At 60.1% G+C, this 56,310-nt stretch carries 55 protein-coding genes and 1 pseudogene (1 of these 56 only partly in view); 31 read left to right on the top strand and 25 right to left on the bottom strand.

What is annotated here, in order from left to right; genetic code table 11:
- The 3 genes from M5C01_RS17320 to M5C01_RS17310 form a co-directional block, all read left to right on the top strand.
- A protein-coding gene (locus M5C01_RS17320) for a 2OG-Fe(II) oxygenase (protein WP_152739645.1) crosses the window boundary here: on the top strand, positions 1-71 show its final stretch. It extends 718 nt beyond the left edge of the window; only the last 71 of its 789 coding nucleotides appear in the window; the start codon falls outside the window, past its left edge; its stop codon occupies positions 69-71.
- A gap of 81 nt (positions 72-152) precedes the next feature.
- Positions 153-1,007, top strand: a complete 855-nt coding sequence (locus tag M5C01_RS17315; RefSeq protein ID WP_152739644.1) for a transporter substrate-binding domain-containing protein — start codon at positions 153-155, stop codon at positions 1,005-1,007.
- A 78-nt stretch (positions 1,008-1,085) separates the two neighbouring features.
- Complete coding sequence (locus M5C01_RS17310; RefSeq protein ID WP_152739643.1) at positions 1,086-1,718, top strand: hypothetical protein; 633 nt, start codon at positions 1,086-1,088, stop codon at positions 1,716-1,718.
- 218 nt (positions 1,719-1,936) lie between these two features.
- On the opposite strand, the gene M5C01_RS17305 is transcribed toward M5C01_RS17310, so the two are convergent.
- From M5C01_RS17305 to M5C01_RS17295, 3 genes are all read right to left on the bottom strand, one after another.
- Complete coding sequence (locus M5C01_RS17305; protein WP_152739642.1) at positions 1,937-2,842, bottom strand: LysR family transcriptional regulator; 906 nt, start codon at positions 2,840-2,842, stop codon at positions 1,937-1,939.
- 6 nt (positions 2,843-2,848) lie between these two features.
- The gene (locus tag M5C01_RS17300) at positions 2,849-4,051 is read right to left on the bottom strand and encodes a low temperature requirement protein A (RefSeq protein ID WP_152739641.1); all 1,203 of its coding nucleotides are present in this window, start codon (positions 4,049-4,051) and stop codon (positions 2,849-2,851) included.
- 76 nt (positions 4,052-4,127) lie between these two features.
- Positions 4,128-4,901 carry an SDR family oxidoreductase gene (locus M5C01_RS17295; RefSeq protein ID WP_152739640.1) on the bottom strand — a complete coding sequence of 258 codons (774 nt, stop codon included), beginning with the start codon at positions 4,899-4,901 and terminating at the stop codon, positions 4,128-4,130.
- A gap of 332 nt (positions 4,902-5,233) precedes the next feature.
- Here M5C01_RS17295 and M5C01_RS17290 point away from each other — a divergent pair, with 332 nt between their 5' ends.
- From M5C01_RS17290 to M5C01_RS17275, 4 genes are all read left to right on the top strand, one after another.
- Positions 5,234-6,481 carry an outer membrane protein transport protein gene (locus tag M5C01_RS17290; protein WP_152739639.1) on the top strand — a complete coding sequence of 416 codons (1,248 nt, stop codon included), beginning with the start codon at positions 5,234-5,236 and terminating at the stop codon, positions 6,479-6,481.
- Between the two features lie 174 nt (positions 6,482-6,655).
- Complete coding sequence (locus tag M5C01_RS17285) at positions 6,656-6,817, top strand: DUF2986 domain-containing protein (RefSeq protein WP_152739638.1); 162 nt, start codon at positions 6,656-6,658, stop codon at positions 6,815-6,817.
- 91 nt (positions 6,818-6,908) lie between these two features.
- Positions 6,909-7,388: a VOC family protein gene (locus M5C01_RS17280; RefSeq protein WP_152739637.1), complete on the top strand. Its 480-nt coding sequence runs from the start codon at positions 6,909-6,911 to the stop codon at positions 7,386-7,388.
- A gap of 81 nt (positions 7,389-7,469) precedes the next feature.
- On the top strand, positions 7,470-7,823 hold the full coding sequence (locus M5C01_RS17275; RefSeq protein ID WP_152739636.1) for a VOC family protein: 354 nt from the start codon (positions 7,470-7,472) through the stop codon (positions 7,821-7,823).
- A 3-nt stretch (positions 7,824-7,826) separates the two neighbouring features.
- Here the strand turns inward: M5C01_RS17275 and M5C01_RS17270 are convergent, their stop codons facing one another.
- The 3 genes from M5C01_RS17270 to M5C01_RS17260 all read right to left on the bottom strand — a co-directional run bounded on the left by M5C01_RS17270 (position 7,827) and on the right by M5C01_RS17260 (position 10,199).
- Positions 7,827-8,342 (bottom strand): cytochrome b/b6 domain-containing protein, encoded by a 516-nt coding sequence (locus M5C01_RS17270; protein WP_247263136.1) that lies wholly within the window; start codon positions 8,340-8,342, stop codon positions 7,827-7,829.
- Positions 8,343-8,808: 466 nt separating this feature from the next.
- Positions 8,809-9,336 (bottom strand): hypothetical protein, encoded by a 528-nt coding sequence (locus M5C01_RS17265; RefSeq protein WP_152739635.1) that lies wholly within the window; start codon positions 9,334-9,336, stop codon positions 8,809-8,811.
- A gap of 56 nt (positions 9,337-9,392) precedes the next feature.
- Entirely contained in the window at positions 9,393-10,199 is an 807-nt protein-coding gene (locus M5C01_RS17260) for a hypothetical protein (protein WP_248764359.1), read from the bottom strand.
- 618 nt (positions 10,200-10,817) lie between these two features.
- Between M5C01_RS17260 and M5C01_RS17255 the strand changes: the two genes are divergently transcribed.
- Both M5C01_RS17255 and M5C01_RS17250 read left to right on the top strand, forming a co-directional pair.
- Entirely contained in the window at positions 10,818-11,096 is a 279-nt protein-coding gene (locus M5C01_RS17255) for a DUF3077 domain-containing protein (RefSeq protein WP_152739633.1), read from the top strand.
- 275 nt (positions 11,097-11,371) lie between these two features.
- Entirely contained in the window at positions 11,372-14,242 is a 2,871-nt protein-coding gene (locus M5C01_RS17250) for an RHS repeat domain-containing protein (RefSeq protein ID WP_152739632.1), read from the top strand.
- A gap of 250 nt (positions 14,243-14,492) precedes the next feature.
- On the opposite strand, the gene M5C01_RS17245 is transcribed toward M5C01_RS17250, so the two are convergent.
- Positions 14,493-14,834, bottom strand: coding sequence for a hypothetical protein (locus M5C01_RS17245; RefSeq protein ID WP_152739631.1), 342 nt, complete (start codon positions 14,832-14,834; stop codon positions 14,493-14,495).
- Positions 14,835-15,007: 173 nt separating this feature from the next.
- Between M5C01_RS17245 and M5C01_RS17240 the strand changes: the two genes are divergently transcribed.
- Positions 15,008-15,244: a hypothetical protein gene (locus M5C01_RS17240; protein ID WP_103496201.1), complete on the top strand. Its 237-nt coding sequence runs from the start codon at positions 15,008-15,010 to the stop codon at positions 15,242-15,244.
- A gap of 72 nt (positions 15,245-15,316) precedes the next feature.
- On the opposite strand, the gene M5C01_RS17235 is transcribed toward M5C01_RS17240, so the two are convergent.
- Positions 15,317-16,249 (bottom strand): chemotaxis protein CheV, encoded by a 933-nt coding sequence (locus M5C01_RS17235; RefSeq protein ID WP_152739630.1) that lies wholly within the window; start codon positions 16,247-16,249, stop codon positions 15,317-15,319.
- 395 nt (positions 16,250-16,644) lie between these two features.
- On the opposite strand from M5C01_RS17235, the gene M5C01_RS17230 reads away from it, so the two are divergent.
- From M5C01_RS17230 to nhaA, 3 genes are all read left to right on the top strand, one after another.
- Positions 16,645-18,318 (top strand): methyl-accepting chemotaxis protein, encoded by a 1,674-nt coding sequence (locus M5C01_RS17230; protein WP_178129857.1) that lies wholly within the window; start codon positions 16,645-16,647, stop codon positions 18,316-18,318.
- Between the two features lie 133 nt (positions 18,319-18,451).
- A complete protein-coding gene (locus M5C01_RS17225) occupies positions 18,452-19,774 on the top strand; it encodes a chloride channel protein (protein ID WP_178129856.1) in 1,323 nt (440 codons plus the stop codon).
- A gap of 167 nt (positions 19,775-19,941) precedes the next feature.
- Complete coding sequence (gene nhaA, locus M5C01_RS17220; protein ID WP_178129855.1) at positions 19,942-21,285, top strand: Na+/H+ antiporter NhaA; 1,344 nt, start codon at positions 19,942-19,944, stop codon at positions 21,283-21,285.
- A 296-nt stretch (positions 21,286-21,581) separates the two neighbouring features.
- Here nhaA and M5C01_RS17215 read toward each other — a convergent pair whose 3' ends face one another.
- Complete coding sequence (locus M5C01_RS17215) at positions 21,582-22,049, bottom strand: hypothetical protein (RefSeq protein WP_152739629.1); 468 nt, start codon at positions 22,047-22,049, stop codon at positions 21,582-21,584.
- 191 nt (positions 22,050-22,240) lie between these two features.
- Here M5C01_RS17215 and M5C01_RS17210 point away from each other — a divergent pair, with 191 nt between their 5' ends.
- Complete coding sequence (locus tag M5C01_RS17210; protein ID WP_248764358.1) at positions 22,241-23,308, top strand: glycoside hydrolase family 6 protein; 1,068 nt, start codon at positions 22,241-22,243, stop codon at positions 23,306-23,308.
- Here the strand turns inward: M5C01_RS17210 and M5C01_RS17205 are convergent.
- From M5C01_RS17205 to M5C01_RS17195, 3 genes are all read right to left on the bottom strand, one after another.
- Complete coding sequence (locus tag M5C01_RS17205) at positions 23,268-23,672, bottom strand: hypothetical protein (protein ID WP_152739628.1); 405 nt, start codon at positions 23,670-23,672, stop codon at positions 23,268-23,270. The genes M5C01_RS17210 and M5C01_RS17205 overlap by 41 nt on opposite strands.
- A gap of 90 nt (positions 23,673-23,762) precedes the next feature.
- Positions 23,763-24,773 carry an aldo/keto reductase gene (locus tag M5C01_RS17200; RefSeq protein ID WP_152739627.1) on the bottom strand — a complete coding sequence of 337 codons (1,011 nt, stop codon included), beginning with the start codon at positions 24,771-24,773 and terminating at the stop codon, positions 23,763-23,765.
- A gap of 123 nt (positions 24,774-24,896) precedes the next feature.
- On the bottom strand, positions 24,897-25,796 hold the full coding sequence (locus M5C01_RS17195) for a LysR family transcriptional regulator (RefSeq protein WP_152739626.1): 900 nt from the start codon (positions 25,794-25,796) through the stop codon (positions 24,897-24,899).
- Between the two features lie 173 nt (positions 25,797-25,969).
- On the opposite strand from M5C01_RS17195, the gene M5C01_RS17190 reads away from it, so the two are divergent.
- Together M5C01_RS17190 and M5C01_RS17185 are read left to right on the top strand one after the other, a co-directional pair.
- Complete coding sequence (locus M5C01_RS17190; RefSeq protein ID WP_152739625.1) at positions 25,970-26,368, top strand: carboxymuconolactone decarboxylase family protein; 399 nt, start codon at positions 25,970-25,972, stop codon at positions 26,366-26,368.
- 147 nt (positions 26,369-26,515) lie between these two features.
- Positions 26,516-27,340: an SDR family oxidoreductase gene (locus M5C01_RS17185; protein WP_152739624.1), complete on the top strand. Its 825-nt coding sequence runs from the start codon at positions 26,516-26,518 to the stop codon at positions 27,338-27,340.
- A gap of 43 nt (positions 27,341-27,383) precedes the next feature.
- Here the strand turns inward: M5C01_RS17185 and M5C01_RS17180 are convergent, their stop codons facing one another.
- Together M5C01_RS17180 and M5C01_RS17175 are read right to left on the bottom strand one after the other, a co-directional pair.
- The gene (locus M5C01_RS17180) at positions 27,384-27,764 is read right to left on the bottom strand and encodes a hypothetical protein (RefSeq protein WP_152739623.1); all 381 of its coding nucleotides are present in this window, start codon (positions 27,762-27,764) and stop codon (positions 27,384-27,386) included.
- Positions 27,765-27,984: 220 nt separating this feature from the next.
- Positions 27,985-28,908 carry an alpha/beta fold hydrolase gene (locus tag M5C01_RS17175; protein WP_152739622.1) on the bottom strand — a complete coding sequence of 308 codons (924 nt, stop codon included), beginning with the start codon at positions 28,906-28,908 and terminating at the stop codon, positions 27,985-27,987.
- A gap of 172 nt (positions 28,909-29,080) precedes the next feature.
- Here M5C01_RS17175 and M5C01_RS17170 point away from each other — a divergent pair, with 172 nt between their 5' ends.
- Positions 29,081-29,515, top strand: coding sequence for a GNAT family N-acetyltransferase (locus M5C01_RS17170; protein ID WP_103496187.1), 435 nt, complete (start codon positions 29,081-29,083; stop codon positions 29,513-29,515).
- Positions 29,516-29,524: 9 nt separating this feature from the next.
- Here the strand turns inward: M5C01_RS17170 and M5C01_RS17165 are convergent, their stop codons facing one another.
- Complete coding sequence (locus tag M5C01_RS17165) at positions 29,525-30,184, bottom strand: isoprenylcysteine carboxylmethyltransferase family protein (RefSeq protein ID WP_152739621.1); 660 nt, start codon at positions 30,182-30,184, stop codon at positions 29,525-29,527.
- Positions 30,185-30,398: 214 nt separating this feature from the next.
- On the opposite strand from M5C01_RS17165, the gene M5C01_RS17160 reads away from it, so the two are divergent.
- The 3 genes from M5C01_RS17160 (at position 30,399) to M5C01_RS17150 (ending at position 32,701) form a co-directional block, all read left to right on the top strand.
- The gene (locus tag M5C01_RS17160) at positions 30,399-31,205 is read left to right on the top strand and encodes an ABC transporter substrate-binding protein (protein ID WP_152739620.1); all 807 of its coding nucleotides are present in this window, start codon (positions 30,399-30,401) and stop codon (positions 31,203-31,205) included.
- Positions 31,206-31,284: 79 nt separating this feature from the next.
- On the top strand, positions 31,285-32,013 hold the full coding sequence (locus M5C01_RS17155; protein ID WP_152739619.1) for an amino acid ABC transporter permease: 729 nt from the start codon (positions 31,285-31,287) through the stop codon (positions 32,011-32,013).
- A 1-nt stretch (position 32,014) separates the two neighbouring features.
- Positions 32,015-32,701 (top strand): amino acid ABC transporter permease, encoded by a 687-nt coding sequence (locus tag M5C01_RS17150; RefSeq protein ID WP_152739618.1) that lies wholly within the window; start codon positions 32,015-32,017, stop codon positions 32,699-32,701.
- A gap of 17 nt (positions 32,702-32,718) precedes the next feature.
- Here M5C01_RS17150 and M5C01_RS17145 read toward each other — a convergent pair whose 3' ends face one another.
- Entirely contained in the window at positions 32,719-33,612 is an 894-nt protein-coding gene (locus tag M5C01_RS17145) for a LysR family transcriptional regulator (RefSeq protein WP_152739617.1), read from the bottom strand.
- A 265-nt stretch (positions 33,613-33,877) separates the two neighbouring features.
- On the opposite strand from M5C01_RS17145, the gene M5C01_RS17140 reads away from it, so the two are divergent.
- The 3 genes and pseudogenes from M5C01_RS17140 to M5C01_RS17130 all read left to right on the top strand — a co-directional run bounded on the left by M5C01_RS17140 (position 33,878) and on the right by M5C01_RS17130 (position 36,198).
- A complete protein-coding gene (locus tag M5C01_RS17140; RefSeq protein ID WP_152739616.1) occupies positions 33,878-34,333 on the top strand; it encodes a GFA family protein in 456 nt (151 codons plus the stop codon).
- Between the two features lie 40 nt (positions 34,334-34,373).
- Positions 34,374-34,466: pseudogene (locus tag M5C01_RS17135) on the top strand (AsnC family transcriptional regulator); the annotation flags it as partial.
- 163 nt (positions 34,467-34,629) lie between these two features.
- Complete coding sequence (locus tag M5C01_RS17130) at positions 34,630-36,198, top strand: sensor domain-containing diguanylate cyclase (protein ID WP_152739615.1); 1,569 nt, start codon at positions 34,630-34,632, stop codon at positions 36,196-36,198.
- A gap of 41 nt (positions 36,199-36,239) precedes the next feature.
- Here M5C01_RS17130 and M5C01_RS17125 read toward each other — a convergent pair whose 3' ends face one another.
- Genes M5C01_RS17125 through M5C01_RS17115 form a run of 3 tightly spaced genes read right to left on the bottom strand, consistent with a single transcriptional unit; the run spans position 36,240 to position 40,346 of the window.
- A complete protein-coding gene (locus M5C01_RS17125; protein ID WP_152739614.1) occupies positions 36,240-37,664 on the bottom strand; it encodes an efflux transporter outer membrane subunit in 1,425 nt (474 codons plus the stop codon).
- Positions 37,661-39,247, bottom strand: coding sequence for a DHA2 family efflux MFS transporter permease subunit (locus tag M5C01_RS17120; RefSeq protein WP_152739613.1), 1,587 nt, complete (start codon positions 39,245-39,247; stop codon positions 37,661-37,663). The genes M5C01_RS17125 and M5C01_RS17120 overlap by 4 nt, the downstream gene beginning before the upstream one ends.
- On the bottom strand, positions 39,240-40,346 hold the full coding sequence (locus tag M5C01_RS17115) for an HlyD family secretion protein (RefSeq protein ID WP_152739612.1): 1,107 nt from the start codon (positions 40,344-40,346) through the stop codon (positions 39,240-39,242). The genes M5C01_RS17120 and M5C01_RS17115 overlap by 8 nt, the downstream gene beginning before the upstream one ends.
- 99 nt (positions 40,347-40,445) lie before the next feature.
- Here M5C01_RS17115 and M5C01_RS17110 point away from each other — a divergent pair, with 99 nt between their 5' ends.
- Positions 40,446-41,168 (top strand): CerR family C-terminal domain-containing protein, encoded by a 723-nt coding sequence (locus M5C01_RS17110; RefSeq protein ID WP_152739611.1) that lies wholly within the window; start codon positions 40,446-40,448, stop codon positions 41,166-41,168.
- 5 nt (positions 41,169-41,173) lie between these two features.
- On the opposite strand, the gene M5C01_RS17105 is transcribed toward M5C01_RS17110, so the two are convergent.
- A complete protein-coding gene (locus M5C01_RS17105) occupies positions 41,174-41,866 on the bottom strand; it encodes a helix-turn-helix transcriptional regulator (protein ID WP_152739610.1) in 693 nt (230 codons plus the stop codon).
- 74 nt (positions 41,867-41,940) lie between these two features.
- On the opposite strand from M5C01_RS17105, the gene M5C01_RS17100 reads away from it, so the two are divergent.
- Positions 41,941-43,182 carry an MFS transporter gene (locus M5C01_RS17100; RefSeq protein WP_152739609.1) on the top strand — a complete coding sequence of 414 codons (1,242 nt, stop codon included), beginning with the start codon at positions 41,941-41,943 and terminating at the stop codon, positions 43,180-43,182.
- 181 nt (positions 43,183-43,363) lie between these two features.
- Positions 43,364-44,440, top strand: coding sequence for an alginate lyase family protein (locus tag M5C01_RS17095; RefSeq protein ID WP_152739608.1), 1,077 nt, complete (start codon positions 43,364-43,366; stop codon positions 44,438-44,440).
- 36 nt (positions 44,441-44,476) lie between these two features.
- Here the strand turns inward: M5C01_RS17095 and gcvA are convergent, their stop codons facing one another.
- A complete protein-coding gene (gene gcvA, locus M5C01_RS17090) occupies positions 44,477-45,400 on the bottom strand; it encodes a transcriptional regulator GcvA (protein ID WP_152739607.1) in 924 nt (307 codons plus the stop codon).
- 156 nt (positions 45,401-45,556) lie between these two features.
- Between gcvA and M5C01_RS17085 the strand changes: the two genes are divergently transcribed.
- The 4 genes from M5C01_RS17085 to M5C01_RS17070 all read left to right on the top strand — a co-directional run bounded on the left by M5C01_RS17085 (position 45,557) and on the right by M5C01_RS17070 (position 51,080).
- A complete protein-coding gene (locus tag M5C01_RS17085; RefSeq protein ID WP_152739606.1) occupies positions 45,557-46,330 on the top strand; it encodes an SDR family NAD(P)-dependent oxidoreductase in 774 nt (257 codons plus the stop codon).
- Between the two features lie 132 nt (positions 46,331-46,462).
- A complete protein-coding gene (locus M5C01_RS17080; RefSeq protein WP_103499787.1) occupies positions 46,463-47,461 on the top strand; it encodes a bile acid:sodium symporter family protein in 999 nt (332 codons plus the stop codon).
- A 209-nt stretch (positions 47,462-47,670) separates the two neighbouring features.
- Entirely contained in the window at positions 47,671-48,021 is a 351-nt protein-coding gene (locus M5C01_RS17075) for a hypothetical protein (RefSeq protein ID WP_152739605.1), read from the top strand.
- On the top strand, positions 48,021-51,080 hold the full coding sequence (locus M5C01_RS17070; RefSeq protein ID WP_152739604.1) for an FYVE zinc finger domain-containing protein: 3,060 nt from the start codon (positions 48,021-48,023) through the stop codon (positions 51,078-51,080). Before M5C01_RS17075 ends, M5C01_RS17070 begins: the two co-directional genes overlap by 1 nt.
- A gap of 78 nt (positions 51,081-51,158) precedes the next feature.
- On the opposite strand, the gene M5C01_RS17065 is transcribed toward M5C01_RS17070, so the two are convergent.
- The 4 genes from M5C01_RS17065 to M5C01_RS17050 form a co-directional block, all read right to left on the bottom strand.
- Positions 51,159-52,139, bottom strand: coding sequence for a 5'-nucleotidase (locus M5C01_RS17065; protein WP_152739603.1), 981 nt, complete (start codon positions 52,137-52,139; stop codon positions 51,159-51,161).
- A gap of 77 nt (positions 52,140-52,216) precedes the next feature.
- Positions 52,217-53,542 (bottom strand): LLM class flavin-dependent oxidoreductase, encoded by a 1,326-nt coding sequence (locus tag M5C01_RS17060; protein ID WP_152739602.1) that lies wholly within the window; start codon positions 53,540-53,542, stop codon positions 52,217-52,219.
- Positions 53,543-53,651: 109 nt separating this feature from the next.
- Entirely contained in the window at positions 53,652-54,284 is a 633-nt protein-coding gene (locus tag M5C01_RS17055) for a response regulator transcription factor (RefSeq protein WP_103499785.1), read from the bottom strand.
- A 30-nt stretch (positions 54,285-54,314) separates the two neighbouring features.
- Complete coding sequence (locus M5C01_RS17050; RefSeq protein WP_152739601.1) at positions 54,315-55,676, bottom strand: cache domain-containing protein; 1,362 nt, start codon at positions 55,674-55,676, stop codon at positions 54,315-54,317.
- Between the two features lie 163 nt (positions 55,677-55,839).
- Between M5C01_RS17050 and M5C01_RS17045 the strand changes: the two genes are divergently transcribed.
- Positions 55,840-56,310: carbon starvation CstA family protein (locus M5C01_RS17045; protein ID WP_283094115.1), on the top strand; the 471-nt coding region annotated here is incomplete at its 3' end.

Raw genomic sequence — 56,310 nt, 5'->3', positions numbered from 1 at the left:
CCTACTACGAAAAACCCGGCGTGCTGTTCAGCGCCGAGGAACAGCTGGGCTTCTATGGCCGAACGGCCTGATCCATCCGTACCACTCAAACAAGAAGATCACCCGTCACTGCTTGCCCCTGCCGAACCTTTTCGAACTCTTTGGGGAAACACATGCACGCCATCACTCGCTCCACCCGCACCCTTTTTACCTGCTGCGCCCTGAGCGGCGTGCTGTTCACCGGTATGGCCACGGCCAAGGATTGGACCACCGTCCGGGTGGCCACCGAGGGGGCTTATGAACCTTGGAACAGCACCCTGCCGAACGGCGAGATTTCCGGTTTCGAACCTGAGTTGCTGAAGGACCTGTGCGCGAGAATCCAGCTTGAGTGCAAGCTCCAGGCCCAGGACTGGGACGGCATGATCGCCGGGATGAATGCCGGCAAGTTCGACATGCTGATGGACGCCATCGTTATCACGCCAGAGCGCCAGGCCATCGTCGATTTCTCGCGGCCCTATGCGGCCACACAAGGTGTGTTCGTCAGTGCCACGCCGGCGATGATCGCAACCGCGCCAAGCACGCAGACGGTAAAACTCAGCGGTGACCCCATCCAGGATCAGGCCGCCATCGAGAAACTCAAGGCACTGGTCAAAGGCAAGACCATCGGCATCCAGTCGGGAACGGCCTACACGGACTTCGTGGAGAAAAACTTCAAAGGCGTGGCGACCATCAGGACCTACAAGAAGTCCGGTGAGCACATGATGGACCTGAACGCCGGCCGCATTGATTTTGCCTTTGACGACGTGACGTTCTTTTCCTCCGCGCTGCAAAATCCCGAGAACCAGGCGGTGCAGATGGTCGGCCCGAAGATTGGCGGACCGATCTGGGGCCCGGGTGAGGCGCTGGCGTTCAGAAAGTCCGATGCGGACTTGAAGGCCCGGTTCAACCAGGCTTTGAGCGCAGCCTTGGCGGACGGGACAGTCAAGAAACTCTCGGAAAAATGGTTCAAGGCCGATATAGCGCCTTGACACCCTTATAAGGGGGCGGCATCTACTGCGAGCCTTATCAGCAGCCATAGATGCCCTAACGCTCATAATTCATTTGAAATGCTGGCTATTTGCCGGTATTTCTATGCGCCTTTTTTAAGAGCAAAGAAGCTGAATTTCTTGAACCGGGCTGAAAGTAAAATCGGGCAGACTCCGTCGAGGAACCGGAACGGGTTTGCCATGGGCCACTTCTGCGTCTGGCTGGTGTTCGGCACTGTTTTCTATCTGGGCCACGAGTTGGACCGGATCTTTGGGCTTTATCTTCTCCTGGTCCCCCTGCTCGTTATCCCTGCCCTGATCGCCTCGTGTGCTTTTGTCATAGGCCTTGTGGCCAATCTATGGGCCCGTCGATGGCGAAGGTTGATGTCTGTTGTCGCGGCACCCGCCGTGACGATCGGGCTACTGGCGGCATCGACCCATTATCAAATAAGCCCCGAATGGATTCATTTTCAGCTGACCCGCAGTCATTACACGGAACTGGTGCGCAACCTGCCCGGACCGTCTCCCAAGTATCAGGAATGGGACTGGGGTGAAACCGGTGGAGCCGGCAGCGCAAATATCTTCCACAGTCTTGTCTACGATGAAACGGACAACCCACTTAATCGGCCCGAACAATCGGGACACAATGAAGCGATCTCTTCAGCGCGACCGTGTGGGGATCATTTCTTTTTAGTCACTGATACTTTTCAGTGAATGGTAAAAAACCTTTCTTAAGGCACGGGACCGAGCTTCCTGCCGATTCGCGGGATGTAAGACGAATAGGCTTCGGCCACCAGGGCTGTTATCTGCTCGACGTCATCTTGAGTGGCCTTGCGAATACTCGTCTGTACATCCATTGCATGACCACTCGGAGATAGGTGATGGGGAGCGGAAACTGGCCGGCGTCAATTCCCGGCTGAAGCCGCCTTCGATCATCGCGCTAGAAAAGGCTCGATCAGCGTCGCGAACCACTCGATAAACATGCCGAGCCGGCGCGAGCGCTGTCGCCGATCAGGATATAACACCGAAACCGTCATGGGTGCCGCACGGTACGCGGACATGACTTCAACCAGAACCTCGGCCTCCAGCAGATGCCGGACATCGAACAACGGTACCTGGATCAGTCCCAGCCCGGCACAGCAGCTGGCGATATAGTTTTCAGCGTTGTTCACTACGACCTGGCTGGGCAGTGCCCGGGACTGTTCGACACCCTCGAGGACGTATTCCCAAGGTAACTCCTGGCCACCAATGGTGGGCGCGTAGCCGATACACAGATGACCGTCCTCCAGATCATCAGGATGCTCCGGCACACCCCATTCGGCCAGATACCCCGGGCTCGCGCAGTTGACCAGTAGCACCTGCCCCAAGGGTTTTACCACCAGGCTGCTGCTCTCTGGCGTGCCGAAACGGATCACGCAATCGACCCCCTCCTCTATCGGATTGATGGCCCGATCAGTGGAGCCCAAACAGAGTTGAAGTCCTGGGTAGCGACGCAGCAAGTCGGGCAATGCCGGGATGATCAGGCGCCGGGCGATGCGACTGGGCGCATCGACACTCAGCCGCCCCAAGACGTGCTGCTGATGGGTCTGGAACAGTTGGTCGATATCATCGATATCCAGCAGCACCCGCCGTGCACGCTCCAGCAACTGGCTGCCGTCGGCGGTCAGGCTGACCTTGCGCGTGGTGCGATGCAGCAGGCGCGTGCCGACATCCGCCTCCAGCTTCTGCACAGCCGCGGACACCGTCGCCCGTGGCAGTTTCAACACCCGCGCGGCCTGGATGAAACTGCCCAGCTCGGCCACCTGAAGAAAGACCCGGTACTGCTCAATTCTGTCCATAGGCCGTCAATGCTTGAGGGGTGCGTGGGCGTGCCGGGCTCGATAGCGCCTGACCACGCGTCCTTCGATGACACACACCACCAGCATCACCGCCGTGGTCAGCCAGCTCATCATCAGCAGGTCCGTGGTATAGGCGACGGGCACCAGCGCCAGCAGCAACAGCAGCCCGGCGAGATGGGATTTGGGCACCACCCGATACACCACACGCTTGTACAGAATGCTGCCGAACAGGTAGATCATCGGACCGGCCACAAGGGTAATGGCCTCGACCGTCGACAGTTGCCCGTCGGGATGCAGCATCACCAGATCGTTACCCACGGCCGTGGTGATGATCCCCGCCACCAGAATGGCGTGGATATAGTGAAAGTAGGCACCGATACGGCCAGGATCGTCGGCGCTGGTGATGCGCTGCGTGGCGTCCTTGCCGGCGGTCCCGAAGTACAACCACCACATCGCCAGGGTACCGAGGAACGTCGCTCCCAGGCCCAGCAGGATGGGCATGTCCCAATGCCCGGTTTCGCCCAGGACCGCGCCGCTGGCCAGCAGGGTTTCGCCCAGGGCGACAATCACGAACAACTGGCAGCGCTCGGCCAGATGGCCGCCTTCGATGGTCCAGTCACTCGTACGCGAACGTCCCAGGCCGGGGAAGGCGAAACCGAACATGGGCGAGATGTACTCGCACAACACGGCGATCAACCAGAGGCCAATGCGCAGCGGCCCGTCCACACAGGCACCGGCCACCCAGAACACTGCGGCCACCACCACCCAGCCGAGCATGCGTCTGAAATTGGGCGCCAGGGGATGCTCACGGGGCAGTTGCAACACGATAAAGCCCGTGCGCCCGACCTGGATCGAGACATAGGCCAGGGCAAAAACCAGTCCGCGCCCGGCAAAAGCCTCGGGGATGCTGGCGGCCATCAGCAGGGCCGGGATCATCAGGGCAAAGATCAGCCCCCGTATCAACGGCGTCTCGGGATCGAACCAGTTGGTGACCCAGCCGGTGTACTGCCAGCCCAGCCACACGGCGAACCACAGGACCAGGGTCTCCATCACCCCGACCCCGGTCAGGTGATTGAGCAGGCCGTGACTGAGTTGCGTCACGGCGAACACATACACCAGATCGAACATGAGTTCTTCGAAGGTCACCCGCGCATGATGGCCGTCGCGATGGCGAAGCAAAGGATGAGGCGCGTGCCGGTTTACGCTCATGTCCAACCCCGTGGCCTGGTAGTGTCGGGAAAAAGTGTCAACGCGCCATGCCGGGGTTGCAATGTTTTTTATCGGCTCACTTGGTGGTGTAGCCGCCGTTGATCAGGATCGTCTGGCCGGTGACCCACCAGCCGTCGCTGACCAGATGGCGAATAAACGGCACCACATCCGCGATATCCGTCAGCCCGGTATGGGAGAACGGCGACAGAGCCGCTGCGGTTTTATGGTAGTTGACCGCGTCCTGGCCTTCAGCCGGGTAAAAGAACGGGGTGTCCATCGGGCCCGGGCCTACCGCCGTCACCGAGATACCGCGTGCGCCCAACTCCTTCGCCGCGGCCCGGGTGAAGTGCTCGACGGGGGCCTTGCCACCGGCATAAGCCGCATAGAAAGGCGTGAACGCCCCCAGCAACGAGGTGACGATGGAGCAGATCTTGCCGTTGTCGTTGAGCTGTTTGCCCGCTTCCTTGATAAAGAAGAATGCGGACTTGGCATTGACCGCCATCATCTCGTCGTACTCGGCCTCACTGATATCGGACATCGGTTTTTTCAAGACTTTGCCGACGGTGTTGATCGCAATGTCCGGCCGCCCCACTGCCGCCACCGCATCCTTGAAGAGTTTTTCCACCGCACCGGCCGTGGTCAGATCGGCCTGCAATGCCACGGCCTCGGCGCCCAAGGCCTTGATCGCCGCCACAGTGGCCTCGGCGTCCGGCTGGCTGGCGGCGCTGTTGTAATGCACCACCACAGCCTTCGCACCTTGTTGCGCCAGGTCCCGAGCGATAAGCCCCCCCAGATTCTTGGCACCACCGGCGACAAGCACCACTTTACCTTTGATGGAATGGTCTGGCATGGCGTAGCTCCTGGCTGATGAAAGTACGCCACAGTCTAGAGAGGCATTGCGCAAAGATAAGCCAGTGAAGGCTGGATGAACTGTCCAGGTATTACGACCAATCGTCAGTGGCGAGCGGAGAAAGTCTCAGAAAGATCCCCGCACCTGAAAAAGCCATGACTCATCATCCACTTCTATCGACCGTTATCACAAACACCTATTTTCCATAAAACCCGGCAATTTCTCGTCGGATTGCCCTACAAACCGCTCTATCTCAAGCCATTCAGCCTATAGCATCAAAACTGAAACATTGGTAATTTGCGCCGCACGTGATTACCCCCAGAGTTCTAATAATGAAAAAAGTCATACTCAAGACCACACTTAGCCTTGCCGTTACCCTCGCCTCCAGCCCACTTTTCGCCAGTGGTATTGCCATCAACGAACAAAGCATCAGCGGGATGGGCACCGGTTATGCCGGTCGTTCTTCTTCCGCCGAAGATGCCAGCACCCTTTACGGTAACCCGGCCGGCATGTCGCTGCTCAAGCGCGACCAAGTCACTGCCGGTGTCGCGGTGCTGGATGCCAAGACCGATATCAAGAACACCAGCGGCGGTCGCCCGGGCGGCACCAACGACGGTGATATGGTCCCGTTCACGTCCGTACCCAATGCCTTCTTCGTCAAACAGCTGGGTAACGGCTGGGCAGTGGGTCTGGGGGCCTACGCGCCTTTCGGCCTGATCACCGATTATGAAAGCGGCTTTGCCGGCAGCAACTACGGCCAGAAGAGCCAGGTCAAGGTTGTGACCCTGCAACCGACGGTCAGCTACGCCATCAACGACGTGGTTTCCATCGGTTTCGGTCCGACCTTCAACCGTATCAACGGCGAGCTGAGCTCCACACTGCCGATCGGTAACGGCTTTGTCGACGTCAAGGGCGACGACACAGCGGTGGGCTACAACGTCGGCGTGATTGTCCAACCGACCGACACCACCCGCCTGGGCCTGACCTACCATTCCAAGGTCAGCTACTCGCTGGACGGCCACACCAGCGTCACCGGCCTCACGCCCTTTATTCCCAACGCCCGCTACAAGACCTCCCTGGATATCACCACGCCAGAGAACGTGGACTTCTCGATCACCCAGAAACTGGATGATCAGTGGACCGTCTATGGCGGTGCCACCTGGACCCGCTGGAGCCGCCTGCAAGACATCACCATCAACAACCAGGGTGTGACCGGCCCGCTCGCCGGCCAGCTCACCACCAGCACCGAACCGCAGAACTGGCATGACACCTGGGCCTCGGCCATTGGCGTGTCCTACCGGGTCAACAAGGAATGGGTCCTGCGCAGCGGCCTGTCGGTCGACCAGGCACCGACCAACAACACCGACCGTTCCGTGCGCATCCCAACGGGTGATCGCCGTGTTGTCAGCGTCGGTGCCGGCTACAGCCCAACCGACGACCTGACCATCGACCTCGCCGTCTCCTACCTCAAGGAAGAAGACGTCAACATCAACCTGAACAACCCGCAGAAAGGCTCCTACAGCGCCCAGTACCAAAACAGCGCATGGGGCTACGGCCTGGGCTTTACCTACAAGTTCTGATTCACGGCGAGCTTGAAGCGCTCGATTGTTGGCTAGAAGAACCTGCCGGGTCTGATGCAGGTTGATGAGAGCCCCCCACACCCTGCGAAGGTCAGCTTTCGCGGGGTGTTTTGTTTTCTCAAGCCGATCAAGGAGCTGATACCATTGATGCATTGACAAGCCGAGTAGGAAAATATGAATCGTCAAAAAAAGCTGAAGCAGTTATTCAAGGCCAACGCCAAAAAGGCCAGTGCCAAACTGGCACCCAAGAGCAAAAACACGTACATCAGTAAAGCTGACCGATTGAAACTGGCGGCTGAAGCCGGTCAGGACCCCATCATCTCCCCTGAAAGCTGATCGATAACGGGCATCACGGCATGCTCGGCAATCGCTCCAATCTGTCATCGACTAAAATCCACGGACCATTCCCCAATCGTGGAGACTCAAGATGACCGGCAAAAACACGATTTGTCTCTGGTACGACGGCACCGCCCTGGAGGCCGCGACGTTTTATGCCGAGACCTTCCCGGACAGCGCGGTGAGCGCCGTCCACCGTGCACCTGGCGACTATCCTTCGGGCAAACAGGGCGATGTCCTGACGGTCGAATTCAGCGTCATGGGCATCCCTTGTCTCGGGCTGAACGGCGGGCCGGTGTTCAAGCATAGCGAGGCGTTTTCGTTCCAGGTGGCGACCGACAATCAAGCCGAAACCGACCGCTTGTGGAACGCGATTGTCGGCAACGGCGGCGAGGAAAGCGCCTGCGGCTGGTGCAAGGACAAGTGGGGGCTGTCATGGCAGATCACCCCACGTGTATTGACGACGGCGATCTCCAGCCCTGATCGAGCGGCGGCCAAGCGGGCGTTCGAGGCCATGATGGGCATGAGAAAGATCGATATCGCGGTGATCGAGGCGGCGCTGAAGGGTTAAGCCGTACGGCTCGGGGCCGGGTGTTTGGATAGATTGGCAATCCGACTATGCTGAACGCTCCTGCCCCATCTGGAGCCCCTCATGACCGTCCGCCGTATCGTCGCCAACCTGACCAGCCAGCACCCCGCCGAAGCCGCAACCTTTTATAGCGAGCTGTTTGATATCGCCCCGGTGATGGACCACGGCTGGATCGTCACCCTGGCCTCCGACAGCCAGGCCCTCGCACAGCTGAGCATTGCCAGCGAAGGGGGTTCCGGCGCGCCGGTTCCGCAACTGTCCATCGAAGTGGACAACCTCGACGAGGTCTTCGAGCGGGCGCAACGTGCAGGTTATGAGATCCCCTACCCGCTGACCGTCGAACCTTGGGGCGTTCGACGCTTCTTCGTGCGTGATCCGCTGGGTACGTTGATCAATGTGTTGCAACACAGTGGCTGAACTTCATAGCATCCGGCGCAGCACCGGGTTGCCTCGGAACTGATGCCGCACCACTGCGGCCAGGTGCAATGCCAGCAGCGCGACCAGCATCGTGCAGAGCAGATGATGCAGTTGCTGAACCTCTGCCAGGGCTGGCACCGAGTGAAGCAACTGCGGCAATGGCATGATCCCAAGCAACAGCACGGGATGGTTCATCATCACCACACCGGTCAGCAGTACGCCACTTACGCAGAAATAGATCAGGGTGTGGGTCAGCTTGGCGATGCTTTTCTGCAGGTCTCGGGGGCCTGTCGGCTGTTCGGACGAGGCGCTCAGGTATAACCACAGGCGCCAGGCAAAGAGCGGAATAAACACCGTGGTTATTTGGGGATTGATGCTTTCCACCCACTGGCGAACGGGGTGATGCACGGGAAGCAAGGTCACACCAAAGCCGCTCAACGTAGCCCAGAGGATGACCAGCGCGGAGATCCAATGCAGGTAGATACGGGTGGTCGTATAGGGCTTGGGGGGTGATTGCAAGACGGGTTGGTCCATAAAATCGTGCGGCGCCCATTAGTCAGAAGGATTTGCATTTCTATTTGCAGTTCCACGGTACTATCCCGCTATGCACACTGCAAGGGTTTGGGCGCCCTACCCCCCGTGTTTGCGGGGTTTGGATGCTCTGCGTCAATGAAATCCCTTCGCCACAATCGGTAATACTCCCGGGCTTGTCGCTGTGAAGGCTGGGCACTAGCCTTTGAATGTCGCTGCTCATTCAGCGACCGGGCCTGGAAACCCGGCAAGAAATCAGGCGCTCGACGCCTCCATGGATTACGATTGCAGGCGTTTTTTTGTGCCCGCTTATCTGTGTCATGGCGGCTGTGCGCGGGAGACCTTCGGGTCTGCCGGGGTCCTGATTTCCCGGTTTCCAGCCTGCGTACAGCTGCCACCCTTCGCCTGGAGACTGTCAGTACCGATGCAAAACTGACCCACCGAAACAACCAGCTTATTGCTCCTGTCTGACGAACCTAAGACACGCAAAACCCGTCTTGATGTGCAGCTGTTGAACGGGTTCGACGCTCTCCTGAGTCCCGATTTTTTTAATAACGCCAAGCCCGCAGTAATGTTGGTCTCTGGTAAAGATGGGCAGGATGCCCGTTCTGGACTCACTCCAGAAGCCCGACTTCAGGATGTAAGTAGCCCCTTCCTGAGGCGTGAAGGAAAAAGGGATTTGACACACGCTATCCGCGAGTACTCGTCGGTACGTCAATACCAGCTCTTTGCCCACGGCTACCGGCGCTTCGATAAGACCGTCAGTGTTTGGCAATGGCGTGAAGCCCGCGTAACAACCTGATTCGTTGAAGGTCATGGCGTCCAGGGTGGTGCCATGTTCGTATGCAAGACGAACCGTCGCTGAAGGTTCGTCCGGCCGGGGGAAGAGATACTGCTGACCCTGAAGTAGTGAAGTACAACCGCTGAGCGCAACCGTTCCAGCTAACAGCGCATACCAGAAAAACTTGTTGTTCCCGTCCATCAACCGCTCCCTGATACCTTTTGAGCAAGCTTGCTCGTGATAGACGCCAACCAAGCTCAACGCACAGGATAGGCGACCATCTCCAACGGTTTGGACTTGGATTCGACCGTATAACGACCTATCTTCACCGAGGCCGAATCGCCGTTGGCCGGCCAGATGGCGTCGGCCTCTGTCTGAACCTCTTGCGTCGACAATTCTGGCGCGAGGGTTCGCAGCAACGCATAGGTCATGCAACGCATCAGCCGGAGCTGCTCCTTGGGTTGCATGAATTGCTCCCCTGTCGTCCATTGTGCTTTTACAACCCTTCCGTCTTCGTCCTTGGAAAACTTCATATCAACAGCGCCGTCCTGCACAAACATGGATTGCTGTGTCTGAGTGCCCGGTATCGAGTACGTCCCGGCACGAACATCCCTGCACGTGAAGTCCTCTTTAGCCCGCTCCTCCATGGCCTGTGACATTTCCCGAGGCGTTAATTCGAAAGACGGTGGCCTGACAAAGCCGCAGGTATAGACAAATTCGACCTTGTCGGGCCAACCCAGCCCGGCGTCATGCACCCGGTGAACGACCGCATCAAGGTAGCGCGGAGGATTGATGGAGCTGCACGTCAGTATCGCCCGGACCGTCTTGGTGACGGTGCCGTTGTGGTCGCTACTGACGGTGTAAGAGAAACTCGCCTGTTCGCCGAAGTCCTTTTTCAAGCCTTGGAGAATCTGCTTGTTTTGCTCGTCTGTGAGCATCGATGCCTGTGCCAGACGGAGACCATGGTAGAACCTTCCAAGCCTCGACCAATCGACATTGAGCCAGAGAGCAGCAGCCGACAACAGCAAAAGGATAATCAGTAAGGTACGCGTCCTGCGAGCCATAACGGGAAACTCTGAAGAGGTACGGCCTGTATTGGCCAATGGGTTTCGGGTGTGAACGGGGGTCCATAGCAGGGGCCGCATGCTACTAATTAGCCACTGCCGTATTCAAGGCAATTCTACTGATTGTGCTGGTCTGGATAGTGCAGCAATCCGACCTATGTTGAACGCCTATGCACCGCCTTGAGTCCGTCATGACCATCTTTCGTATAGTCGCCCACTTGCCCCCCCCCCGCCGAGGTCGCAGTCCTTCAAAATGCCTCCTCGCCACAATCGGTAATAATCCTGACCTTGTCGCGGTAGAGACCGAACACTAGTCTTCGGTAGTCGCCGCCTATTCGGCGACCGGGCTTGGAAACCCGAAGACATAGCGCACAGGCGCCCATCGGTTACAATTGCGGGCGTTTTTTCGTCCGCTTTTTTCAATGGCGGCTGTGCGCGGGAGGATTTCGGTCCTGCCGGGTCCTATGTCCCCGGTTTCCAACCTGCGTACAGCTGCCACCCCCTCGCTTGGAACGAACGTGGCTGCTCTCACTTAGACGTAGGAGCTTTACACATGCACGTACTCGCTTCGCTCGACCTTCATACATCGGACACCTGCGTAATTGCTGGAGGTGTCCAATGAGCGACCTTCCCCCCATTAAGACCCTCGGCGTCATTACCTTTGCCTCCTGCGGCGCAGGTAATCAGGAATTGTTCCGAGTCAATCCCGATATCCCGATCAAGGACGCCATGGAGCACGCCTCCAACCTGTTTTACTGTGCCAAACACTTGGCCTTGGATGCGGCCATGGAGAAAGATGGGGAGCGTTATGCCTGGGCGTCTCACTACCTTTGCGAAATGGGCAAGGCGGTAGTCGATGATCTAAACCAGAGGATATTGTCTGGTCAAAAGGCCTAGACTATGTAGCTACGGGCTGGCAGCAATTGCCGGCCCGCACAAAACGGTTGTTGGTGCAACCTCGCTCTAGGCGTCAAGTTGAATATGGAGCTGATTTCTGCAGTTTGGCATCAAACTGCTGCACCCTATCTTTCAGACGATAGCCATAGCGCGTGAATACCGGCTCTGGGTCATCGGGCTGACAGGCTCAATTCTCCTGAATTGTTCTATGATTTCCCATGCGGCCTGACTGACTGCACAACGATACACACGAGAATAATACACCGGAGAAAATTATGAGCACTTCGCTGTTCAGTAACACTCCGTCGATTACGGTGTTCGACAACCGCGGTCTGACCGTACGGAACATCTCGTACCACCGCCATCCCGACACCCCTGCGGTGACGGATGAACGCATTACCCGCCATCGCTACGATGCGCGTGGCTTTCTCACGCAAAGTGCCGACCCGCGCCTGTACGCCGCCGGTCTGGCGAACTTCAGCTGGCTCACGGACCTGGCCGGCAACGTGCTGCGCACGCAGAGCGTTGACGCCGGTACCACCATTATCCTGAACGACGCCGCCGGACGGCCGTTTATTACGGTCAGCAACATCCGCACCGCCGGTGATAGCACGGAAGACCACAGTCAAGCCGTCACCCGCACCTTTGAGTATGAGGGAGATGATATGCCAGGACGCCCGCTGTCTGTAGCCGAGGCAATGACAAACGGGATTACCCGTATTACGGAACGCTTCGTCTATGCCGGTAACTCGGACGCCGAGCAGGCCCTTAATCTGGCAGGGCAGTGTGTCAGTCACTACGACACATCCGGACTGATACAGACGGACAGTATTGCCCTGACCGGCATCCCACTCTCCATCACCCGCCACCTGCTGAAGGATGCCGATAACCCGGATACCGTGACCGACTGGCAGGGTGAGGATGCATCAGCCTGGAATGACCTGCTCGATGAAGAGGCATATATCACCCTGACCACCGCAGACGCCACCGGAGCGGTGCTGACCACCACTGATGCGCAAGGCAACGTGCAGCGGGCGGCATACGACGTGACGGGCATGCTCTGCCGAAGCTGGCTGACGTTGAAAGAGGGTACAGAGCAGGCCATCGTGACGTCGCTGACATACTCAGCCGCCGGGCAGAAGCTGCGCGAAGTGCACGGTAACGGGGTGATGACAACGTATACGTATGAGCCTGAAACACAGCGACTCACCGGTATAAAAACGGAACGCCCATCCGGGCACGCGGCCGGGGAAAAAGTGCTGCAGGACCTGAGCTATAACTATGACCCAGTGGGCAACGTGCTGAGGATGAGGAATGATGCGCAAGCCACCCGGTTCTGGCGTAACCAAAAAGTAGTGCCGGAGAGCACGTATGTCTATGACAGCCTGTACCAGTTGGTCTGCGCCACCGGGCGCGAGATGGCAAATGCCGCTCAGCAGGGTAGCAGCTTCCCCCCCGTCACCGTTCCCCTTCCCGCAGACAGCTCCGCATACACAAACTACACTCGCGCTTACACTTATGACGCAGCTGGCAACCTGGTGCAGATACGCCATAGCGCGCCGGCGACTAGTCATAATTACACTACAGACCTAACAATCAGCGACCGCAGCAACCGGGGCGTGCTGAGCACACTGACCACAAATCCCTCAGACGTGGATACGCTGTTCATGGCGGGTGGGCAGCAGAAGCAACTGCAGCCGGGTCAACAGCTCAGTTGGACCCCGCGTAACGAACTGCTGAAGGTGACACCGGTGGTACGTGACGGCGACACAGACGACCGAGAAAGATACCGCTATAACGGCGACAGCCAGCGTATTCTTAAAGTCAGCGTGCATAAGACAGGCAGCAGTACGCGGACGCAGCGGGTGGTGTACCTGCCGGGGCTGGAGCTACGTACCACATCAGCTGGCGAAACGGAAAAAGGGAACCTCCAGGTTATCTGCGTGGGCGAGGCCGGTCACGCACAGGTACGGGTGCATCACTGGGAGAGCGGAAAGCCGGACGAAATCAGCAATGACCAGGTACGCTGGAGTTATGACAATCTCACCGGCAGTAGCGGGGTTGAGCTGGATGCTGTCGGAAATGTCATCAGCATGGAGGAATACTACCCCTACGGGGGCACGGCGGTGTGGACGGCCCGCAGTGCTGTGGAAGCGGATTACAAAACGGTGCGTTACTCGGGCAAGGAGCTTGATGCTACGGGGCTGTATTATTACGGTTATCGTTATTACCAGCCGTGGGCAGGACGCTGGCTGAGCGCGGACCCTGCCGAGACGGTGGATGGGCTGAACCTCTATCGCATGTGCAGGAACAGTCCTGTAACGTTTTGTGATATTGACGGCCGTCTACCTACTCATCCTGCATCGACGGAGCGCGCTGATATACTAAAGGCATGGGATTTTTCTCATTTGAGTATGCCAGAAAGCTCTGAACCTGAGCATTACAAATTTATTGTTCATATGGCACCTGTTGAGCATCTTATTAACCGCGAAGGGATCTTTTCGAACAATGCCAACGAAGAAATAAAAAGCTGGGATGCTATTTCGGCAAGTTTAATAACTGAAAATAAAAATTTTACGTATCGTGCTTTTGGCGCAATACTTGACGTACCTTATCAGAATATTCTTGCTGCTCACTCTGAAGATCTCATGATTGAACTTAATACTGGGAAAACTGATAGGACTGAAAACCTTACGAGAGTGTTCGACAAGACACAAGAAAGATCCTCCTTAGAAAAGTCGTTATCATATGTACGGAATGGCATGCTGGCTCGGGAAATACAAAATTACCAACGGAGGTTGTCTAAACCTGAAGAAATCCTCCAAAATACTTATAACGCTAGAAATGAAATAGTCGTTGCTACTCGCCCCTTTGTTAATATTACAGAAGGATTGCCAGCCACAGGAGAAGTGAAAATAAAAGGATATTTACTTATGACAGGCCAACACAATTCTTTTGCAATTAAATATCCGCCAAAAGATAGCGTTGAGCTAACCAGCCAAGATAACATCTTGCTGGAAAATACTTATGCCCATAGCATAGCACGAGATGCAGGGGTACCGTTTTACAGGCTAAATGGTCGCCCTGATATTTATGACTATATGAATTCAACTTCAATTAACATGTTGCGCCGTAATAATACATAGTTTCTGCAGCCAGGCGACACGCTGATTATCACTCGCGCCGATCGCCTGGCTGGCCACCCTGCGCATCCGGCGGTAACCTTCAGATTACCGCCCTCCTCCTGCGTTTCATCCACCGAGCAACACACCAGCACGTCAGGCATTGCTCATCCCCAAACAAAAAAGCCCCACAACCGAACCCGGTGCGGGGCAAAAAAATGGGTCGGTTGCGGCCAACCAAAGGAGCGCGATAAAAAGCGTTTACTCGCCGACGTCAGATGCAATCCTGAGCCGCACGTTCAAAACTCGAAGGCAGAAAGTTCGACGCCAGCAAATGCCGCTCGTAGACGAACACCTTGCCACCCGTCCCAGCCTTGTGGGCCTCCAGCACGTTGTCCGCCGAGACCTTGCTCGTCACCACGATCCGGTAGCTGCGCTGGGTCTGCGAGACGGTCGGGTTCAACGCGCTGTGCTGCAATTTCGGTACGACGCAGTCGGCGTATTGGGCTGGGGTCTTGCTGGTCTGCAAGGTCAGGGTCGGGTCGTTCGGCGCAGAGGCACAACCGGCCAGCAACAAAGAGCCCAAGGCCATGGCAAGCACAAATGAAGGGCGCATCAATCTCTTCCTGAAAATAAGCAATGTGTTCGATGGCGGCGATTTTCCGGTTATTGTCGACAAAGTAGAACTTGCGTTTCGTGATGGTGAGTATTACGTCTAGCAATAGTTGTCCGCCGTGCAGGCAGCGACACACCCCATCACCACAATAAAAGACTCATAAGGAGGTCTCCTTGAGAACATTCGACCTGATCCGCGACGCCGTTTTGCCCGATTTCCGTGAGCGGGTGGCCGATTACCTGGTCCAGTACGAATCCGTACTGCTGGCCGAAAGCCCGGCCGACCCCGAGCTTCTCCAGGCCACCGCCAATCAGTTGCGCGGCTATTTACGCGGCTTGAACACCACCCGGGTGCTGGGCATGGCGGAGTGGGAGGAGCTGGATCGGCGGGTAGTGAATACCTGGCTTTAGCGGCCGAGTATGAGTGGTGCCTCACCCGCACAAGGCCCACGGCCTCCTCCTGCATTGAGCAACGACAGACGATCAGCCCTTCCCGACCGCCTGTATACGCTCAACCACGCGACTGGCCAGGTCATCGGGGCGAAACTTGGCCAAAAAGTCGTCCGCCCCGACTTTCTTGATCATCGCCTGGTTGAAAATGCCGGATAAGGACGTGTGCAAAACAATATGCAGCTTCTGCAGCCGAGGATCATTTCTCACCTCCGCCGTCAGGGTGTAACCATCCATCTCCGGCATTTCTATATCGGAGATCATCATCAGCAGATCGTCCGCCGGCGACTTTCCCTCGTCGAGCATGCCATGCAGGTAGTCCAGGGCCTGGCGACCATCGTTGAGCGCTATCACCTTCACACCCACCGACTCCAGGCAGCGACTGACCTGCTTGCGGGCCACGACCGAGTCGTCCACCGTCAGTACCAGGAATTCGGGGGCCTTGGCATTGGTCTGGGCATCGATCACCCCCAGGGAGATGACTTCGCTGGTGGGCGCCACCTCGGACAACACCTTCTCGACATCAATGATTTCCACCAGCCGGTTATCGACCCGGGTCACGGCGGTCAGGTAATGATCGGAGCCACTGCCCTTGGGTGGCGGATGAATGTCCTCCCAGTTCAGGTTCACAATATGCTCGACCGCCGAGACCAGAAAACCCTGGGTCTTGGTGTTGTACTCGGTAATGATCACAAACGCCGAGGCCATGTCCTGGACCCCAGGCAAACCGGTAGCCCGCGCCAGGTCCAGGATCGGAATGGAGGTGCCGCGAATATTGGCCACACCGCAGACCACGGGGTGGGACTTGGGCATGATATGCAACGCCGGACAGGGCATGACCTCTCGCACCTTGAACACGTTGATGCCATAGAGTTGGTGTTCGTCGAAGCGGAACAACAGCAATTCGAGGCGATTCTGCCCCACCAGCTGGGTTCGACTGTTCACGGAATCCATCAGACCTGCCATCACCACCCCCTTGAGCATTCAATTGCCAATCCCCGCCAACACTGGTCGGGAGTGGTTGGATATCGTTGGTCCGTCACCTGCGCAGTGCTTCCGAAATGCGTAAACGCAATCAGGCGGATCGCGCAATAGAGGCCGTGAGCACTGACTGGCGTTAAAAAATCATCGCTGCATGCGTGCCCCTCCACCATCGGTGCATCCCTATTTTTGGGTAGGGATAACAGGACATAGGGTAGGAAATTCCCTAGAGCGTAGCTCGTCTGATCGTTCTCCGTCTGCAAGGGGCAATGCCATCACCGTTCGAACATGAAATTCCCGTCATCCACAAAAGCGTCATAAAGCCATCATGCAATATTGTTACAACCGCTGGCGTAGTTCCTCATTAAGAGCCCGACGCCGTGAACCTTCGTTTCGCCTTTCTCCGCAAGCCCTCCCAACGACCTGCCCTGCTGCGCCGCCTGAGTATCGGCAAGCGCCTGCTGGCCAGCTTCGGGCTCTGTGCCCTGTTGCTGGTCGCCCTGGGCGGGTTGTGCCTGACGGCCATGCAGCACATTCGCCATGACGGCGAGTTGATCGAGCAAGGACCGCTGTCGAGTATCGCCCAGGCCGACGCCATCGCCATCGACCTGGCCAAGATGCGCACTGAAGCCGCGCTGTTGCTGGTGTATGCCAACGACCCGGCCGAACTGACCAACCGCAAGATCAACCTGCAACAGCTCAGTGCCGAGGTGAGCCAGGGGTTTACCGAGTACCTGGCCAAGGTCCCGGAAGGCACCGAACGGGACTCGATCAAGTTGCTGCAGGACGCTGCGCAGCAATTCGTCACCCTGTTCAAGCAGGCCATCGACCTGGTCGAGCAGAAGAAAATGAGCGAGGCCACCAACCTGTCCAACAACGACCTGGCCAACCAGGGTTCGATGATGGACATGCAGGTGCAATTGCTCCGTGAGCTGAACAAGCAGACCACCGCGCAGGCCCTGGAAAACACCGCCAGCACCTTCAAGAAGGTCCAGCTGTTGCTACCGATTGTCATCGGCGTGGCGCTGGTGCTGATGCTGTTGCAGGCCTGGCGCCTGAGCGTGAGCATCACCCGGCCGCTGCGCCAGGCCTTGCAGGTGGCCAAGACCGTGGCCGCCGGCGATCTCAGTCAATTGGTGGTCGCCCATGGCCAGGACGAAGTGGCGCAACTGCTGCAGATGCTCGGGCATATGCGCGATCAACTGCACGCGGTGATCAATCAGATCGGTGGCGCCGTCGGCCGCTTGAACGCGGCCACCCAGGAGATGGGCGCGATCATGCATGACAGCGCCCAGGACCTGCACCAGCAATACGGCGAGATTGAACACGCCGCCACCGCCGTCACCCAGATGAGCCAGGTGGTGGAGGAAGTGGCGCGCAATGCGGTGGAGACCTCCAGCGAGTCCCGCAGCTCCAGCACCGCCGTGCGCGAAGGCCAGCAACAACTGGACGAGACCATGGCCGATATCGGCGTCCTCGCCGATCAGGTCGAACAGGCCAGTCTTCGCGCCCAGGCCTTGGCGGTGGAGACCCAGGGCATCAGCAAGGTGCTGGAGGTGATCCGCAGCGTCGCCGCCCAGACCAACCTGCTGGCGCTCAATGCGGCCATCGAGGCGGCGCGGGCCGGTGACGCGGGGCGCGGGTTTGCCGTGGTGGCCGATGAAGTGCGTGGCTTGGCGCAACGCACCGATGCGTCAACCCGGGAAATCGAAAAGATGATGGACGGTATTCATCAGGGCACCGGCGACACGGTCGTGGCCCTGGCCGAAAGCGCCGCCCAGGCCGGTCGCACACGTCAGCGGGCACAGGTGGCCAAGGATGTACTTGGGAGCATTTCCCGGTCGGTGGCCGGCATCGACGAGCGCAACCTGGTGATCGCCACCGCCGCCGAGCAGCAGGCCCAGGTGGCCCGTGAAGTGGACCATAACCTGGTACGCATCCGCGATCTGTCCATGCAGACCGCCAGCGGTGCGGCGCAAACCAGCAATGCCAGCCAGGAGCTGGGGCGTCTGGCAGTGGAGCTGGATGGGATGCTGGCGCGCTTTTCGCTGTAACAGGTGACGCCGCAGGTCAGGCAAGGCTCGGCGCAGGAGCATTTCGATACACGCGAAACCCGTTGGAGGGGATCGCTTATCGGGCTAATCTTGCTCCTTGCGCCGTCCTGAACCTCAACTGGAATCCTGCCGGGTGATCAAACCGTTATTGCTGCTACGTCGTCGTTTTGCCTCCCTGCGCTGGCGCACTCGCGTGACCCTCTGGGCTGCCGCGACCCTCGCCGGATTACTGGTGGTGCTGTTCGCCCGGCTGGCGGACCTTGCGCTGACACAATTTGCCCTGCACACCGCTGAACGCCCCTGGCTGCCCTTTCTCTACACGCCACTGGTTGGCATGCTGGTGGTGTGGATGACCACGCGCTTTTTTGTTGGAGCCCAGGGCAGTGGCATTCCCCAGGTGATCGCCGCCACCCGCCTGGCCCACAAGGGCGCGCCGGTCAACCACTTGGTGTCGTTGCGTATCGCCTTCGCCAAGATAGGCCTTGGCACATTGGCGCTGACCGGCGGCTTTTCCGCGGGACGCGAAGGCCCCTCGGTCCAGGTCGCCGCTTCGATCATGCATTTCTTTCATCGCTACCTGCCCAATGCACGCATTATCCGTAGCGAAGACCTGATCCTCGCCGGCGGCGCGGCGGGCATCGCCGCCGCGTTCAATACGCCCCTCGCCGGCGTCGCGTTTGCCGTGGAGGAGCTGGGACGCAAGCTGGAAACCAGAACCAGTGGCGTGCTGCTCAGCACCATCATCCTGTCGGGCATGGTCGCCATCGCCTTGCAGGGTAACTACAACTATTTCGGTCACTTCAACGTTCAAGAGATCACACTCAATATCGCTATTGCGGCGCTGGCGACCGGTGTCGGCTGTGGGTTGCTGGGTGGTTTGTTCAGCCGCATGCTGCTGTGGCCCCAGCGCCATCGTCATTTCATCATCTGGGAGTGGCGCCGCACGCACCCGGTCTGGTTCGCAGGCGTCTGCGGGCTGCTGGTGGCGGTCCTCGGTTGGTTGAGTGGCGGGATGTCATTTGGCAGCGGTTACGGCATCACCACCCATATCATTGCCTCCGATACCGGCCTGCCTTGGCACGCGCCTGTCACGCGCTTTCTCGCCACCCTCGTGACTTATTTTTCCGGTATTCCCGGCGGTATTTTTGCCCCGTCCCTGGCGGTCGGCGCCGCCGTGGGAGCCAATGCCGCCGACTTTTTCGGCCTGGCCGCGCAGCCGATGATTGCCCTGTGCATGGTGGGTTTCCTGGCCGCCGTGACCCAGTCCCCCATCACTTCCGCGATCATTGTGATGGAGATGATCGACAGCCATGGGATGGTGATCAGCCTCATGGCCGTCGCGCTGATTGCCAAGGCGGTCAGTTCACGGATGAGCCCCGAGCTGTACCAGCAGATGGCCCGGGGGTTTCTTCAGTCTTCGGACGATGGCAGCGCCTCTAAAAAAGAAACCCCATAACCCAGGGCTGGGTCGCGACGAGCCAGCAGGCCTCCATCGAGTCGTGTGGCACAGGGGATTTGCATCTCGCCCATCAGGTTCATATCATCGCGCTGGGTGCGCTGCTGCATACGGCACAGCGCAGGTTAAAGCATAAACGTTGGTCGGGCCGCCAACGGAGAATTGCTGTGCCTGAAAGACACCCAGCCTCGCCTTCCATCCCTCGCCCGCAGGCTCTGACCGAACGCGCCTTGTCGGCCCTGGAGCGCTTCTCGCATATCGAAGCCGTCAGCGGCATCGTGCTTCTGCTGGCCGCGATTGCGGCCCTTATCTGGGCCAATAGCCCCGTCGCCGACTCCTACGAACATTTCTGGAACACCCCGCTCACGGTGGGCCTGGGCGATTTCGCGGTCTCGCGCTCACTGCACTTTCTGGTCAACGATGGACTGATGACCATCTTCTTCCTGGTGGTAGGGGCTGAAATCCGCCAGGAGATCAAGGACGGGGCACTGGCCAACCTGAAGCTGGCCACCCTGCCCCTGGGTGCCGCCTTGGGCGGCGTGCTGATGCCGGCGATCATCTACACCCTGCTCAACCACGGTACCCCGGCAGCCAACGGCTGGGCCGTCCCCACCGCCACGGACATTGCCTTCGCCGTGGGTGTCCTTGCCCTGTTGGGCAAATCGATTCCAAGCGGGGTGCGCGTCCTGTTGCTGGCCCTGGCAATTATCGATGACATCGTCGCCATCCTGATCATTGCCCTCTTCTATGCCGCCAGCCTGGATTACCTGGGCCTGGTGATCGCGGCTGGCGGCCTGTTGCTGGTGCTGGTGTTTCAGCGGATGGGCATCGGCAAGGCCTATGCGTACCTGCTGCCGGGGGCTATTGTCTGGTTCGGGCTGTTGAAGACCGGCGTGCATCCGACCCTGGCAGGCGTGATGCTCGGCCTGATGACCCCGGTCAGTTCCCGGCCCGCCAAGGAACAGCCGCTGGAGACTATCGGGCGGACGTTCCAGGAGCTGATGGATCGATTTTCCGCTTCGGGCGATAGCCCACAGACCGTGGCCAAACCCCTGAAGCAACTCCGGCAGGCCCAGCGGGAAATGTTGCCGCCGGTCCAGCGCGTTCAGGCCGGGTTGCATCCGTGGGTGGCGTTCGGCGTCATGCCGCTCTTCGCACTGGCCAACGCGGGCGTCAGCCTGCAGGGGGTCAATCTGGACGATGGGCTTTCCCTGCATGTGTTCATGGGCGTGATACTGGCGCTGGTACTGGGCAAACCCCTGGGGGTCATGCTGGCCAGCGTGGTTCTGGTCAAGCTGAACATCTGCAGGCTGCCTGAAGGCGTGACCTGGAGTGGTGTCGCCCTGGTCGGCCTGCTGGCAGGTATTGGATTTACCATGTCGATTTTCATTTCGTCGCTGGCGTTTACCGACCCGAGACTACTCTCGGCGGCAAAACTGAGCGTGCTCGCCGCGTCGTCCCTGGCGGCGGTGTTGGGGTTGCTCTGGGGGAGGACCCGATTGAAAGGATGAATGCGGCGCCTGCGTCGGCAAGACGGACGACTGGAACCGCACCCTCGATGCCCGACGTGGCCAAGGGCATTACGGCGTCACTTCCAAGGCAAGCGGATAGAACCCTCGGCTCAACCGCTTGCCGTGTCACGAAACGCGTCGGCGTTCAGGCCGAATGCCACTTGCAGATCGATCATAGACACCCCCGAGGTGGCCCTTGAGCTTTGCGACGCTCACCATGAATATGAAGGACCCAAGCAAAACCAGGAATAAAGCAAATCACACTCAACCACATCACACCCTCATCGCCGCCGACATCAGCGCAGCACATAGCTTTTCAATACAAAAAACAAAACAAAAACAGCACAAACAATAAAAATATCTCCCAGTGCCTTCAGCGCGCAAGAAATCCTACTATCTGCCCGCACACACTTAATTCTCTCCCGCCCATCATCAACCCTTTGGACTTCCCGGCTTAGAATCTCCCTCTTTGCATAACCATAGAAGAATGCACACCAAGTCAAGACCACCACCAACACAACTCGAACGATGTCGCCATCGGTAACGGGAGCGAGATCTTCGGAAAACAGATATACATTGAAACCCAGAAAAATAAGTATCAACCCAAATACCGGCAGCGCATACCTCCCCCCGGATCCAACCCTAAGATTTTTCACAATCCTAAACGGCTGAAACTCTTTCTCCAATTTCAACCTAACCTCAAGAGCAGCCGAGTAATACGGCAAAAAAAGAATTGTCCCCAACAGAAACAGTATCAATGCCACGGTCACCTCTCCCTCATAACAGTCAGCACGCTCCAAACTTGAGCTTGCATCGCTGCTTATTTTTTGTCTACGTCAATAAAGCGGCCTTGGTATGGTGTCATTGACCTCCCAGCCCCCTCAGCCACGTCACGTAGTACAACCGAAGCCCAATTAGTTGCTGGAGAGCAGCCGGATGACCATCGAGCAGGTTGATGCTGAAAGTGTTCTGGCCAATCCGAGTTGCTTTCGTCTACCGCCGGGTGGAAATCAGAGGTGTTACGCTCGCCACCTACCAGCGTCCAGTTTTGAAGAGAAAGTCGTCAATGCCCAAGGCCACCCTTCTTGCCGCCTGTATCATCTTCATATCACTACAGTCGGCGGCCTATGCCGCCGATGGCTTTTACGTCAATCCCGGATCAACTGCCGCGCAATGGGTGAAGACGAACCCCCAGTCGCCTCTTACGGCAAAAATCCAGGCGTCGATTGCCGGTGTGCCCAGCGCCCGCTGGCTGACCGGCACCAGCCAGACAACGGACAAGCTCACCGAGACCGTCAGCCATTACGTTGAAGCGGCCAACAAGGCCGACAAAATCCCTATCCTGGTTGCGTACAATTTGCCGGGACGTGACTGTAGCGGCGGAGCCTCTGCTGGCGGTGCGGCGAATGCTGCGGATTATCGAGACTGGATAGATCGTTTTATCACCGGCATTGGCGACAAGCCTGCCGTGGTCATTCTGGAACCGGATGCACTGGCAGACAGCGAATGCCTGCCCCCACAAAAGCGCGATGAACGCCTGGCCTTGTTCAATTATGCGGTGTCCGGGTTCAAGCAGCATGCGCCCTCCACCGCTGTTTACCTGGACGCGGGGAATGCGGGCTGGAAACCTTCAGGCACCATGGCTGGCTACTTGAATGCGGCGGGCATGAAGAATGCGCGGGGCTTTGCGTTGAACGTCTCCAACTTCTACACCCTCGATCAATCCCGTATCTACGGCGACGCGATCAATGCCACGTTGTCCGCTGATTACGGCTATGCAAAATCCATGGTGATCGATACCAGCCGCAACGGTAATGGCGCCACTTCCGGCGACTGGTGCAATCCTTCGGGGCGCAAGATCGGCCTACAACCCCAGGCAATCACCCCGGAGGTGCTGGCTGTCTGGGTCAAGATTCCGGGCAACTCGGATGGTTCGTCCTCAGCGACCCGAAACTGCCACGGTGGCCCAGCAGCCGGAACGTTCAGTCCCGATCTGGCTGAGCATTTGATTGACGGGAATTAACAGCCTTCCAGACAGCAGGCGAAAGCAGCATGACCGCGACAAGAAAGGCCACCTGAGACAGATAGAAAGACGCCAGCCACTGCTGATTCAGCGCGACGTAGTAAGTGTTATGGGCAACGTCAGCCACGATAATCGCGGCGGTGAGGGCAATGCCGGCCCTGGGCTTGATGAATAGCAGCAGCGCGGCCAACGGATCAAGGAAGGTCAACGCGCCCCAGAACACACGGCTGGCCCAGTGCGCACTTTCCCCATACCCGTAGTCCCAGAAGAATCCGTGCTGAAAGTCCGCTCGCAGGTGGTTGGCGGTGGCAGCCAGCAGACAACATGCGAACAACACACGGATGACGAAAGACAACCTGGGCATAGCGTGATTCGCTTGTGTGAAGTGGGCCCGACAGGATATCGGGCAATCACGCCACTTTCTCCAAGAATCGACAAGGTATTACCCGGTCATTCAAAGCACCCTGCGCCCCTCCACCGGATACCCCGGATCAGTAAAACCATGGGTCGACGCATGCCCAGGCACAACAAGACCATCAACCAATTTCTCGTCATCAGGTCCCAGTTCCAACCCAAGTGCCTCCATGTAGCTATCCCAATGCGCCTCGGTACGCGGACCCGCGATAGCAGCGCTGATCAGCGAGTTTCTCAACACCCAGGCGATCGCAAAGGCAATGGAAGTGGTCCCACGCTCCGCCGCATGACGGGCAATGGCCTGGGCAATTGCCAAGGACTCAGGACGCCATTCGGTCTGCTGGATACGCTTGTCGCCACGCCCGGCGCGGGTGTCCGCGGGAGGTGGTGCATCCGGTGCATATTTGCCGCTCAACACGCCACGCGCCAATGGACTGTAGGGCACGACACCCAACCCATAATTACCCGCCACCGGCAGTTGCTCGACTTCCGCCATGCGGTTGACGATGTTGTACAGCGGCTGGCTGACCACCGGCCGCTCGATGCCCAGTTGGTCGGCGATACGGACCATTTCGGCAATGCGCCAACCATGGAAATTGGACACCCCGTAATAACGGATCTTGCCTTGGCGAATCAGATCGCCGACCGCACGAATCCCCTCCTCCATCGGTGCGTCAGTCAAGGCACGGTGAAAATACAGGATGTCGATATAATCCGTGCCCAGACGTTTGAGGCTGGCTTCGACGCTTTGCATGATCCACTTGCGCGACTGGCCCTGTTCGTTCGGGCCGGCGGTCGCGGACGACGGATAGCCAAACTTGGTGGCCACCACCCAACGATCACGCTGCTCGGCAATCGCACGGCCCACCACTTCCTCTGAACGGCCGGCATGATAGGCATCGGCGCTGTCGATAAAGTTGATACCGCTGGCACCGGCCTTGTCGATGATGCGCCGGGAGGTCGCCTCGTCGGTCTCACCGCCAAACATCATGGCGCCCAGGCACAGGGGAGAAACTTTCAAGGCGCTGCGGCCCAGATAGCGGTAGTTCATCAGTCACCTTCCATCAGCGTTGAAACAGGATGGCCGAGCAGGTGCCCAAAGCCGTGACGTCATCCTAGTCACAAGCCGATTGATGATTAAGACCAAAAAAACGCATTCGATCATGAGCCAGACTCATGAGTCTTCGGAATAACGCAGGGCCGCGATCACCAAGGCCAGCGCCCGGGACGACTGCCGACGGCTGGGGTAGTAGATATGCAATCCGGGAAAGGTCGGAAACCAGTCTTCGAGTACCCACTGCAAGCGCCCGGCGGCGACATGGGGCGCGGCAAGGTCCTGCGGAATGAACGCCAGCCCGCAGCCGCTGAGGGCCGCTTCGAGCATCTGATAGGAACTGTTGAAGGTCAGTTGTCCCTCTACACGCACCTGCAGTTCGGTCTTGCCCTTTTTCAGTTCCCAGGGATAACAACCGCCGTGGGTGGGCAAGCGCAGGTTAATGCAATTGTGCACGGCCAGATCTTCGGGCTTGCGCGGCGCCGAGTGAACTTGCAGGTAGGACGGTGCAGCAACGATAACCATCCGCAGATCCGGCGCGACGCGTACCGCGATCATGTCCTGGGCCACCTGATCGCCCAGGCGTACGCCAATGTCGTAGCGCTCGGCGACGATATCGGTCAACCCGTAGTCGGTCATGATTTCAATCTTGATATCGGGATACTGCGACATGAACGGCGCCAACCTCGGCCATAGCACGCTGTTGGCCGCGTAATCGGTGGCGGTGATACGGATGGTGCCGCGCGGGCTGTCGCGTAATTCGGTGACCTCGGCCAACCCGGCATCGATCTCCTCAAAGCGCGGAGCCAGGTTGTTGTACAACTGCTCGCCCGCCTCGGTTGGCGCCACACTGCGCGTGGTGCGGGTCAGCAGACGTACGCCGAGGCGTGCCTCCAAGGCGCGGATGGTGTGGCTCAGGGCCGATTGTGAAACACCCAGCTGGGCGGCGGCGCGGGTAAAGCTGCGCTCGCGGGTCACGGCGAGAAACGCCAGCAGATCGTTGTAACTTTCCCGGGCCATTGATGAGTTCCTGCCATGAATAGCCGGGATTATAGCGCCATGGCCTTTCGAGCACTCATGAACTGCGCTCATGACTTCATGCCGGTTAATGATCTTAATGAATCTATCCGAGCCTCTTAACATGGGATACGGCTGCTACCGCGGCATTGCCTTTCATCCCTGGAGTCGACTCAATGAAAATATTAGCCAGCGCCTTCGCCACCTTGTGTTTCTCGCCCCTGGTCGGCGCCGACCAGGGCCTGCCCCGCCCCGATCCAAAACCCTCGCCGGAAGTGCTTGAAGTCACTCCCCAGCTCTACAACTACACCACCCGGTTACTCTTCGGCGAAGTCTGGAAACGCGAGGAACTGGCGCCCCGCGACCGGAGCCTGATCACCGTGGCTGCACTGATCGCCCAGGGTCAGGCCGCACAACTGCCTTTCCACCTGAACCGGGCGATGGACAACGGCCTGACTCAAACGCAGGCGGCAGAAGTAGTGACCCACCTGGCGTTCTACGTGGGTTGGCCAAAAGCGATGTCGGCGGTGCCAGTGTTGAAGGAAGTGTTCGATACCCGGGACAAACAAGGCTGATTGATGAATCTGCCTCACAAGGTAAAGCAGGTTTGGTTGGCTAATCAATCCATTGCTCGCCCCGTATATTGATCCGGCCCAACATCCGGGCCTACCGGCCTCGGCCATTCAGGTAGACGTAACGGACGCCCCAACGGAGAAATGAACATGACAAACGTCACAGTGGTGATTGGCGCCGGCTCCATCGGACAAGCCATCGCGCGGCGGGTCAGCGCGGGCAAGCACGTGCTGCTGGCAGACTTGCGGGAGGAGAATGCAGCGGCGGCCGCCAAGGTCCTCAGCGATGCCGGATTCGAGGTCACCACGGCGAGCGTCGATGTTTCTTCACGGGCATCGGTTGAAGCGCTGGTGCAGACCGCCACGGCCATCGGCGATATCACCGGCGTGATTCACGCCGCCGGGGTCTCGCCCTCTCAAGCGTCTCCGGCGACGATCCTGCGGGTCGATCTTTACGGCACCGCGCTGGTACTGGAAGCCTTCGGCAATGTGATCGCCAAGGGCGGTTCGGCCATCGTTATCGCCTCACAATCCGGGCACCGTTTACCCGCGCTGACACCTGAGCAGAACAAGGCTCTGGCCCTGACACCGGTCGACGAACTGCTGGCCCTGCCGATGCTGCAACCCGATCAGGTGACCGACCCACTGAACGCCTACCAGATCTCCAAACGCGGCAACTCCCTGCGGGTCATGGCCGAAGCAGTGCGCTGGGGCAAACGCGGGGCGCGAGTCAACACCATCAGCCCGGGCATTATCTTTACCCCTCTGGCCCGGGATGAACTGTCGGGGCCGCGGGGTGAAGGCTATCGGCGCATGATCGACTCCTGCGCGGCAAAGCGCGGCGGCACGCCCGATGAAGTCGGTGCGCTCGGTGCCCTGCTGATGGGGCCGGAAGGCACTTTCATTACCGGTAGTGACTTCCTCATGGACGGCGGGGTGACTGCCCAATACTGGTACGGCGAGCACCTCCAGTAAGGTCCTGCCGACCAGGCGATATTGATGGTCGCAGGCCTGGCGATCAAGGCTTGGCGACATGCCAGACCTGGTTCACACCGTCACCCTTGGTGTCGCCCGGCTTGCCGTCCTTGACCCAGCTGTAGAGCGGCATGTCCTTGTAGGCCCACTGCTTGCTGCCGTCATCGCGGGTGACAATGCTGTAACCATCAGCCGCCTTGGCACCGGCAGCAGCGGGCAATGGCGGCCAGTTGATGGCGCAGGGCCCGTTGCACACGGATTTGCCGGCGGTGTCCTTGGTGAAGGTGTACAGGGTCATGCCCTTGGCATCGACCAGGACCTTGCCCGCACCGGTGTCAGCAACTTTGGCTGGCGCGTCGGCAAAGGCCAGGCCGGACAGGCAGGTCATGGCGACGGCAGCAGCAAGGGAGATTTTCTTCAGCATGGGTAGCTCTCTGTTTGTAGGGTAAGTCGGACCGTATGGGGATGGCGCAAGCAGCCGCCACATAGGGCAAACACCCGGCAAGACACTTTATTCGCCCACCGGGAAAATAATTGAGCCTTGTCGAATGGATGCGCGGACTTATTTCACAAACAGTTGCACGACACTGCCCAGCGCGTCGCCCAAGCGGGTTAAGCCTCAGCACGGCTGCCGCGCCCCTCACTTATTGCGCCGTCAGAAACTCACGATACTGCGCCGCCGTCTGCTCCGGGCGCTCGACCATCGGCAGATGGCCCACGCCGTCCCAGCACTCCAGGCGCGCATGGGGGATGCCGGCGATCCAGGTTTTTGCACTGGCCAGGGGGACCATGCGGTCTTCACGCCCCCACAGCAGCAGGGTCGGGACACGGATATTGTTCAGCCAGGGTTCCATGCGCGGGCTGTCATGGAAGTCGTCGAAGATTTCCGCCAGTTCAGGACGCCGATCGATATAGGTCTGCGACTCCGCCGCCAGCAACACGCCAGGTATCCAGGGGGGCGAGGCCATGGTCATGGAGAAGAACCGATCGAACTCCGCCCGCGAGTGGATCAGAAAAGGGTTCCTGCCTTGCTTGACCAACTCTTCCACTTCATTGGGTTGCGGCAGGTTGACCCCCACCGGTCCCATCAACGCCAGGGACAGCACCCGCTCCGGAAAATGCGCCGCCAGCCAGGTGCCGACGTAAGCGCCCATGGAGCTGCCGACCACATGCACCTTGTCGATCCCGCTGGCGTCCAGCAGTTCGACCATGCGTTGCGCCTGGGTCGCGATACTGTAGTCGCCCCCCGTTTCGAAACCACTTTTGCCGTGCCCGGCCAGGTCGGGAATGATCACCCGGTGGTCAGCAACGAAGGATCGCGCAAAGCGCAGCCAGAGGTTCTTGTCGGCACTGAAACCGTGGATCAGCAACAGCGGCGGCGTGTTGCTTTGAGTCCCGCCCTGGAAGGTCGACAAGGTCATCCGCTCAATCGCCACCGGGACTTCCTTCACCCGGGAGAGCCGTGCTTCCAGACTCGTGATCAGGTCAAACAGCAGACCTCCTACACGTGGATAGGTCCACCATCCCCATACGACGAGGAGGACGATCAGGGCAAGGATCAGGAACATCAACACTTCTCCGGAACAGGGTTGGCGAAACCAGTCTCCGCGCGACCGGTCGAGTCATAAAAACAGAACAGGCATCCGCCAGCAAGGTGCCTTGGCGGATCGGCATGCCAACGCTTGAGTGGCTTCTGATAGGCTGCCAGGCCGGACAATCCACACAGCCAGGCTCAGCCCCATGATCAATATCCGTGTCATGACGATGGACGATTACCAGGCGGTCATCGACCTTATGCGCAATACACCCGGCATTTCCCTGCGTGACGCCGACTCCCGTGAGTCGACCGCCCGCTACCTGGAGCGAAACCCGGGGATGAGCTTCGTGGCTGAAGTCGACGGCGAACTCGGCGGTTGCATCATGTCCGGGCATGACGGTCGTCGGGGCTACTTGCAGCACTTGCTCGTGCTGCCCCGTTATCGGCGCCAGGGCATCGCCAATGCACTGGTCGAACGCTGCCTGTCGATCCTGGAAACCCACGGCATCCTCAAGTGTCATCTCGACGTGTTCAAGACCAATGAGGACGCGGCCCGTTATTGGCAAAGCCAGGGTTGGCAGCTCCGGCAGGATATCGACCGCTATTCGTTTACCCGCTCGGGCAATCAGAACGCGTGACGGAACGGCTCAATAAACCCAGGGCAGCAGGCGCCAGGTGCGCGCACGATAAGCCTCGTACTCTTCGCCAAATTCGGCCTTGAGCAAGGCCTCCTCCGAGTGCATGCGCGCAATCAGCGGGATCAGCGTCAACGCCGTCAGCAACACCCCGACACCGGAGCGAAAGGCCAGTGCCCAGCCCAGCGAGTTGACCAGCAGCCCGAGGTAGCTCGGGTTGCGCAAAACCCGATAGAGCCCGGTGGTCACCAGCCGATGCCCCGGCTGGATCGCAACCAGCCCGCTGAAGCGCTTGCCCAGCACAAACACCGGCCACATCCGCAACACACCGCCAACGGTAAACAGCAGCACGCCGAGCCAACGCACGCCCTCACCACCAAAGGTCCACCAGCCCAGGCGAGCCGTCCAGGGCACCAGCCCCACCAGCAGCAAGCCGAGGGCGCCGATGACCGGAATCACCCAGCGATTGCCGCGATCCTCGCGCACGCCGGAGCTGAGGTTGGCTTCGGTAAACAGCGCCGAGCCCGCCAACAACAGGGTCACCACGGCGATCGCGAGCAATGCGGGTTGGGCAGCAAAGGCCGACCAGCCACCGAATCCCCACACCGCCAGCCCGAGATAGCCCAGCGTCGCTGCCACGCTGAAAAACGCCAAGCGAAGTGAGATTTTCATATTGCCCTCGACGGGATAAACCTGATGCTTTCAGTGTAGAAGCATTCGTCCGAGCCAGTGATCGGCAACGCTCTAGCCCGCGGTTTACACGAAGTCCCCGGAAATCCGACTTATTCCATAAAAGCATCAACAAATTCTTTTATATTCTTTTATTGTTTATTCATGGACTGCAAGACTCGGCACCAGAATCATCCACCAAGTGTTGAGATCACCCATGAAGAAATTGACTGCCCTCACTGCCCTCACCCTCGCCGTCCTCTCGGGATTGGCCCATGCCGACCGCCTGGAAGACATCAAGAAATCCGGCGTTCTGCGCGTCGCCTCGTTCGACAGCAACCCGCCTTTCGGCTTTATCGATGCCAAGAGCAAACAGATCGAAGGCCTGGACGTGGACTACGCCAAGGCCATCGCCGACAAGCTGGGCGTCAAGCTGCAACTGCAACCGACCAACCCGGCCAACCGCGTCCCACTGCTGGTCGCCAACAAGGTCGACCTGGTCCTGGCCAACTTCACCATCACTCCGGAGCGCGCCGAGCAGGTCAATTTCAGCATTCCCTACTTCAGTTCCGGCCAGCAGTTCATCGTCAAGAAAGGCACCCTCAAGTCCCAGGAGGACCTGAACAAATGGCGTGTCGGCGTGGACAAGGGCACGGTCAACGAAGGCGTGCTGCGCGAGAAATTCCCCGGCGCCAAAGTCATCGCCTATGACGACACCCCGTTCGCCTTCACCGCCCTGCGCAACGGCAATGTCCAGGCCATTACCCAGGACGGTCCGAAGCTGATCGGCCTGCTGGCCAACGTCCCGGACAAGGACAAGTACGAAGTGCCGCCCTTCACCATTTCCAATGACCTGATCGGCGTCGGCCTGCCCAAGGGCGAGACCGCCCTGACCGACCTGGTCAACCAGACGCTGGTCGAGCTGGAAAGCAAAGGCCAGGCGCAGAAGATCTACGACACCTGGTTCGGCCCGGACACCAAGACACCGCTGGCCCGCCTGTACAAGATCGGCGACAAGAGCTGATCGCCCTCCCTGTCGTACACCCACAGCCCGCGCGGTTTTCCGCGCGGGCTCTTTGTATTCTGGATGGACACCGTGATTGATGTTTGGTGAATTGCTGGGCCCGCATTACCTGAAATGGCTGTTCGATGGCTTTCTCCTCACCCTGGCCCTGTCCGCCGTGGTCTGCCTGGTGGCCACCGGGCTCGGCTTCCTGGTCTGCCTCGCGCGCCTGGGCAGCTCGCGCCTGGCGTCCTGGCCGGCACGGGCCTACCTGGCGTTGTTTCGCAACACGCCGCTGCTGGTGCAATTGTTCTTCTGGTATTTCGGCCTCAGTGCCCTGCTGCCCGAAGGACTGGTGAGCTGGCTGAACACGCCCCATGAAGTGAGCGTGGCCGGCATTGAAATCAGCTGGCCGTCCTTTGAATTTATCGCCGGTTTCTGGGGGCTGACGCTGTATACCTCGGCCTTTATCGCCGAGGAGTTTCGCGCCGGCGTCGCCTCGGTGCGCCCGCAGCAACGCGAGGCCGGCGTGGCCATGGGCTTTCGGCCGGCACAGGTGTGGCGTTATATCGTCCTGCCCCAAGCCTTGCGCACCGCCCTCGGGCCGCTGCTGGGGCAATACATGAATGCGTTGAAGAACTCCTCGCTGACCATGGCCATCGGCCTCGCCGAGCTGTCCTACGCCTCGCGCCAGGTGGAGACCGAAACCTTCAAGACCTTCCAGGCCTTCGGCTTCGCCACCCTGCTCTACATCTTCAGCATTGCGCTGCTCGAAGCGGCCGGCCAATGGATCCGCCAAACCAAACGTTATCGCCAGGGAGCCGCATGACATGGACTTTTCCGTTATCAGCGACAACCTCGAGTACTTCCTGATCGGCGCCTACCCCAACGGTCCCTTGGGCGGCGCGGCCCTGACCCTGGTGCTGAGCGTACTGTCCGGAGTATCCGCCGCCCTCCTGGGCCTGGTGCTGGGCATAGCCTTGAGCGGCCTGAAGGGCTGGCCACGGGGAATATTGATCGCGGTGCTGGGTTTCCTGCGGGCGATCCCGGTACTGATGTTGATCTTCTGGAGCTACTTCCTGCTGCCGATCATCTTCCACGTGGATATCCCGGCGCTGTTCACCGTGGTCTGCGCCCTGTCGCTGATCGGCGGCGCCTACCTGGCGTACTCGGTCCATGCCGGTATCCAGAGCCTGCCGGACGGCCAATGGGCAGCGGCCCGCGCGCTGGGCATGCGACCCGTCCAGGTCATGCGCCTGATCATCCTGCCGCAAGCCTTGCCGATCATGCTGCCGTCGTTCCTCAACCAGTGGATCTCGCTGATCAAGGACACCTCCCTGGCCTATGTGATCGGTGTCGGCGAACTGTCCTTCGTGGCAACCCAGGTCAGCAACCGGGTGATGGTCCACCCTACGGAGATCTTCCTGTTCGTGGCGCTGGTCTACTTTGTGTTCTGCTCCAGTCTCGACTTGCTGGCCAATTTCGCGAGCAGAAAGCAGACAGTGAAGCACGCTTGATCAAGCAACCCGGGGACTTAGTCAGTCCCCAGAAACTGCGTCAGCGATGCTCCCAGCGCATCGAACACCAAGGCAATACGCTGAACCCGGCGCATGTCCTGGTGCATGGCGATCCAGACATCCACGGAAAATTCCACCTGTCCGGGCAGTACGCGTATCAGTCCGTGACGTCGGGCCAGTTGGCTGGAACAGACGCCGATCCCCAACCCCGCGCGCAACGCCGCCAGTTGTGCGAGGTGATCATCGGTACGAATCAGCGTGCGCTGCGCCGTGCAGTCGAAGCCGCGCTCGCGCAGAAACTGCAGTTCCACCAGATTGCGGTCAGGCCCGATCAGCGGATAGTCATCCAACTGCGCAACGGTATCCGGCGCGCCCTGCTCCGCCAGGAGTTCAGGGGTGGCATACAGGCCGACTTGCAGATCACCGACCTTGCGCGTGACCACCGCCGCTTCGGTCGGCCGACGGATACGCACCGCCACATCGGCCTCCTGCCGGGCCAGCGCCTGCAGACGGTTCGACACACTGAGCTCGACAGCCAGTTGCGGGTAGGTCTGGCGTAGCGTGCGCAACATGGGCGGCAATACCTCGACCCCGAGCAGTTTGCTGCTGGTCAGGCGCACCGTGCCCCCCGGCAATTGCGCATCCGCCGACGCCGCTCGATTGAACGCGTTAGCCGCCATGGCCATGGCTTCGACATGGCTGATCAGGTCCTTGGCCATCTCCGTCGGCAGCAGACCCGCTGGTGAGCGGATAAACAGGCTGACGCCCACGCTCTGCTCCAACGCCTCGATCCGCCTACGCGCGGTGGCCTGCGCGATGCCCAGCAAACGGGCCGCCCCCGATAGACTGCCGGTGCGCAATACCGCCAGAAAGGCACGCTGGGTTTCCCACTGTAGCTGAGGCGCGTTCATACATTTCCTGTGAGCCGCTGGGCAATTTTGGCTAATTTTCTTTCGTGAGGCGCGGCCTCATGCTGGTCAAGCATATCCCACGGACACCCCGCTTCGTCCGCCACCTCTACCCTTGAAGGAGTTTTACCCATGCCACTCACTGGCCAATGCCGCTGTCGCGCCACGAGCTACACCCAGGCTGATCCTGCCGAACGGGCTGCCCACCTGGCCACAGGGCCAGACGCCAGTAGCGTTCACTAAAACATCAAGAGGAAAGGAGGTAGTGATGAGTCGCCTAGTATTCGCCTACGGCAGTTGTCGCTGTGGCCAGGTCGCTTTTGAACTGCGCGCCCCACCGATCATCACCACGGCCTGCCATTGCACCGGCTGCCAGAAAATGTCGGCCAGTGCGTTCTCCCTCAGTGCGCTAGTGCCGAACGAGCAGTTCGTGATCACCCAAGGCGAGCCGGTGATCGGCGGCTTGCACGGGACAACGCGACACTACTTCTGCCCTCATTGCCTGAGCTGGTTGTTTACCCGCCCAGCGGGCAACGAAGCGATCGTCGGTGTCCGCTCCAGTCTGCTGGATAACCCAGGACAATTCGCTCCGTTCATTGAAACCTGGACTCGTGAAAAGCTGCCTTGGGTCACCACCGGGGCCGTGCATGGCTTCGAGGCGTTCCCCGAATCACAGGACTTTATAACGCTGGCGCAGCAGTATGCGCAGCGGCATCAGGCATAAGGATTCAAGCAAGGCGCTGTTCAACCAGCAATACCAGCGCGATGAGCGACTGTCCGTGCTGCCCAATGTGCAGCGTCTCAGCTCAACTCTCGTGATGAAGCAAGTCATTCAGGATCGAGCCCTCGCGCTGTGATATCAGCGCCTGTCCGCTACACTTCTCGGCAAGACAAAACGCCCTTGAATCACACTCAAAAAGATTAACTAACACAACAAAAAACACCCAAAAAGATGATTTCACTTTAATAAAATAAACCTAAACTACACAAAGCCATTTCAATCACATGGATGTGTTGTTCATGCTCACAAAAACAACTTCAGCTTTCAGCGCCAAGTGGGCGGATACCAAGCTCAAGATCAGTCATGTGATTCTCTTTGTGGCGGCGGTCTGTATCTCATTGATCGGCATCAGCCTCTGGGGAATCTCCAACTCCCTGGGGTATCACCTGCATGAAAAAGAGATCGAGATGTCAAACCTCTCGAAGGCCTTGTCGTCCAGCATAGCCGCCACCCTCACCCAAGCCGACACCGCGATACTCGGTGTCCAGGAACGGATCAACATTGAAGGCACTGGGCCGGAGGAGCTGAAAAATCTGGAGATCATATTAAAAGCTCAACAAAAACGCCTACCACAAATCTATGGCTTTTCCATTTACGACGAACAAGGACGTTGGTTATTAAACTCAAACGATAGAAACCAATCCAACTTGAACAACTCGGACCGCGACTATTTCATCTACCATCGCGACCATGCCGGTTCCACTCCATTCCTGGGCCCTCCGATCCGCAGCCGCCTGACAAACGAATGGGTCATCACCCTATCGCGCAGGATCGATCATCCTGACGGCAGCTTTGCAGGCGTGGCAATAGCCACTGTCTATCTTAAATACTTCCTCAGCCTCTACGACAGCATCGACATGGGCAAGAATGGCATCATCAATCTCACCTCCTCGGCAGGGCAGATCATCGTGCGTCACCCCTTTCACGAAACTGAGGTGGGTACGGACATTTCAAGCGGGGAGGTATTCGCCTTATTGGCGCCGGGTGTCACCTCGGGCACCGCAACAATAAGGTCATTTATTGACAATATCGTAAGAATCATCAGTTTTCACCGCGTCGATGGCTATCCGCTTGTGGTCATCGCGGCTTTTGAAAGAGATGAAATATTGACGGACTGGCGCCGAGAGTCCTTTGCCAGTTTTATCATATCGTCCATATTGCTGCTTATTCTCGGCCTGCTGGGCTATCGTCTGATAAAAATCATGAGCCAGCAGATTCAAGCACAAAAAGAACTGCAATATTCCGAAAGAGCCTACATCGAGGCGAACAAGGCGCTCGGCCAACTGGCACTCGAAGATGGCTTGACCGGGCTCTCGAATCGCCGCAAGTTCGACCTGTTTATCGACTCGGAAATAAGTAAAGCCCAGCGCAAACCCGATGACCTCGCCCTCATCCTGATCGATATCGATCTGTTCAAGAAGTACAACGACCATTACGGCCACGTACAAGGCGATGAATGCCTGAAATCCGTGAGCACCCTGATCAAGAAAAATATCACTCGGGAACATGATCTTTCGGCCAGGTATGGCGGAGAGGAATTTGCCATCGTCCTCCCTGGTACCGATTATGTCGGCGCTTTTATCATCGCCGAGAAAATCCGGACAGACGTGGAGCGCAGTGCCATTCAACACTGTGAATCACCGGCCAAGGTCGTCACCATCAGCATTGGCATCAGTGCCTTGTCCGGATCAAAGGCCGACACCCCCGAGCAGTTGATCGATATCGCTGACAAAGCCCTGTACGTCGCAAAATCCAATGGCCGAAACCGGACGGTTATTTCCAACAATCTGTCCAGCGCCCTGGCCTGATGGGCTCCATCGGCGGCACGCTGCCAGCACTGCAGCTTGACTCAGCCCTGCCAGCCCAACCCCAAGGCCTTGTGCAACGAAGCAAAATCCTTCAGCAATTCACTGTCCCCGCTCACTCGATTCTGCTCGGCATCAAAGCGCGTGCGCTCGGCATTCAGCCAGTCCAGGGTGCTGGCGGTACCGGCGTCGTAGCGTTCTCGGGTCAAGCTCGCCGCGCGGGCCGATGAGGCTTCGATATCACGGAGCAGAACCACGTTTTCACGCTGGTGGCCGTAGCGCGCCAGGGCGGTATCCGCGTCGCGCAACGCGCCGAGGACCACGCCACGGTAATGGGCCCGGGCTTCGTCGACGCCGCCTTCGGCGCTGTCGACATCGGCTGCCACACGACCGAAGTCCAGGGCGTTCCAGGTCAGGCGCGGGACCAGCAGCCAGGTGGCGTTGTCCGTGCGCACCAGATGCGAAGGCGCCGCGGCACTGAAGCTGAGATCGCCCGTCAGGGATAACTTGGGAAACCAGTCGGCCTTTTTCTCGCCGACCTGCGCGGTGCTGGCGGCCAGTTGACGTTCGGCGGCACGAATGTCCGGGCGGGATTTGATCACCGCCGCCGGGTCGGCGATCGGCACACTGGCGGGGACGCTCGGCAACGCACCCGGTTGACCGAGCCGGCCGTCCAGTTCGCCCGGTTCCAGATCACAGAGCACCGCCAGTTGATCCAGCGACTCGATAATCTGCGCCTGCAACGGCAGGCGCTGCGCACGGGTGGTCTGCCATTGGGTGGTGACTTGTTCCAACTGCAATTGCGAAGCCACGCCACGGCTGCGGCGTTGCCGGGTCAGATCGACCACCTGGGCTTCCAGGCCCGCCGAGGCATCGACCAGGGCCAGGCGGGTTTGTTGGTCACGCAAACCGACATAGGCCTGCACGACTTCGGCAGCCAGTTGCACCTGGGCATCGGCCAGGCTCTCGGCCGAGGCATCGGCGCTGGCAGAAGCCGCCTCGATGGCGCGACGTGTACCGCCAAACATATCGACTTCCCAGCTGGCATCGAAGTCCGTCAGATACAGCGACAGCGGCCCGCGACCACCACTGCTCTGCTGCCCCGTCAGGCTGGAAAGGTCGGGAGAGCGCATACGAATCGCCGTGGCATTGGCACTCATCTTGGGCAGCTCGGCGGCCTGCCGGCCGTGCAGCCCGGCCCGCGCCTGGCGCAAGCGCGCCTGGGCCACGCGAATATCCGAGCTGTCGTTGAGGGCGGTTTCCACCAGGCTGTCGAGTTGTGCATCCCCCAGCTCACGCCACCAGTGGGCAACCGCCGGGGTGCTGACGGCAACCGGGTCCGCGTGGGCGAAACGTCCCGCGGCCACGGTTTTCTCGGCAACCGCGGGCGCGCCGTGGTAATCGGGGCCGACGGTGCAACCGGCGAGCAGGCCCACGATCAGGGCCGAAATCAGGGTTCTATCGATCATCGTGCAGGGCTCAGCGCAAGGGTCGGTTTCTTGAGTAAGAGGGCCAGGGGAATACACAGGGCCAAGGCAATACCCAGCAGGTAGAAACAATCGGTGAAGGTCATGACCGACGCCTGCAAGGCGATGTCGCGACTCAACTGGCCGACCGTCTGCAATTGCGCCAGGGCCTGGTCACCGCCCTGGCTCATGAAGGACGCCGTCTGCGCCGCCATATGGTCCTGGCCCAAGGTGCTGTTGGCCGTCAGCGATTCGCGAATCATCGCGTCGTGGTAGCTGCTGCGCCGATCGATCAGCACCCCGGTCAGGGCCAGCCCGATGGAGCCGCCGATATTGCGCGACATGTTGTAGAGCCCCGCCGCCTCGCCTTTTTCGTGGGGCAGGACAGCCGCCATGGTGATCTGGTTGAGCGGCATCATCGCCAGGATCTGGGCGAACCCGCGCACCAGCTGCGAGGCGTCGAAATCATGGCCAACACTATCGACCGTCAGGTTCAGGCTCATCATGCAACTGATCACGAACAGCACCAGTCCGGTGCCCACCAGCCAACGGCTGTCATAGCGCTGCATCAGCCGCGGCAGGATCGGCATCATCATGAACGCCGGTACGCCGGAGAGCAGCATGATTGCCCCGGATTGCTGGGCGTTGTAACCGGCAATACTGTTGAGAAACTGCGGCAGCAGGTAGGAAATCCCATAGATGGCCGCCCCCACCGTCGACACGATCAGAATCACGCTGGCGTAGCGCGGGTTACGCATCAGGCTGAGCTTGATGATGGGCTGGCGGGCCGTGAACTGGCCGATGGCGATCAGGATAAAACCCAGCAACATCAGCAGGCTCAGACCGACAATCAGCGAGGACTCGAACCAGTGTTCACGCTGGCCCTCTTCCAGGATCACCGTCAGCGAGCTCAAACCCAGGGCCAGGCCAAGGATGCCGATCCAGTCCGCCTTGATGAACTGTTGAAGGTCGGCTTTTTCCGGGCGGATGCCGGTCCAGAGCAAGGCGATCAGCGCCAGGCTGATGGGCAGGTTGAGAAAAAAGCACCAGCGCCAACTGGCGTTCTCGGTCAACCAGCCGCCCAGTACCGGCCCCATCAAGGGCCCGAGCAAAACGGTGAGGCCGAACATCGACATGCCGATTGCCATCTGGTGCCGGGGCAAGCGGGTGCCGATGATGGTCTGTGCCGTGGGGATCATCGCGCCACCGGCAAAGCCCTGGCCGACGCGCGCCAGGATCATGCCCGTGAGGCTGCTGGACATGCCGCAGAAAAACGAAAACAGCGTGAAGGCCATTGCCGTGCCCATCAGGAACCGGCGCAAGCCGAAGACCCGGGTCAGCCAGGCCGCCAGCGGGATCATGACGATCTCCGACATCAGGTAGCCGGTGGCGATCCAGGTGCCTTCCGTGCCCGAGGCGCCGATCTGCCCCTGGATCTGCGGCAAGGCCGAGTTGGTGATGGAGATGTCCAGCGTGGCCAGCAAGGCACCGAGGGAACCGGCCGCGACCGCGATCCAGTCGGTCACCGAGGCATTGGCCTCCCGCGGCGCGCCCTGCGTGGCCGCGACCGTCGCGGCGTTAGCCATGGTGGCGGGTGTCCACGTCGACGGTCACCGACAGGCCCGGCATCAGCACCGCGCGCGCCGACTCCGGCACATCCAGCTGGATACGCACGGGGACCCGTTGGACGATCTTGGTGAAGTTGCCGGTGGCGTTCTGCGCCGGCAACAGCGCGAACTGCGAACCGGTGCCGGGCGAGAGGCTGTCGATATGCCCGCTCAGATCTTCACTGCCCAACGCGTCAACGTGCACCGTGACCGCCTGGCCGGGTTGCATATGGTGAATCTGGGTTTCCTTGAAGTTGGCCGTCAGGTACAGCGCCTGCACCGGCACCACGGTCAGCAGGCGTGTACCGGGCTGGGTGAACTGGCCGACCCGCACACTGCGGTCGGCCACCCGGCCGGCCAGGGTGCTGATCACCGTGGTGTCGTCCAGGTCCAGCTGTGACTGCCGGGCACTGGCCTGGGCCACCGCCAGTTGCGCCTGGGCCTGCTGCAATTGCGCCTTGAGCGTGCCGATGCGGGTTTCGGCCGCGCGCAACGAGGCTTGATGCGCGGTCAGGCCGGTGCTGGCCTGGGCCAGTTGATTGTTGAGGTCGGCCAGATGCTCTTCCGTCTCGGCGCCGGAACGGGCCAGTGGCGCGTAGCGTTTGACCTGGGTCTGGGCGTGCCGCAGGTCGGCGTTGGCGCCGTCCAGTTGGGCGCGAACCTGGGCAATGCTGGCCCCCTGCTCCACCAGCTCGGCTTCGGCCCGGGCCACATCGGCCTGGTGCGAGATCACGGTGGCCTGAGCTTCGTCCAGCGCCGCCTGATACTTGCGCGGGTCCAGGCGCACCAGCGGCTGGCCGATACTCACGGTTTCGTTGTCACTGACCAGCACTTGCGCGACATACCCGCCGACCTTGGGCGCCACGGTCATGCTGTCGGCCTGCAGGTAAGCGTCATCGGTGCTTTCAATAAAACGTCCGCTGAACCACCAGTGCGTGCCCCAGCCGATCAGCGCCAGCAGCGCGACAACGCCGACCCCGATCAAGGCTCGTGGCGGCTTGTTGCGGCGCTCGGAAAGATTGCTGTCAGCCACGGGCTCAAGGCGACCGTGTTGACCGATAGGCTGATCGACGGACATGCCGCACTCCAAAATATTCCAGTTGGTAAAAAATGCGGCGATGGCGAATTTATGTCAAGTGATATAATTTGTCCGGGCATTCTTTTTCCAGGCTTACCCATGGCACGACATCGACCAGCAAATGAAGGCGGCTACCAGCGCGGGGAAGAAACGCGCCTGCGGATTATCGAAGCCGCCGTGGACCAGTTCGCCACCCATGGTTTCGAAAGCGCCTCGACGCGCCAGATCGCAGCCGCTGCCGGGGTCAATGCGCCGGCGCTGCAATACTATTTCGACAACAAGGAAGGGGTTTACCTGGCGTGCGTCGAGCACATCCTCGCGCAGATCTGGGTGCAATTGACGGACGTGGTTTCGGCTGCCGAAGAGGCGCTGGACGATCCCCACGCCGATGACCAGACATTGACCGAGCGCTACCTGGAAATTCTCGGCGTCTTCCTGTCGTTCATTCTCGAGACGCCGCAATCCGCCGACTGGCGTCGCTTCATGGCTTGCGAGCAAGCCGGCCTGGGCCCACCGTCCGCTGCGACGCTGATGGAACAGGGCCTCAATAAACGTCTGTCCCACGTCACCCGCAGCATCGTCGGGCGCCTGAGCGGACTGCCCGCCGATGACGAAATCACGATCATCCGGGCGATGGCGTTCAACAGCCAGGGCACATTGTTTCGCGTGAAGCGCGCGCCCATTTTGCGGGCCCTGGGCTGGGACACCATCGACCAGCAACGCATGGAGACCGTGCGCAACGTGATGCTGTCACAGAATCGCCTGACGCTGCTGGCGCTGGTCAACGAGCGCGATGCGGCAGGCGCGGAAACGGCGCAGTGATGCCTTTAACGAGCCTGTAGGCCAAACGCGGTTGCCAGGCTCTTCGCGCCTTTCGGCGTCAGATTCAGGGCCCTGGAGTCGAGATGGCGGTTCACCCAGCCGCGCTTGAGCAGCAGGTCCAGAAGGGCTGCGCCCAACGCACCGCCGATATGCGGTGAGCGCTCGCTCCAGTCCATGCAGGGATAGGCCAGGCGTCGGCGTTGGCGCGACACGGCCTCGATATCGATGCCCAGACGCACCAACGACGCGGCGCCCGTTTCCGTGAGGACATAGTCCTTGCCCTGCTCTTCGATCCAGCTCGCCTGCAACAAGGCGTCATGCAGTTTGACCGCGACTTCCCCGGCGATATGGTCATAACAGGTCCTGGCCTGCTTCAAGGCCGAAGGCGTGCTGGGCTGAAACGGCGTCATGCGGCGATCAGTCAGCGATAACAAGGCCTCCAGCGCATGCGCCACCTGGGGATTGGCCAATCGGTAATAGCGATGCCGACCCTGGACCAGCATCTCCACCAGCCCCTGCTCACGCAAACGTAAAAAATGGCCGCTGGCGGTGGACGCGCCGATATCGGCCACGGCGGCCAATTCCGTGGCCGTGCGCGCGTGCCCATCCAGCAGGCTGCAAAGCATCCGCGAGCGGGCCGGATCGGCAATCGCACCGGCCACCGCCGCCAGGGAAAGATCAGCCGCTTCGACATCCATAGTTCACTCCCTCGCGAAGTATCGCGGTTTTTTCATCATCATACTGATGCCAAACCACTTGAAGGGATTCACCCATGCAGCAATCGAATTTTTTTGGCCGAAAGGTCGTGGCGGCGACCTTTGTGATGGCCGTGTTCGGCTGGGGGATCGGCTTCTACGGTCCGCCGATCTTTCTCTACGCGGTGATTCAGCGAACCGGCTGGTCGCTGCCCTTGTGCTCGGCCGCCGTCACCCTGCACTTTCTCGCGGGCACCCTGGTGGTGGTGAACCTGCCCGCCTTGTACAAGCGCCTGGGCCTGCCCCGCACCACTGTGCTCGGATCGATCCTGCTCGGCATCGGCGTTTATGGATGGTCGGTAGCCGATCAACCCTACCAATTGTTCCTGGCCGCACTGCTCAGTGGATTGGGCTGGGTGACCATGGGCGCCGCCGCCGTCAACGCGCTGATCGCCCCATGGTTTGTCGTCAAGCGTCCGGCCGCCCTGGCGATGGCCTATAACGGTGCCAGTATCGGCGGGGTGATCTTTTCATCCGCGTGGGTGTTCCTGATCGACCGGATCGGCTTCACCCAGGCCGCGCTAGGGGTTGGCCTGGTGTCGATAACGACGATTGCCGTGCTGTCGATCAAGGTCTTCAAGGTTCGGCCTGAAGACCTCGGGCAATATGCCGATGGGGCGGATCAGCCACCTGAGCAGCCGACCGTCTCCCCGGGTAGCAAGGCAACCTCGCTATGGTGCAATCGTCGATTCGTGACATTGGCGGCCGCCATGTCCCTGGGATTGTTCGCCCAGATCGGGCTGATTACCCACTTGTTCCTGCTGTTGGTCGATCACGTCACAGAGGCAAAGGCCGGCCTGGCAACGGCAAGCGCCATCGCCGGCCGGTTTCTGGTCGGTTGGCTGATGCCACCCAATGCCAACCGGCGCACCGTTGCCTGCCTGAGTTATGGAGTCCAGTTGCTCGGCTGCCTGGTCATGACCGGATTAGGCAGCTTCCCCGATCTGCTGTGGCTGGGGGTCAGCCTCTTTGGCGCGGGGATCGGCAACGCCACCTCCTTGCCGCCGCTGATTGCCCAAGCGGAGTTCCCACGTCAGCAAACACAGCGCGTGGTGACGCTGATCGTCGCCACCGCCCAGGGCTGCTATGCCTTTGCGCCGGCGCTCTTTGGTGCACTGAAGTCGCTGGGCGGGCCCCATGGCGAACTGCTGCTGTTGGGGCTGGCGGCCGGAGTCCAGGGGCTGGCGATATTGGCTCTGGTGGTGGGTAACCGACATTCGGCTCAAAAAATTCCGGAATTCAGCCGGCCCTCACGCTGACGGCGGCTTTGACCGGGTCTACTTGCTGCAAGCCGCCGAAGTGTTGAGCGCCATGGCCGTTGTCGTCCTCTTCATGGCGGTTACCGCTCGCCGGTTTCATCAAGAAAGAAACCACGCTGTGCTAGTTTTTCCACCACTTACCAGCAGCACTGGTTTCACCTATCAAACGTTGAGATAGAGCATGTCACGAGTTTTTCCCGGTACAGCAGCTTGGGTCTTTGGCATCAGCGCAACATTGCTCAGTACCTTCTCGAGCGCCGCCTCGACAGTCGCCGCCTCACCTCAGATCATGAACCTCTGCCAGCCCGCCGCCACCAGCCCATCCGCCAAGCATCTGCTGGCTGCCGCACAAGGGCATCTCGGCGATGGCACCCACGCCCAGCCCCATCTGCATACGGAAGGTACCCTGCCGAACCAGGGCATCCGTGAGCAGAGCATCGCGGCGGAAAAGGATTGGCCGGTATTGCGCCAAGCCGCCCTGGCCTGGCGCCTGAGCGCCGATCCGCGCTATCTGCAACAGGTCGACGAGGGACTTGCCGCCTGGACCCGCACCTATCAGCCGGACTTCAATCCGATTGACGAGACCAATCTCGATCAACTGATCGATACCTATACCCTCACCGCCAACGCACTCAGCCCGCAAACGCGGGCCGCCAGCCAGGCCTTCCTGCGCGAACTCGGAAACGGCTACATCGCGCAAATCCGGCAGTTCCACGGTTCGAAGGGCGGTAAGGAGATCAACAACTGGCAGAGCCATCGCGTCAAGCTGGTGACAATGGCCGCCGCCGCACTGGCTGATCATGCCATGCTCGAACAGGCCTTCCAACTGTTCCAGCAACAGGTGGCGGACAATCTCCTGCCGGATGGTTCGGTGTTCGACTTCAGGGAGCGCGATGCACTGCACTACGTCGTCTATGACCTGGAGCCGCTGGTTCAGGCGGCCCTGGCGGCCAAGCCCTACGGTGGCAACTGGCTGACTTACACCGCCCCCACCGGTTCCTCCCTGGTCCGTTCGCTCGATTGGCTGGTGCCCTATGCCAACGGTCAACGCAGCCATCAGGAGTTCGTGCATACCCGCGTGAAGTTTGACCGCGACCGTGCCAACGTCGGAGAGACCGGGTACAGCGGCACCTGGGAGCCGAAAAGCAGCAACAAACTCTACTGGCTCGCCGCGCAACTGGATGCCCGTTACTTGCCCCTGGCCCGGCAACTGTCACCAAACCCTCAGGACTGGATCGGGGCCTGTTACCTGAAATAGGCACGGGTAATATTTTCTTCAAGGAAAGAGAGGAACTCAGCCTCCAACGCTGGGGGACGCCTGCTCAAGCAGCCAGTCACGGAACGCCTGGATCTTTGCCAACCCCTCCATCTCGGGTCGATAGACAATGTAGTAGGCAAACACCAATGGATGACTGGCTTCGCCAAAGGGGCGGATCAACCGCCCCGCCGCCAGGTCATCGCGTAACATCACGCTACGCCCCAGGGCCAGGCCCTGGCCATCGATGGCCGCTTGCAGCACGGCCGCCGAGTTGTTGATGCGCAGCCCGTGTTCCGCCTGGATATCGCCGTATCCCGAAACATCGAGCCAGGTCCGCCACGTCGGGTAGACCGGATCGCCGGCCATCGACAAATCATGGATCAGTGTCGCCTCGGCCAGGCGCTTGCCCGGTAATCGCCCGGCCTTGAGCAATGGATAGCTGGGCGCGCACACCGGGTACATTTCCTCGTCCATCAATTTGATTGCGGTCAAACCAGGCCAACGTCCCGCGCCATAACGCACGCCGATATCCATGCCTTCGGCAATGAAGTCCACGGGCCTGAGATTGGTGTCCAACAGCACATCGGTCTGCGGATAGGCCAGTTGGAAACGCTCGATCCGTGGCAACAGCCACTTGGCGGCAAAGGCCGGGCTCACCGTTACGGTCAGCCCGGTGCTGAGCCCCCCCTCCTTCAAGCGCGCCAGCCCAACGCTCAGGCGCTCAAAGCCGTCACGAATATCCGGCAGCGCCTTGCGCGCGACATCGGTCAGCACCAGCCGCGTCGAACCACTCGAAGCACGATTGAACAGGGCAATCCCCAGCCACGCCTCCAGCGTGCGCACCTGCTGGCCCACGGCCGCGGAGGTGACATGAAGCTCTGCGGCCGCGGCCGAAAAGCTCTGGTGCCGGGCAGCCGCTTCGAATGCGCGAAGCGCGTTGAGATAGGTTGGCGTGGTCATCTGCTAAAGATTTTCTTTAATAAATGAAAAAAACTTCTGATTTGTTAGCCCTGCTGGCAAGGCGAAGAATAGCACCCAAGCCGAAGCACTACAGCAATTAAGACCCAAGCGTAGAACGGTTCAGGTTATTTCATCCACCCAGCACAGGGCAAAAACATGAAAAGATTTTCTTCCAAGGTCGCCATCGTCACCGGCGGCGGTTCAGGCATCGGCAAGGAAGTGGCGCAACGCCTGGTGGCCGAAGGCGCCAGCGTGGTGATCAGCGGCCGTGACGCGGCGAAACTGGAAAAAGCCGCCGTGCAGATCGACCCCACCGGCAAACAGGTACGTTTCCTCGCGGCCGATATCGCCAAGCCCGCCACGGCCCAGGCCCTGGTCGAGCTGGCCAGCGCCGAGTTCGGCGGCGTGGATATTCTGATCAATAACGCGGGTGTGTTTAACCCCAAACCTTTCCTCGAGCTGGACGAGCAGGAATACGACGGCTTCGTCGATATCATCCTCAAGGGCAAATTCTTCATGGCCCAGGCGGCCGCCAAAGCCATGCAGCAACGCGGCGGCGGCGCCATCGTGCAGACCGGTTCCCTGTGGGCCCTGCAAGCCATTGGCGCGACGCCGTCGGCGGCCTACTCGGCAGCCAATGCCGGCGTCCATGCCCTGACCCGCAACCTGGCCATCGAGCTGGCGTCGTCGAATATCCGCATCAACACCGTCGCCCCCGCCGTGGTCGAAACGCCGGTGTACAACACCTTCATGGACAGCGAACAAGTCAAGGCCGTGTTACCGACCTTCAACGCCTTCCACCCGCTGGGGCGCAACGGTCAGCCTGGCGATGTGGCCGAGGCCATCCTGTTCATGGCTTCGGAACAGGCGTCGTGGATTACCGGCACCGTATTGCCCGTCGATGGCGGCGTCACCGCCGGCCGTATCTGATCAAGGGAGACAGACGGCCGGGCGCGACGTTATGTCCGTTAGGCGATATTCATGGACTTATTGGCGTTAGTCGGCAATCCGTAGACAGGCTAAAGTCCCTCTACTGTTTCTGGCTTCTGGATGACCCGCCTGATGACTCGCCCTCGTTTCCTGCCCGATAACTTCACCCTGACCCTGGTCAGCGTGGTGCTTCTCGCCAGCTTCCTGCCCGCCGGCGGCCAGGTCGCCGTCGGTTTCAGCTGGTTGACCAATATCGCCATTGCCCTGCTGTTCTTCCTGCATGGCGCCAAACTGTCGCGCGAGTCGATCATCGCCGGCGCCGGCCACTGGCGCCTGCACCTGCTGGTGTTCAGCCTGACCTTTGTCCTGTTCCCACTGCTGGGCGTCGCGCTCAAGCCGCTGCTGTCGCCGCTGATCGGCGACAAGCTGTATATGGGCATGCTCTACCTCTGCGCCCTGCCGGCCACGGTGCAGTCGGCGATTGCCTTCACCTCCCTGGCCCGGGGCAATGTGCCGGCGGCGATTTGCAGTGCGGCGGCATCAAGCCTGTTCGGCATCTTCCTCACCCCGTTGCTGGTGACCTTGCTGCTGGACGTGCACGGCAGCGGTGGCTCGACCCTCGATGCGATCCTGAAAATCAGCGTGCAACTGCTGTTGCCGTTCATTGCCGGGCAGATCGCCCGACGCTGGATCGGTGCCTGGGTGGGACGTAACAAGGCCTGGCTGAAGTTCGTTGACCAGGGCTCGATCCTGCTGGTGGTCTACAGCGCCTTCAGCGAAGCGGTGAACGAAGGCATCTGGCATCAGATCCCGCTCTGGGACCTGGCCGGCCTGGTGGTGGTCTGCGGCGTGATACTCGGGCTGGTGCTGCTGGCGTCCACCGTGCTGGGCAAGGCCTTTGGCTTCGACCAGGAAGACCGCATCACCATCCTCTTCTGCGGCTCGAAGAAAAGCCTGGCCACCGGCGTGCCGATGGCCCAGGTGCTGTTCGCCGGCAGCACCATCGGCGTATTGATCCTGCCGCTGATGCTGTTCCATCAGATTCAGCTGATGGTCTGTGCGGTGCTGGCGCAGCGTTATGCCAAACGGCAGGAGTCGGTGGCTGAATTGATGGGCCAGGTCGATCCGTGATGGTTTTGCCGGCTTTCACGAGCCGGCGGCCTAGCCAATGCCAGGCGCTTGCAGGTTTCGACCAGCAAGAGTAGGTTCAACCCACCTTGAAATTGCCTTGTTGATCCGCTTGCTGGCGTACGTATGGATACGATGCTCTCCCTTGGTCAAACGACAATTGCGACTTGCTCCGGGTGCAAGCCTGAGCCAGGCTGGCACGGGCTGTGCCAATGCTAGTCATCCGCAATACTCAGAGACTCGCGTTCCTCGATACCTTTGTTTCTTGGACGACGGCTTACCTTCGTTTGAATCCATCCGCCCAGCAACTCGCCATACAGTCCGTCAGTGGCGGCGAATGCGACGAGGCCGCTTTGCGACAGTTTGTCGAGACGACATGCGAACGAGGCCTCGCTGCGGGTATTGAAGAGACCCGGCTGCTGCTTCGCCTGATCCTGATCGCCGCCGCGGCCGAACCTGCCTTCCTGGACGGAGCACAAGCGGCCCGTATTCTGAACGACCGCTCCCGAGATGCGAACCGTCGCCTGGATGAACTGGCCATGTACGCTGGCGGGAAGCGCTGATGCCTTATCCACCGCGCATTGACGACGCCACCCTGTTCCCGGCCGCCCCGGCTGCGGTGATCGTGGCGGCCTGCCAACTCGCGCAGGAGACGTGCTCGATCGCCACATTGACGCTCCAGGGTCACCCCTCCGCCAACACCAGCTTCGATGCGCCGGCCGGCGCGCCGCTGGCCCCCGCGGCAGCCGGGCGATATGTCATGGCTCCGGTGGTGGAGGCGTTCCCCATCGCCTGGACCCTGACCGGACACGACCGTATCCGCGGCCTGCGGCTGGAGCTCTATCGACGTGGCGACCCGGCCCCGTTCTGGTGGAAGAACCTCGACTACGGTGCCGCTGGAAGCGCGGCCGCCGGTTCCACGCCGTTCGACGGAGACCTGCACAACAACGTACACCTGGCGAGCATCCCGCCCTCGACAGTGAACGTCGGCGCAGCACTGGCGGGGAATTTCCCTCTTGAAGTACTCACTGCGGAACATGCGCCCTATAAGCTGCTGTTACGCATTCAAGAAGTTCAGCCACCCACCCGGGTCACCTGCGCGGCGAGGTGGATCTATCTGGATGTGATGATCCACGATATCGAGCTTCATCTCGAGGATGTGACGTGGATCCCACCAGCCGGCCCGACGTACCCGGACCTGCGCTATCGCCAGCTCACCGCGCAGACCCGCACCGCGCTGGCCGCGCAACTGGCCGCCGGCGACCTGGGCGTGGCGGCACCGGTCGCCGCAAACGTGCCACTGGCGATGAACGTCTTTTCGAGGTCGGCGGAGGACTTTTACTCAAACTCGGTGTTCGCCGGGCAGAAGCTGCTCTTTCGGGACGGACCGACACTCCCGCTGCGGGCGACGGTGCGTATCCGCAGATCGGACGGGACACCGGCGGCGGCACAAGCCGGCGCGAGCGCATTGGGCGGGTTGGCGTTGCAATGGGATTGGGAAAGCGGTGTTCGGCCTGCTCACCCGAACCCCACGGCACAAGCCTTCATCGCCGAGGCCCTTGACTACAAACCCACGGAGTGGCCCGGCGCACGCGCCAACTGCCACGTTGACCACGGCGGCAAGCGCGGCGTGAACGCCCATGGCGTGCAGCCACACTTCCTGGCACTGCCCGCAACCGCGCTGGTCGCGCCAGCGGATGCGATCGCCAACGTCGCTAACCGGCCCTGGGCCGTGTCGTCCCGGCCGATCGCCGACTCGGCCGACCAGAACGGCGGCAAAGCCGGCGTCCTGTTCCTGCCCTCGCGCATCGCGGGAGATACCTATCGATTACGCGTCTACCTGGGCTATCCGGCGCTCGGCGCCTTCGACGTGGCCGCGGACGGCGCGCTACAGGCCGCGGCGGACAACTCGGTAAGCGTGAGGAGCGCTACGACCTTGACCGTTCGCCATCGCGTCGATGTCGCCCATCAGTGGCGAAAGAACGTCAATGTGAATGACGCGGGGCTCAATTGGGTGCAGGTTCGGGCCTATCTGGCGGCGGCCTGCGTCGATCTCGAGGGGCCCGCCATGACGGAGAATATTGCCGCGCTTAGCTATCAGAATGCCGCCGCCACGCATTTTGCCACCCTGGACACGGCACAGCAGTTGGCCGTTGACCTCCCCGCGAACCAGCACAACGGCAATTACGCCATCACTTTCGTCAACTACGCGGCGTTCTGCACGGCGGTCAGAACCCGCGGCAATGCGCTACACGCACAATTTGCCGCAGCCGTGTTCCCCACCGACGGCGCCTTCAGAGGCGCGCAAATGGCCGCCCTTGGGCTCAATGCACTGAACCGACCCACCGGCTACCACGTGACGGACCTGATCCTGCCAACCCGGGCCGATCTGGCACGATCCCCCAATCAACGCCGGGACATCCTGCTTGGAGAGCTCGGGATAACCAACGAGGAGACCTACAAAAACAAATGCAAATCCTGGGGTGCCGAAATCATCGCCGCCCTGTGCGGCTTGCACGCACGAACCAGCAGCCCCGATGAATTCGGAATTCATCTCTACCACTTCGATTTTGCCGATCAGTGGTTCCAGCAAAATATGGCGGCAGAGGCTGCTACGACAATCTCCAATTTTCCACTCTGCCCGGATTGCGGGGCGGCCACCGATACGGTGGTGCCCGCGCAAGGTAATCGCAATTGCAACTGTGGGCTAAGGCTCGATCAGAGCGCGCTGGTCACCTGCTACGCGCCCTTTATCTATATGAACGGCGTTATAGATGGCTGGGCGCTCGCGAATCTGACGCGCAAGGAGCGCGTTAAAATCAGGGCTGGTCGACTGTTCGGGACCAGCGCGGCACTGTCCATCGCCCACGAGATCGGTCATCACCTGGGCATGCCGCACGCAGGCCCCCACGCCCACCTGGGACCGATCCCGGTGATGACAACGGGCGGTATCTATCCGCCTTTTCACGACGCAGCCGATAACGCCTGCATCATGAGCTACAACTTTACCGAAGCCCCGCAGCTTCATTTTTGCGGCCTGTGCAGCCTGCGCCTGGCGGGGTGGAGCATGGGGATGTCCAACGTCGCCACCCAGCCCACCGATTTTGTTCAAGATCAGTCGACGTCGCCACTGTCGAACCGTGCGGCATTCAATCCAGCACGGGCTCCGGCGCCCGGCGCCGTCTGGCAGACACCTGATCCGGCCCAGTGCCCAACATGCCAACGAGCGCTGGGGGGCCTGCGTCCGGCCCATCATTGCCGCCTCTGTGGCAATGTCTTTTGCGGGGATCACTCAAGCCATACGCGCCCCGTGCGCAATCCACTCAAGGCCGATCCTGTTTCGGTCGAACGGGTATGCAACAACTGCGACGCCCCGCCCTACCCGCTTGCTCCCGATCCGAGCGCGCGCTGGGAGCCCGACGACAAGGCCTGGGACTGCGCTCACCCTGGATGCGGCGTGGTGTTCTCCACCACGAACCGCAAGCATCACTGCCGAGCCTGCGGAAAAATCTACTGCAATACGCATTCCCACGGCAGGGCGCAGGTGCGCAATGCCTTGTCGGCAGACGGCCCGACTTCCCAACAAAGAGTCTGCGACGCGTGCAATGCGCTCTACGGATAAGCGGGAACCGTCACTACCGACCCGATCTGCCGACACGTCGCGCCCAAGGGAAAAAAGTTGTCCCGAGAGAGGACCTGATCAGTTTTCTGGCTCAGTCACTTCAACAGGCTCGGAAGTGATCGGTAACTTCGGCTGATTGGTCACACCGAACGGAATATGCACGGAAGGCACGACCGCGCTGGCCGACTTCAGGTGCCCCGACTGGTCGTCGAAGAAGATGTGCGGTTTCAGCACCGCCAGCACCCGACCTTTCTCGATGCCGCCGAGGAAAAAAGCGTCGTTGGCCATGACGCCCCAACTCTTCAGCGTATTCAGCGCCCGTTCGTGGGACGGCGCACTGCGGGCGGTCACGATGGAAACCCGCAGACGGTTCTTGTACTCGGCGTTCTGCGCCTTGTATTTCTCTTCCTCCGACTGGATCTTCGCAATACGCACAAAGAACTCCTTGAGAGGTCCCGGGTTGTGGGGTTGCGCGACATTCTTCACTTCATGGGCGTGAAAACCCACCAACCCGGACGCCTGCATCACCGACTCGGACTCATCCCCCGCGAGGACGCCATCAAAGTCGAAGGCGATCCTGAGGGTATCGTCATCCTCGTCATCATCGGATTTCGAGTCCATCACCTGACCCGCCGGATACCCGGCCTTGATGGCGGCATCCACATCGGTCTTGTCGGCCGAAAGAAAGAGCGCAATATTCAAGGCCGGGATGTACTCGTAAGGCGACTTGCCCTGCATGAAGATCGCCCGCGTCATGCCCAGCCCATAGTGATCGATGGTTCTCATCACCCGCAGCCCCGTGTCCGGATCGTTCTTGGACAACAGCACCACTTCCACCAGGGGGTCTTCCGGATCGGCGCTCAGATCATTCAGAGAGAGCAGGCGCTTGATAAAAGGAAAGGCGATACCCTTGGGCAGCGGCTCGTCCAGCTTGCGCTCCTGGAATTTCCGATACTCCTCCTCCCCCTGACTCTTGAAGACCGCATCCGAAGCACTGAGGTCAAACACAGCGCTCGATGCCACGCCAATCACCAAGCGATTATCCAGCTCATAGGGCATAACCAATCTCCATCGTCATGGCGACATACTATCAGTAACCGTCAGTCGATGGCCGTGACCAGCCTGCCCCCCAGCACCTAGGAAAAGAATCGATTCTCCGGGCGTGGTAATCCGAGATTTTCCCGCAGGGTCGTCCCCTCATATTCGCGCCGGAAAATGCCCCGTGCCTGCAACTCGGGAACCACCTTGTCGACAAAATCATCCAGTCCGCCCGGCAACCAGGAAAACATGATGTTGAAGCCGTCACTGCCCTCGGTCTCCAGCCATTGCTGCATCTCATCGGCAATGCTCCGGGCCGTCCCCACGAACGACAAACCGGCATAACCGCCGAGGCGCTGGGCCAATTGACGGACCGTCAGTTGCTCGCGATCAGCCAGGGCCAGCACCCGTTCGCGGGAGCTCTGGCTGCCATTGGTTTCGGGGATTGGCGGGAGAAACCCGTCCGGATCGAACTTCGTGGCATCGACCCCAAGAGCCACCGACAGCGAGGCCATCGCACTCTGCTCATGCACCAGGCTGTCGAGGTGCGCGCGGATTCGTCGGGCCTCCTCTTGCGTATCGCCCACCACCACAAAGGCCCCGGGCAGAATCTTCAGGTGTTCCGGGTGGCGACCGATCAGATGCATGCGGCGCTTGATGTCGGCATAAAACCCACGACCCTCCTCCAGGGTGCCGGGCGCGACGAAAATCACCTCGGCCGTTTCGGCCGCCAGTTGGCGTCCCGGCTCGGATGAGCCGGCCTGGACAATAACCGGCCACCCCTGCACGGGACGGGCGATATGCAAGGGTCCGCGCACGCTCAGATAACGGCCTTTGTGGTCCAGGGTGTGCAATTTGTCCGGATCGAAGTACACGCCACTGTCGGCATCGCGCACAAAGGCATCATCCGCCCAACTGTCCCACAACCCGGTCACCACATCGTAGAACTCCCGTGCCCGGGCGTAACGCTCATCATGGGAAAAGGCCTGCTCCAGGCCAAAGTTCAGGGCCGCATCGGGGTTGGCGGTGGTGACGATATTCCAGCCGGCGCGACCGTTGCTCAAATGATCGAGGGAAGCGAACCGACGGGCGATATGAAACGGCTCGTCATAGGTGGTCGATGCGGTCGCCACCAGGCCGATATGTTCGGTGGCCTGGCTGAGGGCGGACAACAATGTGAAGGGTTCGAACGAAGTGGCGGTATGACTGCGCTTCAAGGCCTCGATGGGCATGTTCAGCAAGGCCAGGTGATCGGCCATGAAAAACGCATCGAACCGGGCGCGCTCCAGGCTTTGGGCGAAACGCTTGAGGTGGGTGAAGTTGAAGTTGGCGTCGGGATAGGCGCCAGGATAACGCCAAGCGCCAGTGTGGATGCTGACCGGACGCATGAAGGCGCCTAGTTTGAGTTGGCGTCGTGCACTCATGAAGAACTCCATCGTCAAAGAAGATTCCCGAGCATCGACCGGACGAGCTTTTCCTGTCCAATAATCAAACGTGCTGGCTTATGCCATTGCGCTGCGGCCTTAAGCCGATTTAATGCGAAATGATCCCATGGTCAATCGCGTATTTGACCAGGGCCGCGGGCTTGTCGATGTTGAGCTTGCGGCGGATGCTCAAACGATGGGTCTCCACCGTGCGCACGCTGATATCCAGTTCTCGGGCCATTTCCTTGTTGTTCATGCCCTCGACCATCTTGCGCAGCACCTGGCTCTCGCGCGGTGTCAGCTCGTTATCGGCGGGCTTGTCGGCGATCAGCCGCTGGGCGATGGCGGCACTGTAGAAGGTCCCGCCGCTGGCGATGGCTTCAATGGCCGCGATGATTTCCCGTGAAGGGGAATTCTTCAGCACATAACCGCTGGCCCCGGAACGCACGGACTCACTGACATACTCCGTGTTGTCATACATGCTCAGGACCAGGATCCTCAACAAGGGGTAGGTTTTGCTCAACACCCGGGTCAGCTCGAGTCCGTTCATGTCCTTCAGGCCGATATCCACCAGCAGCAGGTCCGGCTGGCAGCGCCGCACCATCTCCAGCGCTTCGGCGCCACTCTCGGCTTCGCCCACCACTTCCAGGGCGGGCATGATCGCCAGCAAGGCCTTGATCCCATCCCGGACCAGGGAGTGATCGTCGACCAGGGCGACGCGGATTGGGTAAACCAGGCTCATCAGGGGCGCTCGCTCTTGTTGTGGGCTGAATCAGTACTTTGTAGCGGGCATCTTAAGCGGCAGCAGCACATCCAGCACACTTCTTCCCGGCATCGACGCCAGCTCCAGGCGCCCGCCAAAATGCTCGACCCGTTCACGGATATTACGCAAGCCGATGCCGGCGTGACGCCGCTCGACCTGGGCGACGTTAAAACCGATACCGTCGTCGATCACCGTCAGCCTGATGGACTCGGCGGACCCGTGCAGGGTAATCGAAACGTTGTGCGCCTGGGCATGGCGTTCGATATTGGTCAGGCCTTCCTGCACGATACGAAACAACGAGACCGGCAGCCCATCGGCCAGTTGGCAATCGAATTCATTGTTGTCGTAGGTCACCAGCAACCCGCTGCGCTGCTCGAACTCGGCGGCGAGCTGACCGATCGCCGCCGCCAGGCCCAGGGTATCGAGCAACGACGAGCGCAGGTCATGGGAAAGACTGCGCACCTCGCCAATCGCCTCCCCCAGGCGCTCGACGGCCTCTCGCAAAATACCCAGGCCCCGGTCCTGCCCTTTCTCCAGCACATGACTGGCCAGCTCGAACTGAAACTTGATGGACACCAGGACCTGGCTGATACCGTCGTGCAGCTCACGGGAAACCCGCGAACGCTCTTCCTCCTGCAAACTGACGATGCGCTGGGTCAGACGCTGAAGCTTCTTGTCCGCCAGGCGATGCTCGCTGACGTTCAGGGTCATGCCGCTGGCGAAGACCAACAGCACCGCCACCAGGGCGACCGCGGCAATCGCCAGCATGGTCTTGCGGATGCCCTGGGCCACCTCGTCACGAGCCTGCAGGGTGGCGCGCTCGACATCCTCAAGGTAAATACCGGTCCCGAGCATCCAGCCCCAATTATCCAGCATCACCACATAGGCGAGCTTGTCGGTCACCTGCCCTGTCGAGGGTTTGTTCCAGGCATAGCGTTGAAAGCCCTCCCCGGATTCGGCACTTTTCAGCAATGCCTGGATCACCGGCAGGCCGTGGGGGTCCTTCATATCCCAGAGGTACTGGCCCACCAGCTCCGACTGCCGCGAGTGCATCAGGCTGCGGCCCTGGCGGTCGTAGACGAAAAAGTAGCCATTGATCCCGAAGCTCAATTTGCGCAGTTCTTCCAGCACCTGCTGCTGGGCATGGGCGTCACCCTTGCCGTCGTCATAGAGCGGCGCGATCAGGCTTTGCGCCATGGCGACGTAGTTTTTCAGCTCCGCACGCTTGCTCGCCAGAATGCTGTCTTCGATCAGCTGCGCCTGCTGATCGCCCAGTTGGCGGTTCAGGGAGATCACCAGCGCGCAGATGACCGCGATAGCCAGGACCAGGGGCAGGATCCCCAGGGCAACGATTTTATGCTTGAGCTGCATGACGAATTCCAGGGACTCTCAGTAGAACTACGTAGAGGCTGCGTACGTAGTCGTGCGGATACTTTTGTTGACCGCATCCACGGATATTGGGCCAGCTCCGCACCGCGGACACAATTATAAAAATTACCGCCGCAGTCTACCGACTGTTGGCAGGAGACACGCAATGAACCGTCTGGCTAAACACCTTGTCTGGTTTGCCGTGGCTGTCCTGGGAGCGTTTGCGCTGAGTGTCGTGGCCCTGCGCCGCGGCGAAGCCATCAACGCCCTCTGGATCGTAGTCGCCGCAGTCGCTATCTACCTCGTCGCATACCGCTACTACAGCCTGTTTATCGCCAACAAGGTGATGCAGCTCGACCCCAGTCGCGCCACCCCCGCCGTCCTCAACAATGATGGCCTGGACTATGTGCCGACCAACAAACACATTCTTTTCGGTCACCACTTCGCCGCCATTGCCGGCGCGGGGCCGTTGGTCGGTCCGGTATTGGCGGCACAGATGGGCTACCTGCCCGGTACGCTCTGGCTGATCGCCGGCGTGGTGCTGGCCGGTGCCGTGCAGGACTTCATGGTCCTGTTCATGTCCACCCGCCGCAACGGTCGCTCCCTGGGCGATATGGTCCGTGAGGAAATGGGCCGT

Source organism: Pseudomonas sp. MWU12-2319 (assembly GCF_023242525.1).
GTDB classification, from domain to species: Bacteria; Pseudomonadota; Gammaproteobacteria; order Pseudomonadales; family Pseudomonadaceae; genus Aquipseudomonas; species Aquipseudomonas gingeri_D.
Note: the sequence above shows the minus strand (reverse complement) of the source record. Positions and strands in the feature narration are given on the sequence as shown.

What these genes read in the sequence shown, in the direction of transcription:
- gcvA (WP_152739607.1), bottom strand. Translation starts at nt 45,400, where the DNA reads ATGACCACGCCAACCTATCTCAACGCGCTTCGCGCATTCGAAGCGGCT.
- M5C01_RS17275 (WP_152739636.1), top strand. Translation starts at nt 7,470, where the DNA reads ATGACCGTCCGCCGTATCGTCGCCAACCTGACCAGCCAGCACCCCGCC.
- M5C01_RS17255 (WP_152739633.1), top strand. Translation starts at nt 10,818, where the DNA reads ATGAGCGACCTTCCCCCCATTAAGACCCTCGGCGTCATTACCTTTGCC.
- M5C01_RS17075 (WP_152739605.1), top strand. Translation starts at nt 47,671, where the DNA reads ATGCTAGTCATCCGCAATACTCAGAGACTCGCGTTCCTCGATACCTTT.
- M5C01_RS17080 (WP_103499787.1), top strand. Translation starts at nt 46,463, where the DNA reads ATGACTCGCCCTCGTTTCCTGCCCGATAACTTCACCCTGACCCTGGTC.
- M5C01_RS17175 (WP_152739622.1), bottom strand. Translation starts at nt 28,908, where the DNA reads ATGTTCCTGATCCTTGCCCTGATCGTCCTCCTCGTCGTATGGGGATGG.
- M5C01_RS17180 (WP_152739623.1), bottom strand. Translation starts at nt 27,764, where the DNA reads ATGCTGAAGAAAATCTCCCTTGCTGCTGCCGTCGCCATGACCTGCCTG.
- M5C01_RS17100 (WP_152739609.1), top strand. Translation starts at nt 41,941, where the DNA reads ATGCAGCAATCGAATTTTTTTGGCCGAAAGGTCGTGGCGGCGACCTTT.
- M5C01_RS17210 (WP_248764358.1), top strand. Translation starts at nt 22,241, where the DNA reads ATGCTGAAAGTGTTCTGGCCAATCCGAGTTGCTTTCGTCTACCGCCGG.
- M5C01_RS17130 (WP_152739615.1), top strand. Translation starts at nt 34,630, where the DNA reads ATGCTCACAAAAACAACTTCAGCTTTCAGCGCCAAGTGGGCGGATACC.
- M5C01_RS17250 (WP_152739632.1), top strand. Translation starts at nt 11,372, where the DNA reads ATGAGCACTTCGCTGTTCAGTAACACTCCGTCGATTACGGTGTTCGAC.
- M5C01_RS17060 (WP_152739602.1), bottom strand. Translation starts at nt 53,542, where the DNA reads ATGAGTGCACGACGCCAACTCAAACTAGGCGCCTTCATGCGTCCGGTC.
- M5C01_RS17280 (WP_152739637.1), top strand. Translation starts at nt 6,909, where the DNA reads ATGACCGGCAAAAACACGATTTGTCTCTGGTACGACGGCACCGCCCTG.
- M5C01_RS17190 (WP_152739625.1), top strand. Translation starts at nt 25,970, where the DNA reads ATGAAAATATTAGCCAGCGCCTTCGCCACCTTGTGTTTCTCGCCCCTG.
- M5C01_RS17235 (WP_152739630.1), bottom strand. Translation starts at nt 16,249, where the DNA reads ATGGCAGGTCTGATGGATTCCGTGAACAGTCGAACCCAGCTGGTGGGG.
- M5C01_RS17310 (WP_152739643.1), top strand. Translation starts at nt 1,086, where the DNA reads ATGCTGGCTATTTGCCGGTATTTCTATGCGCCTTTTTTAAGAGCAAAG.
- M5C01_RS17170 (WP_103496187.1), top strand. Translation starts at nt 29,081, where the DNA reads ATGATCAATATCCGTGTCATGACGATGGACGATTACCAGGCGGTCATC.
- M5C01_RS17245 (WP_152739631.1), bottom strand. Translation starts at nt 14,834, where the DNA reads ATGCGCCCTTCATTTGTGCTTGCCATGGCCTTGGGCTCTTTGTTGCTG.
- M5C01_RS17265 (WP_152739635.1), bottom strand. Translation starts at nt 9,336, where the DNA reads ATGGACGGGAACAACAAGTTTTTCTGGTATGCGCTGTTAGCTGGAACG.
- M5C01_RS17140 (WP_152739616.1), top strand. Translation starts at nt 33,878, where the DNA reads ATGAGTCGCCTAGTATTCGCCTACGGCAGTTGTCGCTGTGGCCAGGTC.
- M5C01_RS17300 (WP_152739641.1), bottom strand. Translation starts at nt 4,051, where the DNA reads ATGAGCGTAAACCGGCACGCGCCTCATCCTTTGCTTCGCCATCGCGAC.
- M5C01_RS17145 (WP_152739617.1), bottom strand. Translation starts at nt 33,612, where the DNA reads ATGAACGCGCCTCAGCTACAGTGGGAAACCCAGCGTGCCTTTCTGGCG.
- M5C01_RS17285 (WP_152739638.1), top strand. Translation starts at nt 6,656, where the DNA reads ATGAATCGTCAAAAAAAGCTGAAGCAGTTATTCAAGGCCAACGCCAAA.
- M5C01_RS17095 (WP_152739608.1), top strand. Translation starts at nt 43,364, where the DNA reads ATGTCACGAGTTTTTCCCGGTACAGCAGCTTGGGTCTTTGGCATCAGC.
- M5C01_RS17150 (WP_152739618.1), top strand. Translation starts at nt 32,015, where the DNA reads ATGGACTTTTCCGTTATCAGCGACAACCTCGAGTACTTCCTGATCGGC.
- M5C01_RS17065 (WP_152739603.1), bottom strand. Translation starts at nt 52,139, where the DNA reads ATGCCCTATGAGCTGGATAATCGCTTGGTGATTGGCGTGGCATCGAGC.
- M5C01_RS17160 (WP_152739620.1), top strand. Translation starts at nt 30,399, where the DNA reads ATGAAGAAATTGACTGCCCTCACTGCCCTCACCCTCGCCGTCCTCTCG.
- M5C01_RS17050 (WP_152739601.1), bottom strand. Translation starts at nt 55,676, where the DNA reads ATGCAGCTCAAGCATAAAATCGTTGCCCTGGGGATCCTGCCCCTGGTC.
- M5C01_RS17155 (WP_152739619.1), top strand. Translation starts at nt 31,285, where the DNA reads ATGTTTGGTGAATTGCTGGGCCCGCATTACCTGAAATGGCTGTTCGAT.
- M5C01_RS17165 (WP_152739621.1), bottom strand. Translation starts at nt 30,184, where the DNA reads ATGAAAATCTCACTTCGCTTGGCGTTTTTCAGCGTGGCAGCGACGCTG.
- M5C01_RS17085 (WP_152739606.1), top strand. Translation starts at nt 45,557, where the DNA reads ATGAAAAGATTTTCTTCCAAGGTCGCCATCGTCACCGGCGGCGGTTCA.
- M5C01_RS17260 (WP_248764359.1), bottom strand. Translation starts at nt 10,199, where the DNA reads ATGGCTCGCAGGACGCGTACCTTACTGATTATCCTTTTGCTGTTGTCG.
- M5C01_RS17185 (WP_152739624.1), top strand. Translation starts at nt 26,516, where the DNA reads ATGACAAACGTCACAGTGGTGATTGGCGCCGGCTCCATCGGACAAGCC.
- M5C01_RS17200 (WP_152739627.1), bottom strand. Translation starts at nt 24,773, where the DNA reads ATGAACTACCGCTATCTGGGCCGCAGCGCCTTGAAAGTTTCTCCCCTG.
- M5C01_RS17125 (WP_152739614.1), bottom strand. Translation starts at nt 37,664, where the DNA reads ATGATCGATAGAACCCTGATTTCGGCCCTGATCGTGGGCCTGCTCGCC.
- M5C01_RS17290 (WP_152739639.1), top strand. Translation starts at nt 5,234, where the DNA reads ATGAAAAAAGTCATACTCAAGACCACACTTAGCCTTGCCGTTACCCTC.
- M5C01_RS17110 (WP_152739611.1), top strand. Translation starts at nt 40,446, where the DNA reads ATGGCACGACATCGACCAGCAAATGAAGGCGGCTACCAGCGCGGGGAA.
- M5C01_RS17295 (WP_152739640.1), bottom strand. Translation starts at nt 4,901, where the DNA reads ATGCCAGACCATTCCATCAAAGGTAAAGTGGTGCTTGTCGCCGGTGGT.
- M5C01_RS17055 (WP_103499785.1), bottom strand. Translation starts at nt 54,284, where the DNA reads ATGAGCCTGGTTTACCCAATCCGCGTCGCCCTGGTCGACGATCACTCC.
- M5C01_RS17305 (WP_152739642.1), bottom strand. Translation starts at nt 2,842, where the DNA reads ATGGACAGAATTGAGCAGTACCGGGTCTTTCTTCAGGTGGCCGAGCTG.
- M5C01_RS17115 (WP_152739612.1), bottom strand. Translation starts at nt 40,346, where the DNA reads ATGTCCGTCGATCAGCCTATCGGTCAACACGGTCGCCTTGAGCCCGTG.
- M5C01_RS17070 (WP_152739604.1), top strand. Translation starts at nt 48,021, where the DNA reads ATGCCTTATCCACCGCGCATTGACGACGCCACCCTGTTCCCGGCCGCC.
- M5C01_RS17120 (WP_152739613.1), bottom strand. Translation starts at nt 39,247, where the DNA reads ATGGCTAACGCCGCGACGGTCGCGGCCACGCAGGGCGCGCCGCGGGAG.
- M5C01_RS17205 (WP_152739628.1), bottom strand. Translation starts at nt 23,672, where the DNA reads ATGCCCAGGTTGTCTTTCGTCATCCGTGTGTTGTTCGCATGTTGTCTG.
- M5C01_RS17195 (WP_152739626.1), bottom strand. Translation starts at nt 25,796, where the DNA reads ATGGCCCGGGAAAGTTACAACGATCTGCTGGCGTTTCTCGCCGTGACC.
- M5C01_RS17105 (WP_152739610.1), bottom strand. Translation starts at nt 41,866, where the DNA reads ATGGATGTCGAAGCGGCTGATCTTTCCCTGGCGGCGGTGGCCGGTGCG.
- M5C01_RS17315 (WP_152739644.1), top strand. Translation starts at nt 153, where the DNA reads ATGCACGCCATCACTCGCTCCACCCGCACCCTTTTTACCTGCTGCGCC.